Origin of the sequence: Rahnella sp. ATs2, from assembly GCF_051851855.1 — a bacterium.
Classification (GTDB): Bacteria; Pseudomonadota; Gammaproteobacteria; order Enterobacterales; family Enterobacteriaceae; genus Rahnella; species Rahnella variigena.
Genome location: NZ_JBLYPL010000009.1, coordinates 112,332 through 170,002 on the forward strand (window position 1 = coordinate 112,332; position 57,671 = coordinate 170,002).

Annotated in this window: 51 protein-coding genes and 1 other RNA gene (2 of these 52 cut by a window edge); 27 read left to right on the forward strand and 25 right to left on the reverse strand. The window is 50.8% G+C overall.

Annotated features, from left to right (window positions below; genetic code table 11):
• Window positions 1–2,714, reverse strand: partial view of a mechanosensitive channel MscK gene (gene mscK / locus ACJY2G_RS11540; RefSeq protein ID WP_430318908.1) — the 5' portion only. Its footprint begins 682 nt before the window's first position; 2,714 of the gene's 3,396 nt are visible here — the first part of the coding sequence; it begins with the start codon at window positions 2,712–2,714; the stop codon falls past the left edge of the window.
• 172 nt (window positions 2,715–2,886) lie between these two features.
• Window positions 2,887–3,525 carry a multidrug efflux transporter transcriptional repressor AcrR gene (gene acrR, locus ACJY2G_RS11545; RefSeq protein WP_112287531.1) on the reverse strand — a complete coding sequence of 213 codons (639 nt, stop codon included), beginning with the start codon at window positions 3,523–3,525 and terminating at the stop codon, window positions 2,887–2,889.
• Between the two features lie 141 nt (window positions 3,526–3,666).
• Between acrR and ACJY2G_RS11550 the strand changes: the two genes are divergently transcribed.
• From ACJY2G_RS11550 to ykgO, 4 genes are all read left to right on the forward strand, one after another.
• Window positions 3,667–4,842, forward strand: a complete 1,176-nt coding sequence (locus ACJY2G_RS11550) for an efflux RND transporter periplasmic adaptor subunit (RefSeq protein WP_112287530.1) — start codon at window positions 3,667–3,669, stop codon at window positions 4,840–4,842.
• Between the two features lie 16 nt (window positions 4,843–4,858).
• Window positions 4,859–8,011: a multidrug efflux RND transporter permease subunit AcrB gene (gene acrB, locus ACJY2G_RS11555; RefSeq protein WP_113876130.1), complete on the forward strand. Its 3,153-nt coding sequence runs from the start codon at window positions 4,859–4,861 to the stop codon at window positions 8,009–8,011.
• 119 nt (window positions 8,012–8,130) lie between these two features.
• Complete coding sequence (locus tag ACJY2G_RS11560) at window positions 8,131–8,385, forward strand: type B 50S ribosomal protein L31 (protein WP_112287528.1); 255 nt, start codon at window positions 8,131–8,133, stop codon at window positions 8,383–8,385.
• A gap of 20 nt (window positions 8,386–8,405) precedes the next feature.
• The gene (gene ykgO / locus ACJY2G_RS11565; RefSeq protein WP_004954542.1) at window positions 8,406–8,546 is read left to right on the forward strand and encodes a type B 50S ribosomal protein L36; all 141 of its coding nucleotides are present in this window, start codon (window positions 8,406–8,408) and stop codon (window positions 8,544–8,546) included.
• Between the two features lie 127 nt (window positions 8,547–8,673).
• On the opposite strand, the gene ACJY2G_RS11570 is transcribed toward ykgO, so the two are convergent.
• From ACJY2G_RS11570 to ACJY2G_RS11580, 3 genes are read right to left on the reverse strand one after another with little or no spacing between them, the layout of a single operon-like run.
• Window positions 8,674–9,552 (reverse strand): metal ABC transporter substrate-binding protein, encoded by an 879-nt coding sequence (locus ACJY2G_RS11570; RefSeq protein ID WP_430318907.1) that lies wholly within the window; start codon window positions 9,550–9,552, stop codon window positions 8,674–8,676.
• A gap of 43 nt (window positions 9,553–9,595) precedes the next feature.
• Window positions 9,596–10,453, reverse strand: coding sequence for a metal ABC transporter permease (locus ACJY2G_RS11575; RefSeq protein ID WP_112287526.1), 858 nt, complete (start codon window positions 10,451–10,453; stop codon window positions 9,596–9,598).
• Entirely contained in the window at window positions 10,450–11,211 is a 762-nt protein-coding gene (locus ACJY2G_RS11580) for a metal ABC transporter ATP-binding protein (protein WP_430318906.1), read from the reverse strand. Before ACJY2G_RS11580 ends, ACJY2G_RS11575 begins: the two co-directional genes overlap by 4 nt.
• A gap of 350 nt (window positions 11,212–11,561) precedes the next feature.
• Between ACJY2G_RS11580 and ACJY2G_RS11585 the strand changes: the two genes are divergently transcribed.
• The 3 genes from ACJY2G_RS11585 to ACJY2G_RS11595 all read left to right on the forward strand — a co-directional run bounded on the left by ACJY2G_RS11585 (window position 11,562) and on the right by ACJY2G_RS11595 (window position 12,773).
• Entirely contained in the window at window positions 11,562–11,915 is a 354-nt protein-coding gene (locus ACJY2G_RS11585) for a hypothetical protein (RefSeq protein WP_430318905.1), read from the forward strand.
• Between the two features lie 240 nt (window positions 11,916–12,155).
• Entirely contained in the window at window positions 12,156–12,524 is a 369-nt protein-coding gene (tomB, locus tag ACJY2G_RS11590) for an Hha toxicity modulator TomB (RefSeq protein ID WP_104923047.1), read from the forward strand.
• 45 nt (window positions 12,525–12,569) lie between these two features.
• Window positions 12,570–12,773 (forward strand): HHA domain-containing protein, encoded by a 204-nt coding sequence (locus ACJY2G_RS11595; protein WP_013576617.1) that lies wholly within the window; start codon window positions 12,570–12,572, stop codon window positions 12,771–12,773.
• Window positions 12,774–12,855: 82 nt separating this feature from the next.
• On the opposite strand, the gene ACJY2G_RS11600 is transcribed toward ACJY2G_RS11595, so the two are convergent.
• The gene (locus ACJY2G_RS11600) at window positions 12,856–13,806 is read right to left on the reverse strand and encodes a LysR family transcriptional regulator (protein ID WP_430319103.1); all 951 of its coding nucleotides are present in this window, start codon (window positions 13,804–13,806) and stop codon (window positions 12,856–12,858) included.
• A 137-nt stretch (window positions 13,807–13,943) separates the two neighbouring features.
• On the opposite strand from ACJY2G_RS11600, the gene ACJY2G_RS11605 reads away from it, so the two are divergent.
• Together ACJY2G_RS11605 and ACJY2G_RS11610 are read left to right on the forward strand one after the other, a co-directional pair.
• Window positions 13,944–15,725: an adenine deaminase gene (locus ACJY2G_RS11605; RefSeq protein WP_439291762.1), complete on the forward strand. Its 1,782-nt coding sequence runs from the start codon at window positions 13,944–13,946 to the stop codon at window positions 15,723–15,725.
• A gap of 80 nt (window positions 15,726–15,805) precedes the next feature.
• The gene (locus tag ACJY2G_RS11610; RefSeq protein WP_430318903.1) at window positions 15,806–17,155 is read left to right on the forward strand and encodes an NCS2 family permease; all 1,350 of its coding nucleotides are present in this window, start codon (window positions 15,806–15,808) and stop codon (window positions 17,153–17,155) included.
• A gap of 136 nt (window positions 17,156–17,291) precedes the next feature.
• Here the strand turns inward: ACJY2G_RS11610 and ffs are convergent.
• An RNA gene (ffs, locus tag ACJY2G_RS11615) (signal recognition particle sRNA small type) lies at window positions 17,292–17,388 on the reverse strand.
• Between the two features lie 191 nt (window positions 17,389–17,579).
• Here ffs and ACJY2G_RS11620 point away from each other — a divergent pair.
• On the forward strand, window positions 17,580–17,888 hold the full coding sequence (locus ACJY2G_RS11620; protein ID WP_112287521.1) for an MGMT family protein: 309 nt from the start codon (window positions 17,580–17,582) through the stop codon (window positions 17,886–17,888).
• 85 nt (window positions 17,889–17,973) lie between these two features.
• Here ACJY2G_RS11620 and ACJY2G_RS11625 read toward each other — a convergent pair whose 3' ends face one another.
• Window positions 17,974–18,555: a YbaY family lipoprotein gene (locus tag ACJY2G_RS11625; RefSeq protein ID WP_112287520.1), complete on the reverse strand. Its 582-nt coding sequence runs from the start codon at window positions 18,553–18,555 to the stop codon at window positions 17,974–17,976.
• Window positions 18,556–18,834: 279 nt separating this feature from the next.
• Between ACJY2G_RS11625 and tesB the strand changes: the two genes are divergently transcribed.
• Window positions 18,835–19,701: an acyl-CoA thioesterase II gene (tesB, locus tag ACJY2G_RS11630; RefSeq protein WP_113876136.1), complete on the forward strand. Its 867-nt coding sequence runs from the start codon at window positions 18,835–18,837 to the stop codon at window positions 19,699–19,701.
• A gap of 151 nt (window positions 19,702–19,852) precedes the next feature.
• Here the strand turns inward: tesB and amtB are convergent, their stop codons facing one another.
• From amtB to ACJY2G_RS11655, 5 genes are all read right to left on the reverse strand, one after another.
• On the reverse strand, window positions 19,853–21,142 hold the full coding sequence (amtB, locus tag ACJY2G_RS11635; protein WP_095924964.1) for an ammonium transporter AmtB: 1,290 nt from the start codon (window positions 21,140–21,142) through the stop codon (window positions 19,853–19,855).
• 85 nt (window positions 21,143–21,227) lie between these two features.
• On the reverse strand, window positions 21,228–21,566 hold the full coding sequence (gene glnK, locus ACJY2G_RS11640) for a P-II family nitrogen regulator (RefSeq protein ID WP_009639071.1): 339 nt from the start codon (window positions 21,564–21,566) through the stop codon (window positions 21,228–21,230).
• A gap of 341 nt (window positions 21,567–21,907) precedes the next feature.
• Entirely contained in the window at window positions 21,908–23,707 is a 1,800-nt protein-coding gene (locus ACJY2G_RS11645; RefSeq protein ID WP_430318902.1) for a SmdB family multidrug efflux ABC transporter permease/ATP-binding protein, read from the reverse strand.
• 1 nt (window position 23,708) lies between these two features.
• Window positions 23,709–25,469 carry a SmdA family multidrug ABC transporter permease/ATP-binding protein gene (locus ACJY2G_RS11650; RefSeq protein ID WP_120160786.1) on the reverse strand — a complete coding sequence of 587 codons (1,761 nt, stop codon included), beginning with the start codon at window positions 25,467–25,469 and terminating at the stop codon, window positions 23,709–23,711.
• A 135-nt stretch (window positions 25,470–25,604) separates the two neighbouring features.
• On the reverse strand, window positions 25,605–26,060 hold the full coding sequence (locus tag ACJY2G_RS11655; protein ID WP_120160788.1) for an Lrp/AsnC family transcriptional regulator: 456 nt from the start codon (window positions 26,058–26,060) through the stop codon (window positions 25,605–25,607).
• A gap of 119 nt (window positions 26,061–26,179) precedes the next feature.
• On the opposite strand from ACJY2G_RS11655, the gene ACJY2G_RS11660 reads away from it, so the two are divergent.
• Entirely contained in the window at window positions 26,180–27,223 is a 1,044-nt protein-coding gene (locus ACJY2G_RS11660) for a PLP-dependent cysteine synthase family protein (protein ID WP_430318900.1), read from the forward strand.
• Between the two features lie 166 nt (window positions 27,224–27,389).
• On the opposite strand, the gene cof is transcribed toward ACJY2G_RS11660, so the two are convergent.
• Complete coding sequence (gene cof, locus ACJY2G_RS11665) at window positions 27,390–28,208, reverse strand: HMP-PP phosphatase (protein ID WP_430318899.1); 819 nt, start codon at window positions 28,206–28,208, stop codon at window positions 27,390–27,392.
• Between the two features lie 208 nt (window positions 28,209–28,416).
• On the opposite strand from cof, the gene ACJY2G_RS11670 reads away from it, so the two are divergent.
• Window positions 28,417–30,129 carry an SgrR family transcriptional regulator gene (locus ACJY2G_RS11670; protein ID WP_430318898.1) on the forward strand — a complete coding sequence of 571 codons (1,713 nt, stop codon included), beginning with the start codon at window positions 28,417–28,419 and terminating at the stop codon, window positions 30,127–30,129.
• A 121-nt stretch (window positions 30,130–30,250) separates the two neighbouring features.
• Entirely contained in the window at window positions 30,251–30,949 is a 699-nt protein-coding gene (gene queC / locus ACJY2G_RS11675) for a 7-cyano-7-deazaguanine synthase QueC (protein WP_112287512.1), read from the forward strand.
• A gap of 84 nt (window positions 30,950–31,033) precedes the next feature.
• On the opposite strand, the gene ACJY2G_RS11680 is transcribed toward queC, so the two are convergent.
• The 9 genes from ACJY2G_RS11680 to bolA all read right to left on the reverse strand — a co-directional run bounded on the left by ACJY2G_RS11680 (window position 31,034) and on the right by bolA (window position 41,744).
• Window positions 31,034–31,435 carry a YbgC/FadM family acyl-CoA thioesterase gene (locus ACJY2G_RS11680; protein WP_112287511.1) on the reverse strand — a complete coding sequence of 134 codons (402 nt, stop codon included), beginning with the start codon at window positions 31,433–31,435 and terminating at the stop codon, window positions 31,034–31,036.
• 118 nt (window positions 31,436–31,553) lie between these two features.
• Window positions 31,554–31,937, reverse strand: a complete 384-nt coding sequence (locus ACJY2G_RS11685) for a ComEA family DNA-binding protein (RefSeq protein WP_430318897.1) — start codon at window positions 31,935–31,937, stop codon at window positions 31,554–31,556.
• A gap of 138 nt (window positions 31,938–32,075) precedes the next feature.
• Entirely contained in the window at window positions 32,076–33,956 is a 1,881-nt protein-coding gene (gene ppiD / locus ACJY2G_RS11690) for a peptidylprolyl isomerase (RefSeq protein ID WP_430318896.1), read from the reverse strand.
• 165 nt (window positions 33,957–34,121) lie between these two features.
• Complete coding sequence (gene hupB / locus ACJY2G_RS11695) at window positions 34,122–34,397, reverse strand: nucleoid-associated protein HU-beta (RefSeq protein WP_013576637.1); 276 nt, start codon at window positions 34,395–34,397, stop codon at window positions 34,122–34,124.
• 215 nt (window positions 34,398–34,612) lie between these two features.
• A complete protein-coding gene (lon, locus tag ACJY2G_RS11700) occupies window positions 34,613–36,967 on the reverse strand; it encodes an endopeptidase La (RefSeq protein ID WP_015698322.1) in 2,355 nt (784 codons plus the stop codon).
• A gap of 191 nt (window positions 36,968–37,158) precedes the next feature.
• Entirely contained in the window at window positions 37,159–38,433 is a 1,275-nt protein-coding gene (gene clpX, locus ACJY2G_RS11705; protein WP_112287508.1) for an ATP-dependent protease ATP-binding subunit ClpX, read from the reverse strand.
• Window positions 38,434–38,638: 205 nt separating this feature from the next.
• Window positions 38,639–39,262 (reverse strand): ATP-dependent Clp endopeptidase proteolytic subunit ClpP, encoded by a 624-nt coding sequence (gene clpP / locus ACJY2G_RS11710; RefSeq protein WP_056771081.1) that lies wholly within the window; start codon window positions 39,260–39,262, stop codon window positions 38,639–38,641.
• Window positions 39,263–39,678: 416 nt separating this feature from the next.
• Window positions 39,679–40,983 (reverse strand): trigger factor, encoded by a 1,305-nt coding sequence (tig, locus tag ACJY2G_RS11715; protein WP_112287507.1) that lies wholly within the window; start codon window positions 40,981–40,983, stop codon window positions 39,679–39,681.
• A gap of 446 nt (window positions 40,984–41,429) precedes the next feature.
• Window positions 41,430–41,744, reverse strand: coding sequence for a transcriptional regulator BolA (gene bolA / locus ACJY2G_RS11720; RefSeq protein WP_013576642.1), 315 nt, complete (start codon window positions 41,742–41,744; stop codon window positions 41,430–41,432).
• A gap of 342 nt (window positions 41,745–42,086) precedes the next feature.
• Between bolA and ACJY2G_RS11725 the strand changes: the two genes are divergently transcribed.
• From ACJY2G_RS11725 to ACJY2G_RS11765, 9 genes are all read left to right on the forward strand, one after another.
• Window positions 42,087–42,665: a lipoprotein gene (locus ACJY2G_RS11725; protein WP_113876144.1), complete on the forward strand. Its 579-nt coding sequence runs from the start codon at window positions 42,087–42,089 to the stop codon at window positions 42,663–42,665.
• A 146-nt stretch (window positions 42,666–42,811) separates the two neighbouring features.
• Window positions 42,812–44,290, forward strand: coding sequence for a muropeptide MFS transporter AmpG (gene ampG, locus ACJY2G_RS11730; RefSeq protein WP_113876145.1), 1,479 nt, complete (start codon window positions 42,812–42,814; stop codon window positions 44,288–44,290).
• Window positions 44,291–44,722: 432 nt separating this feature from the next.
• Window positions 44,723–45,682, forward strand: coding sequence for a cytochrome o ubiquinol oxidase subunit II (gene cyoA / locus ACJY2G_RS11735; RefSeq protein ID WP_112287504.1), 960 nt, complete (start codon window positions 44,723–44,725; stop codon window positions 45,680–45,682).
• 3 nt (window positions 45,683–45,685) lie between these two features.
• The gene (cyoB, locus tag ACJY2G_RS11740; RefSeq protein WP_113876146.1) at window positions 45,686–47,677 is read left to right on the forward strand and encodes a cytochrome o ubiquinol oxidase subunit I; all 1,992 of its coding nucleotides are present in this window, start codon (window positions 45,686–45,688) and stop codon (window positions 47,675–47,677) included.
• Window positions 47,667–48,281 (forward strand): cytochrome o ubiquinol oxidase subunit III, encoded by a 615-nt coding sequence (locus ACJY2G_RS11745; protein ID WP_013576647.1) that lies wholly within the window; start codon window positions 47,667–47,669, stop codon window positions 48,279–48,281. Before cyoB ends, ACJY2G_RS11745 begins: the two co-directional genes overlap by 11 nt.
• On the forward strand, window positions 48,281–48,613 hold the full coding sequence (locus tag ACJY2G_RS11750) for a cytochrome o ubiquinol oxidase subunit IV (RefSeq protein ID WP_013576648.1): 333 nt from the start codon (window positions 48,281–48,283) through the stop codon (window positions 48,611–48,613). The genes ACJY2G_RS11745 and ACJY2G_RS11750 overlap by 1 nt, the downstream gene beginning before the upstream one ends.
• Window positions 48,614–48,631: 18 nt before the next feature.
• Window positions 48,632–49,516 (forward strand): heme o synthase, encoded by an 885-nt coding sequence (gene cyoE / locus ACJY2G_RS11755; protein ID WP_112287502.1) that lies wholly within the window; start codon window positions 48,632–48,634, stop codon window positions 49,514–49,516.
• A gap of 172 nt (window positions 49,517–49,688) precedes the next feature.
• Entirely contained in the window at window positions 49,689–51,053 is a 1,365-nt protein-coding gene (locus tag ACJY2G_RS11760) for an MFS transporter (protein WP_430318895.1), read from the forward strand.
• A 170-nt stretch (window positions 51,054–51,223) separates the two neighbouring features.
• Window positions 51,224–52,522 (forward strand): Gfo/Idh/MocA family protein, encoded by a 1,299-nt coding sequence (locus tag ACJY2G_RS11765; RefSeq protein ID WP_112287662.1) that lies wholly within the window; start codon window positions 51,224–51,226, stop codon window positions 52,520–52,522.
• Between the two features lie 116 nt (window positions 52,523–52,638).
• Here the strand turns inward: ACJY2G_RS11765 and ACJY2G_RS11770 are convergent, their stop codons facing one another.
• Window positions 52,639–53,130: a YajQ family cyclic di-GMP-binding protein gene (locus tag ACJY2G_RS11770; RefSeq protein WP_113876148.1), complete on the reverse strand. Its 492-nt coding sequence runs from the start codon at window positions 53,128–53,130 to the stop codon at window positions 52,639–52,641.
• 240 nt (window positions 53,131–53,370) lie between these two features.
• Between ACJY2G_RS11770 and panE the strand changes: the two genes are divergently transcribed.
• Together panE and yajL are read left to right on the forward strand one after the other, a co-directional pair.
• Entirely contained in the window at window positions 53,371–54,282 is a 912-nt protein-coding gene (panE, locus tag ACJY2G_RS11775) for a 2-dehydropantoate 2-reductase (RefSeq protein ID WP_113876149.1), read from the forward strand.
• The gene (gene yajL / locus ACJY2G_RS11780) at window positions 54,245–54,853 is read left to right on the forward strand and encodes a protein deglycase YajL (RefSeq protein WP_112287498.1); all 609 of its coding nucleotides are present in this window, start codon (window positions 54,245–54,247) and stop codon (window positions 54,851–54,853) included. The genes panE and yajL overlap by 38 nt, the downstream gene beginning before the upstream one ends.
• A gap of 83 nt (window positions 54,854–54,936) precedes the next feature.
• On the opposite strand, the gene thiI is transcribed toward yajL, so the two are convergent.
• Entirely contained in the window at window positions 54,937–56,385 is a 1,449-nt protein-coding gene (thiI, locus tag ACJY2G_RS11785) for a tRNA uracil 4-sulfurtransferase ThiI (protein ID WP_113876150.1), read from the reverse strand.
• A 276-nt stretch (window positions 56,386–56,661) separates the two neighbouring features.
• Between thiI and xseB the strand changes: the two genes are divergently transcribed.
• Window positions 56,662–56,904, forward strand: coding sequence for an exodeoxyribonuclease VII small subunit (gene xseB, locus ACJY2G_RS11790; RefSeq protein ID WP_013576657.1), 243 nt, complete (start codon window positions 56,662–56,664; stop codon window positions 56,902–56,904).
• Between the two features lie 6 nt (window positions 56,905–56,910).
• Window positions 56,911–57,671, forward strand: the 5' portion of a protein-coding gene (gene ispA, locus ACJY2G_RS11795; RefSeq protein ID WP_430318894.1) for a (2E,6E)-farnesyl diphosphate synthase. It continues 169 nt past the right edge of the window; 761 of the gene's 930 nt are visible here — the first part of the coding sequence; its start codon is at window positions 56,911–56,913; the stop codon falls past the right edge of the window.

Here is a 57,671-nt window from a genome sequence, read left to right on the forward strand (position 1 = left end):
CCGATCACCGTGATCGAATACGTCAGGATGGTGGTAATGGCGTACGACGTCCCCTGCCGCAATTGCAGCCGCGACAGCACTACGACTTCCAGCAGGCCCGGCAGGTTTCGTGTCAGAACATACGCCACAATCACGGCGAGGAAACCGAGTAATAAATTGCCCAGCGTCACGGTTTGCGGAATGACCGCGCCCGCCACCGTGCTGGAGTAATGCCATAACGTTATGCTGTCGAGATAGGAAATCACCGTCAACAAGTCAGACCAAATCCAGTAGAAGACTGTCGCGAAGATGAAGAACAGCCCCATGGTGGTCAGGCGCAGCGACTGCTGGTTAATCTGATCCAGACCAATTTGCGGTTCTTCAACCGGCTCATTGCCTTCAGCGCCCTCTTTCGCCAGGTTTGTCTGACGGCGGGCCAGCGCACGACGATACGCCAGACGCCGTGCGGCAACACTTAATCCCCTGAGCGCAGTGAGATAAATAATGTTCCAAAAAATCAGCAGGTAAAGACTGTCAATCCAGCGGCCCGCAAGACGCAGCGTGGTGTAAAAATATCCGGTGACCACCAGCCCGACCAGGAAAGCCGGCGCAATCGCAATCGCCGTGACCACCACCAGACGAATGCTGTGAGAATCTTTTTCACGCCAGCCATCGCGTGCGATCGGGAATACGAGAACCGTCAGCGCCAGCAGCGTCAGGAAAATCACCACCTGCCCGATGATGTCATCCACCAGACCGAGCGGTGCTTTCTCACCGCGCACGGACCAGAAAATCAGCGGCAACATCACCAGGCTCAGACGAATGACGGAACGACGATAATGCGCGCAAGTGGCCGCAGGTGTATTGAAGTGCCGCTCGTTGATCCCACCGGGTTTAAGAATGCGATAGCAAAAGCCCATGACCAGCTGGAACACCGCCAGCCGCTGCGCCAGCGTCCATAAAAAGTCGCTCGGTTCGATATCACATTGCGAAAGCCAGTAGCCGACGCCCAGCATCAGTAACACGCCCGGTAAAACATTCAGAACCATCAGTAACAGCGCCTGCGGCGTGTGCAACTGGCTGTCGCGCTTGAGTTGTCCGACATCATTACTCAACATATCAATCCGCTGATCAATGTATTTCCTGCGCCATAACAGCAGCAAAATAACGATTAGCAACGGGATGGTCACCGGCAGGGAATGCAACGCACCCACCATCAGTTCTCCCGGTGGAATACTCACATGCAGGTCGCTAAGTTGACTTTTGACATCGCCCGGCAATGATTTGATGAACTCCCAGTTCATCGGCTTGTTACTGCTCACCCAGAAAATCTGCTGAGTCAGCGTTTCGGTCAGTGACTGGTTGATGCTCAGCAATTGTTGCTGGTTAATCTGCAAATTGATGGCGAGCGACAGCTGATTACCCAGTTGCTTATTCAGTTGATCAAGCAGTTCTCGGCGCATATCAACAATCTGATCCAGCGCATCGCTGATATCGTCATTAATCGTCTCTTTGCTGTTGGTCACCACCCCCTGAATGTAACTGTCTCCCTGAAATAAGGCATCACGCTGCTGATTAATTTTGAACTGCTCAAGCCGCAAATCTGCAATCCGCGTGCTCATATCGGTCATCAGACCGGAAGGCGGGATAGTATTTTGCTGCTGCTGATACAAAATGCGCGACAATAATAAGCTGCCTTTCAGCACCGTAATTTGCTCTTTAAGGTCATGCTCAGCCTGCGCCGAACGATCCAGCCAGTTTTTCACTGTGATATTTTTCTGTACCAGCTGGTTGCCTTCCTCGGTTGCGGCAATCAGACGTTCACTGAGCTGGCGGTTGATTCCCAGTTCCTGCGCCACCAGCGGGTCATTTTGGATATTCGAGGCATCGTCCGGCGTTTGGGCTTCTTTCGCTGTCCGCTCGGACAAAATCAGCCGTTTGCCGTTGACCACTTCCTGCAATAACTGCGCGGTGTGTTCAAGCTGATTGATGTGCGCGTTGGTGTAATCACGTTGTTTTTGCAGTAAATCCTGCAACGTGGTATTGGCTTCGAGGCTCTTACGTTGCAGGTCAATCTGCGCCGCAAGTAAAGCCTGTTGCGTGACCAGCATGTTTTGTTGCGTGTTACGTAAATCCTGCTGACCGGGCGACATGCCGTTGAGCTGATTACGGATTTTCTGAATCGCCAGTGAATAGGAGTACATCGCGTTCTGGACGCGCTCAGGCTGAGTTTGCAGGGAAATCAGCTGAGTATTAAAAGTCGATAAATCTTCCTGCGAGGACTGCAAATCGTCGAGTGTGTCATTAAGACGGTTTTCCAGCTGACGCAGCGACAGCGCGGAAAGCTGAGCTTTATTCACATCATCTTTCGGATTGTTTTTGATCTGATCCAGACCGTCCATGGCGACCCGCAGCTTTTGCGGTGCGTCGGCGACCTGTTTTTGCAGCTGATTTACTTCCTGCTTCACTCTTTCCAGCGCATCAAGATATTCCAGTGTGTGGATCAGATCCTGTTGCGAAAGCTTATCCACCGGCGTCAGGTTCTTCTGGCGGTTTAACGCATCAAGCTGGTTCTGAACTTCATTCCTGCCGGGAATATCATTACTTGCCGCATGGCCGGAAAAGGAGATAAAAAGCAGTGCAACGCATATCACAAACGTGAAAAAACCTGTCATTCCCCTTTTTTTCAGGGAAAGCCTTACATCAGAAGGGGCGGCTAAAAACCGGATACACATACGTCAGCGTCAACTCATTTACTGAATGAATAATATGGAGATGACAATAGCAGCGTTGGCGATGAAAGGAAGGAGAAAAGCGTTTCTGAATACAACATCAGAGTGTGTATTTTATAAACAAAACGGGATATAAATTTGCAGGCTTATTAATTAACAGGAAAGTATTGAGCGGTTATTTTACCGCAGTGAGAAAGGATGAATGGCACAACATGTCTATATACGTATCCACGAATCGCCCGGCATTTCCTTCTAAATCAAAGCTTTCAGGAATAAATAACCAGTTTTCCATCAGCCCTGTGAGATAAGCACGAAGAATAATGGCGGCCTGGCGGGTATCAAGATCAACCGGGAGCTGCTTTTCTTCTATACAGCGCACGAGAATACGCTCGATTTTACCGTATCCTTCCATGTATAACGCTTTGCGCGCTTCATGAACTGACGTCATCTCCCCAACAAATTCACATTTATGGAATATAATCTCCATCAATGCTTTACGTTGGCTATCGGTGACAGTGGCGACCAGAATGTAAATTAAGATTTCGCGTAAAATACGCAGTGGATTATTCGGATACTTTGTCTGATACTCTACTTCAAGCACTTTTATGCGGGATTCATAAGCTTCCCAAATCGCATTAAACAGCTCCACTTTGTTCCTGAAATGCCAATAAATTGCGCCCCGCGTCACACCGGCTGCATTCGCAATATCAGTCAGTGATGTCGACGATACCCCACGGGCAGAAAACTCACGCACAGCAGCATCCAGAATCTGTTGTCTGGTTTCCAGCGCCTGTGATTTGGTTTTTCGTGCCATAGGTTTATCTTTAAGGGGAGTTTGATTTACATACATTCTTGAATGTATGTAACATAGCACGCACATACTAAAAGCGCAGCAATGGATTTGGAATGTTGTGATCCATTGGACAATTTGAAATCGGACACTTGAGGTTTATTTATGAACAAAAACAGAGGGTTAACGCCTCTGGCGGTAGTTCTGATGCTATCCGGAAGCTTAGCACTTACAGGATGTAACGATAAAGAAGCTCAACAAGGTGCACCTCATGCTCCGCAGGTTGGGGTCGTTACTCTCAAAACTGAACCGTTGAATGTGACTACCGAACTTCCTGGTCGTACTGCTGCTTTTCGCATCGCTGAGGTACGTCCGCAGGTTGGCGGCATTATTCTTAAACGTAATTTCGTTGAAGGCAGCGAAATTAAAGCCGGGACATCGTTATATCAGATTGATCCAGCCACTTATCAGGCCGCGTATAACAGCGCTAAAGGCGATCTGGTAAAAGCTCAGGCGAATGCACAGATTTCCCGTCTGACGGTGACTCGTTATAAACCTCTGCTTGGCACTAACTACATCAGTAAGCAAGATTACGATACCGCTGTGGCCACTGCCGCTCAGGCTGACGCCGCTGTTGTCAGCGCCAAAGCTGCGGTTGAAAACGCGCGTATCAATCTGGCTTATACCAAGGTCACCTCCCCTATTAGCGGACGTATCGGTATTTCGTCGGTAACTGAAGGTGCGCTGGTGTCGACCGGCCAGACCAATGCGCTGGCAACTGTTCAGCAACTTGATCCTATCTATGTTGACGTCACTCAGTCGAGCAACGATTTCCTGCGTCTGAAGCAGGAACTGGCAGATGGCTCACTCAAGCAAGTTAACGGCAAAGCACAAGTCAAGCTGCTGTTGGATAACGGTAAAGAATATTCACAGGCGGGTACATTAGAATTCTCTGATGTGACTGTTGATGAAACCACCGGTTCCATTACTTTGCGTGCCATCTTCCCTAATCCAAATGACGCCCTGCTGCCAGGTATGTTTGTGCGCGCGCGTCTGGATGAAGGCGTAAACGACAACGCTCTGCTGGTTCCTCAGCAAGGTATTACCCGTAACCCACGTGGTGATGCCACGGCGATGGTGATTGGTGCGGACAATAAAGTTGAAATTCGTACAGTGACCACAACGCAGGCAATTGGCGACAAATGGGTCGTGACAGACGGCCTGAAAAGTGGCGATAAAGTTATCGTGACAGGTCTGCAAAAAATTAAGCCAGGCGTACAGGTTACTGCACAGGAAGTCGATCAAAACGCAGCAGCACCCGCTACAGCGACGAAGTCTTAATAGGAGCCGGTAATTCATGGCTAAGTTTTTTATAGATCGTCCCATCTTTGCATGGGTAATTGCGATCATCATCATGTTGGCAGGGGGATTGGCAATACTTAAACTGCCAATCGCACAGTATCCAACCGTTGCGCCACCGGCTATCCAGCTGACCGCAACTTATCCGGGTGCGGATGCGCAGACCGTACAGGATACCGTTACTCAGGTTATCGAACAGAACATGAACGGTATCGACAACATGATGTACATGTCGTCGACCAGTGATTCATCAGGTACTGTTCAGATTACCCTGACCTTCGCTTCCGGTACTGACGCGGATATCGCGCAGGTACAGGTTCAGAACAAACTGCAGCTGGCAACACCATTGCTGCCGCAGGAAGTTCAGCAACAGGGTATTTCGGTTGAGAAATCGAGCAGCAGCTTCCTGATGGTAGCGGGCTTTATTTCCAATAACGGCTCAATGACCCAGGATGATATCGCCGACTACGTCGGTTCCAACATCAAGGATCCTATCAGCCGTACTGCGGGTGTAGGTGACGTTCAGCTGTTTGGTGCTCAGTACGCGATGCGTATCTGGATGGATCCGAACAAACTGAACAACTTCCAGCTGACGCCGGTAGATGTCATCAACGCCATCAAAGTACAGAACAACCAGATCGCAGCAGGTCAGCTCGGTGGTACACCACCGGTTCCGGGTCAGCAATTGAACTCATCTATCGTGGCGCAGACCCGTCTGAAGTCACCGGATGAATTCGGCAAAATCATTCTGAAAGTAAATCAGGATGGTTCTCAGGTTCGCCTGAAAGATGTGGCTAAAATCGAACTCGGCGGTGAAAACTACGACGTTATTGCCCGTTTCAACGGACAACCTGCGTCAGGCTTGGGTATCAAACTGGCAACGGGTGCGAACGCCCTGAATACCGCGGCGTCTGTAAAAGCCACACTGACTAAGCTTGAGCCATTCTTCCCGGCTGGCTTAGAAATTGTTTACCCGTACGACACCACGCCGTTCGTAAAAATCTCGATTAAAGAAGTAGGTAAAACGCTGTTCGAGGCCATCGTCCTGGTGTTCCTGGTCATGTTCTTGTTCCTGCAAAACTTCCGCGCAACCCTTATCCCGACCATTGCGGTTCCGGTGGTTCTGCTCGGTACCTTTGCAATTCTGGCAGCGTTTGGCTATTCGATAAACACCCTGACAATGTTCGGGATGGTGCTCGCGATAGGCCTGCTCGTCGATGACGCCATCGTCGTCGTCGAGAACGTCGAGCGTGTCATGGTCGAAGAAGGCCTGCCTCCGAAAGAGGCCACCAAAAAATCCATGGAGCAGATCCAGGGTGCATTGGTGGGGATCGCGATGGTGCTGTCCGCAGTATTCATCCCGATGGCCTTCTTCGGTGGTTCTACCGGTGTTATCTACCGTCAGTTCTCCATCACCATCGTTTCGGCCATGGTGCTGTCGGTTCTGGTGGCGATGATCCTGACACCTGCGCTTTGTGCGACCATGCTCAAGCCGGTTGCCAAAGGTGAGCATCACGATAAGAAAGGTTTCTTCGGCTGGTTTAACAAGAAATTTGACCAAAGCACGCACCACTACACCGACAGCGTAGGCAACATTCTGCGCAGCACCGGTCGTTATCTGGTGATTTATCTGCTGATCGTTGTCGGCATGGCATTCCTGTTTATCCGCCTGCCAACCTCCTTCCTGCCGGAAGAAGACCAGGGCGTATTCCTGACCATGGCGCAATTGCCAGCAGGTGCGACCCAGGAGCGTACACAGAAAGTGCTCGACGAAGTCAGCGATTACTATCTGACGAAAGAAAAAGCCAACGTGAAGTCCGTGTTTACGGTTAACGGCTTTGGCTTTGCTGGTCGTGGTCAGAACACCGGTATCGCGTTTATCAGTCTGAAAGACTGGTCTGAGCGTAGCGGCTCGGAGAATAAAGTTCCTGCCATTGCAGGCCGTGCGATGGGCGCATTCAGCACCATTAAAGATGCACTGGTATTCCCGTTCAACTTGCCAGCGATTGTTGAGTTGGGTACAGCGACAGGCTTCGACTTCCAGTTGATTGACCAGGCTAACCTTGGACATGACAAACTGACACAGGCACGTAACCAGTTGCTGGGCATGGTTGCTCAACATCCGGACTTGCTGACTCAGGTTCGTCCAAACGGTCTGGAAGATACACCACAGTTCAAAATCGAAATTGATCAGGAAAAAGCAACGGCACTTGGCGTTTCAATTTCCGACATCAACACCACTCTCGGTGCTTCGATTGGTGGTAGCTACGTCAACGACTTCATCGACCGTGGTCGCGTGAAGAAAGTGTACGTTCAGGCTGAAAATAAATACCGTATGTTGCCGTCAGACATCAATAACTTGTATGTCCGTGGCAGTGCTGGCCAGATGGTGCCGTTCTCCGCATTCTCCAGTGCGAAATGGGAATACGGTTCACCACGTCTGGAACGTTACAACGGTCTGCCATCCATGGAAATTCTGGGTCAGCCAGCTCCGGGCAAAAGTTCGGGTGCTGCAATGGAGATGATGGAGTCTCTGGCTTCCAAACTTCCAAGCGGTATCGGCTATGACTGGACCGGTCTGTCCTATCAGGAACGCTTGTCAGGGAACCAGGCTCCGGCCTTGTACGCTATCTCCCTGATTGTCGTATTCCTGTGTCTGGCAGCGTTGTACGAAAGCTGGTCAATACCGTTCTCGGTCATGCTGGTGGTTCCGCTCGGGGTTGTGGGTGCGCTTCTGGCAGCCACGATGCGCGGACTCAGTAACGACGTTTACTTCCAGGTAGGCCTGCTGACCACCATCGGGTTGTCCGCGAAGAACGCCATATTGATTGTTGAGTTCGCCAAAGACCTGATGGACAAAGAAGGTAAGGGTCTGATCGAATCCACGCTTGAAGCGGTTCGTATGCGTCTTCGTCCGATTCTGATGACCTCACTGGCATTTATCCTCGGTGTAATGCCGCTGGTAATCAGCTCCGGTGCAGGTTCCGGTTCTCAGAACGCCGTAGGTACCGGCGTAATGGGCGGGATGATCACAGCAACGCTGCTGGCGATCTTCTTTGTTCCGGTCTTCTTCGTAGTGGTTCGTCGCCGCTTCGGTAAGAAGAACGAGGATATCGAACATACGCACAAAACAGAGCATCCGACGCTGTAACGGATCCTCATACTGACGAAAGGCCGCTTATGCGGCCTTTTTTTTCGCCTGAGTCTTGAACCGGAAAACAGATGGGTGCATACTTATTGTTATAGTATAACATAACAACCTGAGGCATTATGAAACCCGCTATCCATCCTGCGTATCGCACCGTGGTTTTCCACGACACCAGTGCTAATGAATACTTCAAGGTCGGTTCAACCATCTCGACAGACCGCACCATTGAGCTGGAAGGGGCAACCTACCCTTACATCACGATTGAAGTTTCTTCCGCTTCCCATCCGTATTACACCGGTAAGCAGAAAGAGTATTCAAAAGAAGGCAGCACCGCGCGATTCAATCAACGCTTCGGCAGCTTCCTCGGTAAAAAGTAAACAACATCAGGGAAATTGTTATGCAGGTTCTGAGTTCATTACGTTCGGCAAAAAATCGTCATCCGGATTGTCGCGTGGTTCGCCGTAAAGGCCGGATTTACGTAATCTGTAAAAGCAATCCGCGTTTTAAAGCCGTTCAGGGCAGAAAGAAAAAGCGTTAACGCTGCGCCTTTCCCTTACGCCCCTTATAAAAAAATAAAAGCCCCGCCGCTTGCCCGACGGGGCTTTTTCTTATGTTAAGACATGATGTAAAACCTCCTCACAGCGAAACCGTGAGGAGGGGAAATCTTATTTCATGCTGGCAACGATCGTCTCAACGTTATGCTTAAACGCTTTGATATACGTCGTGGCCGGGCCTTGCGGGCCTGAAAGTGCTTCAGGATACAGCTCACCACCAGGTTGCGCGCCGCTCGCCGCAGCAATCTGTTTCACCAGACGCGGATCGGTTTGATTTTCGATGAAGTACGTTTTCACCTTCTCCTCTTTGATCTGCTTAATCAGCGACGCGACACCGCTGGCGCTGGCCTCCGCTTCGGTAGAAAAGCCGACCGGTGCCATAAAGCTGACATGGTATTCCTGACCAAAATAACCGAAAGCATCATGGCTGGTCAGCACTTTACGCTTTGACTGAGGAATGCCGGTGAATTCAGTTTTGGCCCACGCATCAAGCTTCTGTAACTGCTCAATATAGGCGGTTCCGCGCTGGCGGAAATAATCAGCATCTTCCGGATCGGCTTTGATCAGCGCATTCATCACATTGGTCGCATAAATCACGCCGTTCGCCATGCTGTTCCAGGCGTGCGGATCGGTAATTTGTTTGCCGTCTTCTTCCATTTTACGGGAATTAACACCTTCAGATGCCGTCACCACATGACCTTTGTAACCGGAAGCCGTCACCAGACGGTCGATCCACCCCTCCAGACCTAAGCCACTGACGAAAACGACATCAGACGCGTTAATCGCCTTACTGTCTTTCGGCGAAGGCTCAAAGCTGTGCGGATCACCGTCAGGTCCGACTAGCGTCGTCACTTTAACGTGCTCGCCGCCCACTTCCTGAACGATATCCCCGAGAATAGAAAAACTGGCCACCGCATCCACGGTTTTCGCCACAGCCAGCGGGCTCGACAACAGGGCAGCTGCTGCGAGTGATACAGGTAATACTTTCATCATGTCCCCTTAATTGTGGTACTGCTTATTAATTTACTGCTGCTTAAGTTCGCGAAGCCGTTAACATCCCGCCCCGCTTTCCAAATAAAACTGAAATAAAGAAGATCACCGTCGCGCTGAGGACGATAGCCGGGCCTGCGGGCAGCGAAGCATAATAAGACCAGATAAGCCCGACGATACTGGCGATCACACCGATAATCATGGCGCTCAGCAAGGTATGGGGTAAATCCTGCGCCCAGAAACGTGCGCTGGCCGCGGGTAACATCATCAAACCGACGGACATCAGCGTGCCGAGGATCTGGAAGCCGGCAACAAGGTTCACAACGACCAGCGCCAGGAAAATCCCATGTATCGCCGCCAGCCATTTCCCTGCGCTGACCCGTAAAAACAGTGAATCGAAAGATTCTATGACCAGGGCGCGATAAATACAGGCCAGCACCAGCAATGACACACTGGTAATAATGCCGACCATAATCATTGCTGAGGAATCGATAGCGAGAATGGAGCCAAAAAGAACGTGTAGCAGATCAACACTGGAACCGCGCAGGGAAACCAGCGTCACACCCAGCGCGAGCGATCCCAGATAGAAACCGGCAAAACTGGCATCTTCTTTTAATTGCGTGCGGCGGCTCACCAGGCCTGACAGCATTGCCACTGCAAGTCCTGCAATAAAACCGCCAATTCCCATGGCGACCAGCGACATTCCTGAAATCAGATAACCGATAGCCGCACCCGGTAATACGGCGTGGGAAAGTGCGTCTCCCACCAGACTCATCCGGCGTAATAGCAGGAAAACGCCCAGAGGCGTGGCGCTGATGGATAATGCGATACAGGCAATTAACGCGCGGCGCATGAAACCAAACTCAATAAAGGGGTCGGCCAGTAAATGAAAAAGCATCATGAATTGGCGACTCCCGCGACGAGAGAAAAAGGTTCGGTCGAAATACAGGCATGGGCCTGATGCGGGAAGTGACCCAATACGTCGTGCGCCGTTCCCCACAGATTCTGTTGCGCGCTGAGGTAAAGCACATGAGGAAAATGCCGGGCAACCATTGAGATATCATGTAAAACCGCAATGACGGTTTTGCCTTCCTGATGCCACTGCGCAATCACCTTGAGCAGCAGTTCCGTTGTCTGGGTATCGATGCCGGTAAAAGGTTCATCAAGCATGATAAGAGGCGCCTGTTGCACCAGTAATCGCGCGAATAAAGTGCGTTGCAGCTGACCACCAGAAAGCGAACCTACGGGCAAATGCGACATTTCAGTCATCCCGACCGTCTCAAGCGCCTGAGTTACTGCGGTGGCTGACTGCTGATTTATGCCGCCAAAAAGTCCGCTTTGCGGCCAGCACCCCATGGCGACCAGGTCGAATACGCTGATCGGAAAACCGCGATCCAATTCCGCCTGCTGCGGTAAATAGGCCAGACGCGGACGCTTTCCGCCGGTGAAGGTAATATTGCCCGCAACCGCCTGCTGAAGGCCAGCCAGCGTTTTGAGGAAAGTGGATTTACCCGCCCCGTTAGCCCCGATAACCGCCGTCAGTGAGCCCGAAAGAAACTGCCCGCTGATCGGCATCGCAACCGCCCGGCGGTCATAGCCGACTTCAACATTATTAACAAAAATCATGGTAGCGATATTGCCCAGTAAATTGCGGCCCATAAAATAGCCAGTACAGCCAGCACGGCGAGACAGCGCACTGGCGAAGAAAGTGTAAAGAGTGTTTTGGTCATAGCCCCTCCATTCGTTACAATATAACATCACACACCAAGCTTTGTATCAATACATGAACTGTTTCGATTTTTTACCAGATGCCCTTTCGGAACGAGGATTGCACACCCCGGGCCAGGCGAAATTGTTAGAAAAGGGTAAAAATTGATGAATAGAAACTAATTGTCATTACAATCAGAAAGTTATGTTTTTTCGCACTGGAAATTTTTTTCTCTACTCAAAACACATCCTGATAAAAGTATGCAATAATAGAAAGGTATGGAGTTCAAAGGCGAAAACCGGTGAAAAAATTTATCCCCTACCCTATTAATGGGGACAATCTGACTCCTTCAGATTTGCTGCAGATTATTGAACGTTATTTATCTGAAATTGAAGAACCCTTAATTGGTGATTTAACTTACTTCTCAGAAAATGCACGTTACGAACCCAATTCTTTGCAAATCGTGTCAATCGTTGCAATTGGCGAAAATTGTTATTCGCTGAACTACCATTTCAGATGGACGATTTTCAACGGTTGTCTGGACATTAATGCACAAGAGTTCACAACGCAAAGTGTCACATTCCTTGTAAAGCCGGCAGGTCTGGAGTTTGATATTATTGATTTGTTCAAAGGTTCAACGGCTGAAGAATTGTAAGTTTGAGTAATACGTTTGCGCAGCTTTCTCAAAATGAATTATATTTAAATTATATGTTGTGTAATTAGCCTGAGAAAGTTCATCCCAAAGACTGCGATTGTCTTTGATGTATAAGTCAGTTCATAGCGTTAGTCAGTTCATAGCGTTAGTAGTGAGAGCCGTTTTCTGTAAGCCATCAAGTTTTGTTGTTTACTCACAGAGTGTTATCAACACCGAATAAACCATTACGGAGGGGATGATATGGATGAGTACTCGCCTAAGCGGCACGATATCGCTCAGTTACGCTACCTGAATGAAATGTTGTACGATGAAGGCATCGCGACACTGGGTGACAGTCACCACGGTTGGGTCAACGACCCCACTTCTGCTGTTAACCTGCAGCTCAATGAACTGATTGAGCACATTGCATCCTTTGTGATGAGCTTTAAAATTAAGTATCCGGACGATACCCATTTAAGTGATCTGGTTGAAGAGTATCTGGATGATACCTACACCCTGTTCAGCAATTATGGAATTAACGATTCTGATTTACGCCAATGGCAAAAGACCAAGAAGCGATTATTCAGAATGTTCTCAGGGGACTACATCTGTACCCTAATGAAGACTTGAGTAATAATTTATATGCAGTCATCAGATAAAAATGAAAAGGCTAAGATGAACAAAATCGACTATTTGATGCGTTTAAGAAAATGCACCACTATTGATACACTTGAACGTGTCATTGAAAAGAATAAGTATGAACTGTCCGACGACGAGCTGGAATTGTTTTACTCAGCAGCTGATCATCGTTTAGCGGAGCTAACGATGAACAAGCTGTACGATAAAATCCCGGTATCAGTCTGGAAATTTGTACGCTGACAGACAGAGTCAGGTCGAAATACCTTTCGACCTGACGCTCATAATTCATACAAAATAACTTAAGCAATTTTTAACTATTTCTTCAGATATTTCTTTCTGCTTTCTCTTTGATCTGCCGGTGAAATGTTTGTAAAAGAAACTGGAAACATTGTTCTGTTTTAGGCGAGCGCAGAGGCGCAGGCTTACGCATCATCGCAACTGTACGACTTAATGTGGGTTGCTGCAGATGAATCACTGTTAATTCATCATCATTAAGTGTTGCAGTATATAACTCTGGTAATATCGCCAGAGCCAGACGTGAACGAACTAAACCATATAACGTCTCCTGAAAATCCACTCGATAACCCACCCGCAAATTCAGCCTGTGACTTTCAATCAATGAACTCACCAGCCTGCTAACATTTCCTTTTGAAAACAAAGCAATATCCCTTTTAGCCAGTTGTCTCCAGGGAATATTATGACCTTCTGATAAGGGATCATCGCGCCGGATCACCGCCACAAAAGGGTCTTCCAGCAGCGGATATATCGCGACAGAATCCGGCACCGTGCTGTCGGTCGCACCAATACCAAAATCCACAGATCCGTTCTCCAGTTCCAGTAATAATGCATCGTTTGTCAGGTCATGAAATTCCACACGCATATCAGGGAAATATTCCGATAATAACTGCGGAACGACTGGGAATAACAACGTACTGACTGAAGGCACTAATCCGATACGTAAAGTTCCATCACCCCCCTGCCGCATAATTTGTTGCATATCATCGAAGGCACTATGCGCTGTATTCAGTAGCCTTTCTGCATAAGGAAAAACAGCTTCGCCCTGTTCGGTCAGGCTGACTCCCTGAGCGGTGCGGTTTAATAATTTTCCCCCCAGCACTGATTCAATTTGCCGCAGTGCGCTGCTTAAAGCTGGCTGACTGATCGCCAGACGGTTCGCCGTGTCGGTGAAACTGCGTAACTGCGCCAGCGTTACAAAGTATTGAATTTGCTTAAGGGAGAGCGCAGGCAACCGGCGCCAGGGTTCAGACATGATGGTCAGGGATCCCGCTAAAAATAGAAAACGTTTGCTCAGCATAACCGCATCTTATAAACGGATAAAATAATTCATCTGTGCAAAGCCATTCCCTCTCCCTACATTAGCCCCATCACTTTGTAAATCCGGATACTGACATGACTGAAAACATTGCTCCGTTACCCCTGCGCCAGCGCGCGGTTCAGGCTGCGTTAGGGAAAATCCCTTTTGATCGTCTGCTTATCAACGCAAACGTTATCGATATGGTGACGGGGGAAATTCGCGAAGCCGATGTTGGGATCATTGGCAATATGATTGCCAGCGTCCATCCGCGTGGAAAATTCTCTCAGGCAGAAAATGTCGATGACTTAACCGGTCGCTATCTTTCGCCGGGACTTATCGACACCCATGTGCATATCGAAAGCTCTCACCTTTCGCCGGAAAAATACGCCGGGATTGTCGTTGCTCAGGGGACGACCACCGTGTTCTGGGATCCGCACGAACTGGCAAATGTGCTGGGTGTCGCCGGTGTGCAATATGCCGTTGAGTCGAGCCGTAATTTACCTCTGCGCGTGATTTGCGCAGCCCCTTCCAGCGTACCTTCCACTCCAGGTTTAGAAATGTCCGGCGCTGACTTTCACGGTCAGGAAATGCAAACCATGCTGAGCTGGCCGGAAGTCGCCGGGGTTGCAGAAGTCATGGATATGCACGGCGTGATTAATGGCAGCGGGCGGATGCTGGAAATTCTCGAGGCCGGTTTAAACAGCGGCAAACTGATCGAAGGCCATGCCCGCGGGCTGAAAGATGAACAGTTGCAAGCCTATCTGGCGGCTGGCGTCACCTCTGATCACGAACTGACTTCTGCGCAAGATGCACTGGAAAAACTGCGCGCTGGTCTGACGCTGCAAATCCGCGGCTCCCATCCTTATCTTCTGCCGGAGATCGCTGCTGCGTTGCTGGCGCTGCCACATCTTTCCTCACAGATTACGCTGTGTACTGATGATGTTCCGCCCGATCATCTGCTGGAAAAAGGCGGGCTGATTTCGTTAGTCAAATTGCTAATTTCACACGGGTTACGTGCCGAAGATGTATTGCGCATGGCGACTTTCAACGCCGCTATACGCATGCAACGTTCAGATTTAGGGCTGATTGCACCAGGCCGTACGGCAGATATCATCGCGTTTGATTCACTGGAAAATCTGCATCCGCACGCCGTATACGTGGCCGGAAATTGTGTGGCAAAAGAGAGCAAACTTCTCTTCACGCCAGCGGCGGCCAGTGGTGTGACACCTCCTCTTGACACAATGCGGCTCAGCGCACTTACTGCTGACGACTTCCGCATGAAAATTGCGGGGCTGACAAACGGCAAAGCCCGTCTGCGTAATATCAAAGGCGCACGTTTTACACAGTGGAGCGAAGTGACCGTTGACGTCAAAGACGGCGTGGTACAACTCCCGGAAGGCTTCAGCCTGATTTGGGTACAGCACCGCCACGGGCGGCACGACGCCACCCCCAAAATGGCATTACTGGAGGGCTGGGGAGAACTGCGCGGAGCGATTGCCACTTCCTACTCGCACGATTCCCATAATCTGGTGGTACTGGGACGTTCCCCCGCAGATATGGTTGTGGCGGCGAATCAGCTCATCTCCAGCGGCGGCGGAATGGCACTCAGCCAAAACGGCACATTGCTGGCTAAAGTGGATATGCCCATTGCCGGAATGCTCTCTGAATTGCCAGCGGAACAACTGGCTGAACAATTCAAAAATTTGCGTGAACTCAGCGCACAGATAGCCGACTGGGAACCCCCTTACCGCGTTTTCAAAGCCATCGAAGGCACATGTCTGGCGTGTAATGCCGGGCCGCATCTGACTGACTTAGGTCTCACTGACGGCGGACTGCGTGAAATCGTCGACCCGGTTCTGGAAATCTGGCCGGAATAAATCTGCCCTCCGGCGCCACGCCGGAACAGAAATGATAGCAAACACAACATTATAAAAATTATCGTCAGGGGAATTTAAGCATGTCTGAAAGTTCTGTTAAAAACGTAGCAACCTCAACGCAGGAAAGCTGGTTGCAGCGACGCTTTCATTTACATCAGCGCCAGACCCGGGTGAAAACCGAATGTCTGGCAGGGATCACCGGATTCCTCGCCGCTGCTTATTTGCTGGTGGTGATCCCCGGTTTGCTGGCAGTGAGCGGGATGGACAAAGGCGCGGCGACAACCGGCGTGATCCTGGTATTTGTGCTGGGCTCATTACTGATGGCGTTCTACGCTAATCTGCCGTTTATGGTCGGCCCCGGCATCGGCGGTTCCGTGCTGGTCGGCGTCACGCTGGCCGGTGACGGCATCAGCTGGCCCATCGCATTAGGGATAGCCTGCTGGTCGGGTATTTTATTCTTCGTGATGACTGTTTTTGGTCTGCGGGAAGTCGTCACACGTTCTGTGCCGCAGTCCATCAAACTCGGTCTGACGGCATCAATTGGTATTTTCGTTGCCCTGCTCGGTTTTCGTAACGCCGGACTGGTGATGGCTAATGCAAAGACACATGCACTGGCGTTAGGCGATTTCACCGCGCCGGGTGCGCTGATTGCGCTGCTCGGTTTGCTGCTTGCCGTGGGATTGCAGGCGCGCAAAGTACCTGGAGCAATTCTCTGGGCTATTTTACTGGCGACCGTGGCCGGTATTCCGTTTGGTGTGACGCATCTGCCTGAACAATGGATTTCCCTGCCCCACTCAGTGGCTCCGCTGTTGGGCAAAGTCGATTTGATCGGCGCGATTAATATCGCTTTCCTGCCTTTCCTGTTCATCTTCTTTGCATCAGAATTCTTCTCAACGATGGGCACAACGCTGGCGGTAGGCGGAGAAGCCGGGTTGCTTGATGAACATGGCAATATGAAGCACATCAACCGTCCATTCATGGTGGACTCTGTTGCCGCAGCGCTCGGCCCGATTGTGGGGATCCCAGCCGCAACCGCGCTGATAGAATCGTCCGCGGCTGCAGAAGCAGGAGGTAAAACAGGCCTGACGGCGCTGTCTGCCGCAGTGATGTTCCTGCTGATGCTATTGTTCACACCGGTTGCGCTGATGATCCCGAAAGAAGCGACCGCACCTGCGCTGATCCTGATTGGCCTGAACATGTTCAGTAATCTGCGCAAGGTCGATTTGGCTAACTTCACTGATGCGCTGCCGGTGCTGATGATGGTGATGATTACCCTGATTTCCAACAGCTTCGGTACCGGAATTGCCGGTGGCCTTCTGTTTTACATCATCATTAAAGTGGTGGCAGGTAAGGTGCGCGAAGTGCCTTTGGGATTGTATATACTCGCCATCCCGCTGGTGTATTACTTTGCGACGCTGGTTCATCACTAAAAAAACCAGTAAACAATCAGCAAACCAGGGCGCGGATAACGTGCCCTTTTTTATGGGTGCAGTTTGGCTAAGAGGGAGTAATGAATCGGAAAAATAAGGGGATTGATAAAACGGGAAGGCCTGAAATTGGTGGAGGCCCTGCCAGCTACATCCCGGCACACACGACACCTGCTATGGCTGCTTCCTTCCGGACCTGACCGAGTTAACAAGTTAGCGTTGCGGGAGAACCAACAGGGCCCCCATTGACGTTGTCGGCTTCATTTCTCCTGAAAGAATCGAAGCGGTGGGCATTATCTGTGATGCCCGAGGCAAAAGCAAGTTAACCGCCGACAACCGTTGTTTTCTTAAACAATACGCCTGAATCTGGACGGACAGAAGGACATTTTTTGCGTCATACTGTTTGCCAAACACTGAGGAGGATGTCATGTCAGAGCCCGATAACTTTCGCCAGCGCGTATTCCAGATAATCGCTGCCATTCCCCCGGGTCAGGTCACGACTTATGGCAACGTCGCTCAGCTGGCTGGTTCTCCGCGGGCGGCACGTCAGGTGGGCGGTGTGCTCAAAAAGTTACCCGAAGGCAGCACACTTCCCTGGCATCGGGTGATTAATCGCCACGGTGAAATTTCCCTCCAGGGTGAGGACTTTAAACGTCAGCGTCAGGCGCTTCTGGCCGAAGGGATTATCTTTAAGAAAGGTAAAGTTGATTTAGAAAAGTATGGCTGGAAGTGGTAGTGCTGCGCACATCATTACGCAAATAAAAAAGCACCGCCGGAGCGGTGCCTGAATCATCACGAGTCACGAATAAGTGAGTAACGAATTAGTACGTTGCTGACTGTGTCGGAACTGCACTTACCGGTGCCGGTGCCGTGCCCAGACCCGAATTTGACGGGTTAGTCATTGGCGCCAGAGCATTTGGTTTAGTCGCCACAGGGACGGCTACGACCGGAACAAGTTGCAGGTCGGCACGCGTGCCCTGACCGTTATTGATGACTTCTTTGATGCTGTCAGTAACAAAGGTTACCTGACCATTAATGGTCACCGCCGCACTTAACAGAACACGCGCATTAGGCGCAATTTCCTGTGGGTTGTACGGCAGGATAAACGTAAACGGTGACTGTTTGCCCTGGGTTCTCGCGACTTTCTGCGAGATGACACGCGACGGCGCATCAGCAACCGAAGCATCAGACAAGGTCACGGTCAGAACCGCATCTGGCGGCAAGGCCACACGCTGATTAATGAACACGCTACCCGATACGTTCGGGCCGGTGATCGCCGGTGCAGTGGCCGGGCTGGCCGCGGTATTCACTGGAGGTTGCTGCGCTGGAGCCTCGTGATGCTGTGCGCATCCGGCAAGAGTCAGAGACAGCGCGGTTCCACCTACTATCTGCCAAAGTTTCATTGATCCTTCTCCCTTTTATTATTCGATTGTCGACAAGTTGTAACAAACGTAACCAACGCCGACGATGAACTTAGTGACTTAAACCAGCTTACCCAATAATCATGGCACAAAAAACCAGAGTTCGCCGCCCCGAGGATAAAACAAGACTTCTGAGGTTTCAAAAGATCCACTATGATTAACAGGTTAGACCTGTCAGCGAAGGTGTATTTCAGAACATTCCTGCCTGCGGTATCCCGAACAACTTAGGTCAATATCACCGGTAACTTTCATGAGGCCACTATGAGTCAGGCATTAAAAAATCTGCTGGATCTGTTAGATCTGGAAAAAATCGAAGAAGGACTGTTTCGTGGTCAAAGTGAAGATCTGGGCTTGCGTCAGGTCTTTGGTGGTCAGGTTGTCGGTCAGGCGCTGTACGCCGCTAAACAAACCGTGCCCGTCGATCGCGGTATTCACTCTTTTCATAGCTACTTTCTGCGTCCCGGTGACAGCAGCAAACCCATCATTTATGACGTGGAAATTCTGCGAGACGGCAACAGTTTTAGCGCACGACGCGTAAAAGCCGTTCAGCATGGCAAACCGATTTTTTATATGACCGCGTCGTTCCAGAGCCAGGAAACCGGCTTCGAACATCAGAACACCATGCCTGATGTCCCGGCACCAGAAACGCTGGTTTCAGAATCAGATATTGCCAAAAATCTGGCGCATCTGATCCCTGAAAAATTCCGCGAAAAATTCATTGGTCACAAGCCGATTGAAATGCGTCCGGTGAAATTCCATAACCCGTTGAAGGGAAGTGTAGAAGAACCTCACCGCGCGGTCTGGTTCAGGGCTAACGGAGAAATGCCGGATGATTTGCGCATCCATCAGTATCTGCTGGGTTATGCCTCGGACTTCAATTTCCTGCCGACTGCATTGCAACCGCACGGTATCGGGTTCCTTGAGCCGGGAATGCAGGTCGCGACCATCGACCATTCGATGTGGTTCCACCGCCCTTTCCGTATGGATGACTGGCTGCTATACGCCGTTGAAAGCACATCTGCTTCGGGCGCTCGTGGTTTTGTACGCGGACAATTTTATACCCGTGATGGCGTGCTGGTTGCCTCTACGGTACAGGAAGGCGTGATCCGCCAGCGGACGCCTGAATAAACATTCTCCGATCACGGTTGGCAAAAACTGTGCATTAAAAAGGGGCGATATCATTATCGCCCCTTTTGCATATCATCATTATTTTATTGTTTTGTACTGCTTAATGAGAGAGTTAGCGCACTACTTTCTCTGAAATCCTGTTACTGAGCCATTACTGGTTATAGGCGTTTTCGCCGTGGCTGTTCACATCCAGACCTTCACGTTCCTGCTCTTCAGGAACACGCAGGCCTACAATCATGTCAGCCACTTTGTAACCGATGAAGGCCACAACACCAGACCACACCAGTGTGACGCAAACGCTGAAGAACTGAACCCAAACCTGATGGCCCATGGTCACGCCTTCTGCGTAACCCACGCCGCCCAGAGAGCTGGAAGTGAATACGCCGGTCAGCAGGCAACCTACGATACCGCAGACGCCGTGAACACCGAATACGTCACAGGTATCATCAACGCGCAGCCATTTTTTCAGGGTAACGACACCCCACAGGCCAGTCACACCGCCGACCAGACCGATGATCAACGCACCGCCCACGCCGACCGTACCACACGCCGGAGTGATGGCAACCAGACCTGCGATAGCACCGGAACTTGCGCCCAGCAGAGAAGGCTTGCCGCGAACCATCCACTCAACCAGAGTCCAGGACAGGATTGCGCCAGCCGTTGCAATCACAGTATTCAGGAACGCCAGCGCGGCAATGGAACTTGCTGCACTTGCAGAGCCGGCGTTAAAGCCGAACCAGCCGACATACAGGATTGCAGCGCCAGTGAACACCATTGGCAGGTTGTGAGGTTTGAATGCTTCTTTACCGAAACCAGCACGTTTGCCCAGCAGATAAGCACCGACCAGACCCGCGATAGCGGCGTTGATATGAACAACGGTACCGCCGGCGAAGTCCAGCGCGCCATCAGCAGCCAGGAAACCGCCCGCCCACACCATGTGCGCCATTGGAATATAGGAGAAGGTCAGCCAGATCACGGTGAAAATCAGCACCGCAGAGAAACGCACACGTTCAGCGATACCACCGACGATCAGTGCCACGGTGATACAGGCGAATGAACACTGGAATGCCACATGGATCATCTGCGAGAAGGTGCCGGTAACAGAATCCAGGCCAATGCCTTTCATCATTACGTTGCCGAAACCACCGAAGAAGGCGTTCCCTTCGCTGAATGCCAGACTGTAACCGTAAAGGATCCACAGAACGCAGACCAATGCGAAGGTCACAATAACCTGAGTCAGCATGGATAAAACGTTTTTGGAACGCAGTAAACCGCCGTAGAACAACGCTACGCCAGGTACGGTCATAAACAATACCAGCGCAGTACAAATCATCATAAAGGCGTTATCAGCGCCGTTGGCGGCGGCTGGTGCTGCGGCCATGGCAAGCGAAGGCAATAATGCCACTGCGCCCAGCCCCATCATGGATAAAAGTTTTTTCATTATTAACCCACCCCTGTTTCTCAAAACTGTTTTTTCTAATCTGATTTATCTCAAACCGGTTGGCATGAGAGATAAAAACCGGAAATTACAGTGCTGCTTCGTCGGTTTCACCAGTACGAATACGGATAACACGTTGCAATTCAGCAACGAAAATTTTGCCATCACCGATCTTGCCGGTGTAGGCCGCTTTGCTGATCACGTCGATCACTTCATCGAGCTGATCGTCAGCGATAGCAATGTCGATTTTTACTTTTGGAAGGAAGTTCACGCTGTATTCCGCGCCACGGTAAAGTTCGGCATGACCTTTCTGACGGCCAAAACCTTTAACTTCCGTTACGGTCAGCCCCTGAATTCCAACAGCAGACAGCGCTTCACGCACGTCTTCCAGCTTAAAAGGTTTGATCACCACAGTAACCAGCTTCATTGTGCCACTCCTCGAATTAAGGGCTTACCGCGAGAGGATTCGCGCCCGATACGCAAGGGATAAAGCAAAGGGTGTGCCAGAGTTGAAACTGATGAAAGATTCCTGCAATTCCCGCGCAAACTGGCATTTTCAGAATAATCGTGACCGGGCGCACAGTTGTTTCGCCATTCAGCACACAGCAGCGCACGCACCATTTAAGTGCTCATCGCTGCTTTATAGTGCAAGGTGTAAACCGCAGGTATTTTGCCTGCATGAATACGGTGCGCGGGATGGGATGGCGCGAGGATAAGACGTTGAGGAGAGAATGCTGGCGTAGCGAACGCGTTACGCCAGCTGACAGTTTATGCGTTTTCTGTGGAAGGAATTCCCTGCTCAGCTGACGCCAGTTCTTGCCCGGCAAGTTGCAACTGATACATCTGATAATACCGGCCTTTTTCTGCCAGCAGCTGTAAGTGGTTGCCCTGCTCAACGGCTTGCCCGCGATGCAGTACCAAAATATTATCTGCATCCACAATCGTCGACAGCCGGTGTGCAATTACAACCAGAGTTGTTTGCTGACGAATGGCACGTAAAGCACGCTGAATTGCCTGCTCGGTTCCTGAGTCGATATTGGCCGTTGCCTCGTCAAGGATCAGAATTTCTGGTGCCTGCACCAAAACGCGCGCCATCGCCAGCAATTGCTTCTGTCCGACAGAGAGATTATTACCCTGTTCGCCCAGACGCGTATTCAACCCTTCCGGCATTCCCCGTACCAGCGGAGAAAGCTGCACAATATCCAGTGCGTGCCAGACCTGAGCTTCATCAATATCGCGACCTAAAGTCACGTTAGAGAATACCGATTCCGCCAGCACCACCGGATCCTGCTGAACCATAGCAATTCCCTTTCGCAGACTGGAATGCGAGAGATCAGCAAGGTTACGCCCGTCGACGCGGATCTCACCTTTATTCAGCGGATAATAGCCCATCAGGAGATTCGCCAGCGTACTTTTGCCACTGCCTGTGTGCCCGACCAGCGCCACAAATCCACGTGAAGGGACATGCAGGGTAATATTCTCCAGCACCCATTTGTCCGGGCGGTAGGCAAAACTGACGTCGCGAATATCAATCTCGCCGCTGGTCAGCAACTTATCGTCAGGTCCGTACTGCTGCTGAGTCCGATCCATCAAATCAAAGATACGTTCACCTGCGACTACAGCCTGCTGGAGAATGGATTGCTGCGACGTCAGCTCAATAAGAGGTTCGTTGAGACGCCCGAGGTAGTTGATGAAAGCATACAAAACCCCCACGCCAATCGAGCCTTCGGCACTGAAACCGAACAAGATTAACAAGCCGCATAAAATCAGGGATGAAAATAAGCTGAGTAATGGTCGCAGCAAAAATCCTTCCAGCCTGAGCGTCTGCATGCGGGCCATATAATGTGACTGACTGGCGCGGGACAGTCGTTCACCAAACCGTTTTTGCTGACGGAATTGCTGAATAACGTTCATGCCATTAATGACTTCGTTGAAGCCATCATTTATGTCCGCCAGATAAGCACGCACTTTACGAACGACCGGCGTACTGTAAATCTGGTACAGCCCCATCACCACAAACACAGCCGGGAAGATGCAGATAGCCACCGAGGCAAGTCGCCAGTCAAGGCTGAACATCGCCACCAGCATTGCGCCAATCAGCGCAATGCTGCGCAAAACCGTCGATACGACAGTGACATAAAGGTCACGGATCACTTCAGTATCATTGGTCACACGCGAAATCAGCTGCCCGACCGGCTGGGTATCAAAGGCACTCAAAGGCTGACGCAATGCGGCATCCATGACGTCGGTGCGCAAACGCTGCACCACGCCAACCGCAGCACGGTTAAACAGAAGTGCCTGAAAATAGTGCAGGCTTGCTGCCAGAAATTGCAGGAAGATGAAACTCAGCGCCAGTATACTGACTTTCCCCCAGGGCATTTCACCCTTCGCCACATAATGGTCGATAAAAAAGCTGATCAGAATCGGGCCGGTGACTTCCGCTGCGGCGGCAATCCACAGCATCAGCACCGCATAAGACAGAGGCTTACTGTAGGGTTTGCCATATCCCAGAAGACGTTTAAGCGTAGGCCAGAGCTTCTGGATTTTACTCACTTTTTGTTCAGCCATGTTATTCCGCCTCCTTTTCCGGCACATCATCCAGCGCAGCTTCAAGCTGCTGATAGCGGAACATATCGCGATACCAGCCCGGCTTCGCAGCCAGTTCGTCATGATCGCCACGCTGTGAAATGCTTCCGTGACTGAATACCAGAATCTCACTGGCTTCGGTCAACGCAGAAAGCCGGTGAGCGCTGATAATCACCGTTCTGTCACTGCCCCACTGACGCAGATTTTGCAGGATTTGATGTTCCGTGCGGCCATCGACGGCAGATAGCGCATCATCCAGGATCAGAATTTCAGCTTTTAACAACAGCGCTCTGGCAATCGAAATACGTTGTTTCTGGCCACCCGAAAGCATAACGCCACGTTCACCGACCTCTGTTTCATATCCCTGAGGCAAACGCAGAATGTCATCGTGAACGCTGGCAAGCCGTGCCGCTTCCTCAATGTCTTCCTGCGTGGCATCCGGCCGGCCGAGCGCAATGTTCTGCGCGACGGTGTCTGAAAACAGGAAAGGCGTCTGGCTGACTACCGCAAGCCGCGCGCGCCAGTCATCGAGCCGGATCTCTTTGAGTGACAGACCGTGGTAACGCACATCGCCTTCAGTCACATCGAACTGGCGCTGAAGCAATGCCAGCAAGGTACTTTTTCCAGAACCCGTCGGGCCACATAAACCGAGCATTTGCCCCGGTTTCAGGGAAAATGCCACGGACGTTAAGGCAGCGTGTTGGTGTTCGGGATAATGGAAATTGTTGATCTGCGCTTCAAGCACTGCGCGCCCCGCCGGTAAAGGCGTTGCGCCATCGGCCACCGCTGGCGCTTCCTGTAACAGGCTGCGGATACGGCTGTAGGCGGCACTGCCACGCTCTACGATATTGAACATCCACGCCAGCGCCAGCATCGGCCAGATCATCAGCCCCAGATACATCACAAAACTGGTCAGTTCACCGAGTGTCAAATGCCCGTTGACCACCATCCAGCTGCCGCCGCCAATGGCCAGAAGATTTGCCATGCCGATGGAGACGTAAATCGTCGGATCAAAACGTGCATCGACCCGGGCTACGCGCAGGTTTTTAGCACCGGTATCCGCGGCAACATCAGCAAATTGTGATGACTGATGATTTTCCAAACCAAAAGCTTTGATCATGCGGATGCTGGTCAGGCTTTCCTGCGCCTGATCGTTAAGAGAGGAAAATGCCGCCTGTGCGGTTTTAAAGCGGGAGTGCAACTGGTCGCCGTAACGCTTGATGATGATCGCCATCACCGGCATCGGCACCAGCGAAAGCAGCGTCAGTTCCCAGCTGATCTGGGTTGCCATGACAATCAGCACGGCAAGTCCCATAACCAGTGAATCCACCAGTGTCAAAACGCCCTCGCCTGCGGCAAACACCACGCGGTCTACGTCGTTGGTGGCACGGGCAATCAAATCGCCGGTGCGATGACGCAGATAAAAAGCCGGATGCTGACGACTGAGCTGGCGGAAGAAATCCTGGCGTAACTCGACGGCCAGCTTATAGGACGCACCGAATAACAGTACGCGCCAGACATAGCGCAGCAGGTACACGACTATCGCTGTGCCGAGCATCAGACCCAGCCATGCGAAAAGCACGTTGTAAGACATTTGTTTTGACGTTACGCCATCAATGATTATGCCCACCAGTTTTGGCGGCAGTAATTGCAGGACAGCAATAATGATCAGCAAGGCAACGGCACCCAGATACCGGCGCCATTCGCGACGGAAGTACCAGCCTAATTGTGCAAACAGTCTCACGCAGAGTTTTCCATACAAATAATAATGATTTTATTGAGTTAACAGATATCACAAATACCCGTTTGCTCTTCAGGCTGACAAGGATACCAGAGTTAACATGCGTTTCTGATGAAACTTTTTACTGCAACTTTTGCATTAAATGGGCAATGCGGTGGTCGATTTTATGCGCTCCATCGCAAAACTTGAGGTCACATCGTTCAGTCCCGGAATGCCGTTCACAAGTCGCTTGTAAAAGTTATCGTAGCTTTTCATATCGGAAACCTGCACCTGCAATAAATAATCATATTCTCCGGCCATCCGGTAGAAGCCCAGTACTTCCGGAAATGCTTCAACCTGTTGTACAAAGCGCTGATACCATTCGCTGTTGTGATGCTGAGTTTTGATCAGCACAAATGCCGTCAGACTCAGCCCCAGCTTATCGCCATCCAGCAACGCCACTTTGCCGCGAATAATCCCGTCATCTTCAAGGCGCCTGATTCTTTTCCAGCAGGGTGTGGAGGTGAGATTAACGGCATCCGCCAGTTCGTTCAGGGAAAGGGTGCAATCTTTTTGCAGCAGGGCTAAAAGCTTGAGGTCAATTTTATCTACCATAAGGCACTCCGGGAGAATATTTTTCTACAAATACGGCAAACCGTGGGTCAAAGAGTAACTTATTTCTCTGGTGATTACGTTATTCTTATCTCATCAAAACACTTTTATGAGTCTGCAACATGCGTAACTCCTGGGTCACTCACGCCATTAAAGAAATCGACGCCGATTTTCAACGTTCAGCCGACACACACTTAATTCGTCTCACACTGAATGACTTACCCGGGATTTCCATGTACCTGAAGGATGAGAGCACCCACCCTTCCGGCAGCCTGAAACATCGCCTGGCACGCTCACTGTTTTTATATGGTCTGTGCAACGGCTGGATCCGCGAAAATACGCCCATCATTGAAGCTTCCTCGGGCAGCACCGCCATTTCCGAAGCCTACTTCGCCCGATTGTTGGGTCTCCCATTTATTGCCGTGATGCCTTCCTGTACGGCTCCGCGCAAGATTCAGCAAATTGAGTTTTACGGCGGCCGCTGTCATTTCGTCGAAAATTCCAGCCAGATTTATGCGGCTTCTGAGCAACTCGCCAGAGAACTGAACGGCCATTATATGGATCAGTTCACCTACGCGGAGCGCGCGACCGACTGGCGCGGGAACAACAATATTGCCGACAGTATTTTCCGCCAGATGTCCCGCGAACCGCATCCGGTGCCGCGCTATCTGGTGATGAGTGCCGGTACCGGCGGAACCTCTGCGACGCTCGGGCGTTATATCCGTTATCAGGGGCACGACACCGAACTGGTGGTGGTGGATCCTGAAAACTCGGTATTTTACGATTATTATCAGCAAGGTGACGCCAGCGTCACCGCGCAATGCAGCAGTCGCATTGAGGGCATTGGCCGCCCGCGTGCCGAACCCTCATTTATCCCTGACGTCATCGACAACATGATGCAGGTGCCCGATGCCGCAAGCGTGGCGACCGTCCGCTGGTTAGAAAAGGTGCTGGGACGAAAAGTCGGTGGCTCTACGGGCACCAATATGTGGGGCGCTTTGCAGCTGGCAAAACAAATGCGTGAGAAAGGAGAAACAGGTTCGATCGTCACCCTGCTTTGCGACAGCGGCGAACGTTATCTGAATACCTATTTTGACGACAGCTGGGTGACGAAGAATATCGGGGATATTTCCGTTTACGCTGCACAACTGGAAGGACTTAACTAATATGTTTCCAAAATAATTCTAGTTGCAGGCAGGCGGCAAGTTTGTGAATCCCGATGAGCTTACATGAGTAAGTGATTCGGGTGAGCAAACGCAGCCAGCGCATCTGCAGCTTGAAGTATGACGGAAAAAAGCCGGGACAGAATGGCCCGGCTTGCTGCAATACCTTTTATTCGGGGGAATAGGTGAGGTGTGGAGTGTGCAGCCAGTGTTGCAAAAAGTGAGACACCGCCTGATTGCGGCAATGTCCGATGATTTGTAAGTGAGGGGATTGCTCTTTCAGCACCGGTAATGCGTTGCCCATTATCAGCCCCATCCCGACGCTTTCAAGCATTTCTTTGTCGTTCATGGCATCGCCAAAGGCCATGCATTCAGACATTTCAATCCCCAGCCCTGCCGTCAGAAGTGCCAGGGCGCTACCTTTATTGCTGCCCGCAGGCTGCACATCCAGACAATCTGCCGCTGAGAAACACAAATCTAAGCGCGGTCCGAAGTGCGCTTTCAGCTGAGGAACCAGCGCCAGCAGGGTTTCGTGAGGCGCGCAGAAACACACTTTACTGTTACCGGAATCCGGCAATAAACGCAGATCCTGCAACTGGTAACGGAAACCGCTGAACTGGTGCGGGATCAGTAAGTCTGGATCATCGAGCGACGTAAACCAGCCTTCATCGCGGAACACGTGCAGACTGGCCGGAGTATCCCATTGCGTGTGCAGAAGCTCATGCGCACAATCTTCGGACAAATCGCTTGCGTGCAACCTGTGGCCGGCTAAATCATGAATACGCGTGCCGTTACCGGTGATCAGGAAACCGTCCAGCCCGATATTTGCCAGAATATCTTTCATTTCAAGATAATGACGACCGGTCGCAAACGTCAGTTTTACCGGTTTTTCAGCCAGCTGACGCAGCGTTGCCAGTGTTTCTTCGCCCAGGGTGTGATCGGGTAAAAGCAGCGTGCCATCCATATCAAATGCAGCTAAACGGTACATGTTTCCTCTCTGAGCGGGAATAATTTTCACTTTCAAAGTATGTACCCGGATTTGCGGAACTAATAGTGAACAGTTTATGAATACTGTTCCGGTTTTAGCTCACACTTTCTTTCTTCGCGGCAAGCCAGCGCGCCGTGCGTGGGATATCCTGAACAAACGATATGCTGAACAAACAAGTTAACCTGAAAAATAAGGTTCCGTATTTATCATGCGCCTGCAAAACCGCCTTAATCAATTCCAGCGTCTGCATCTCAAAACCGGATCGTTTCCGGTTCAGCTTACTGTGGCAGAACTGGCAGACATTTTTTGCTGTAGCGAACGCCATACGCGAACTTTACTTACTCATTTTCAGGATGCGGGCTGGATTGAATGGAAATCACAGGCTGGCCGCGGTAAACGCGCCTCGCTCTGCTGCCTGAGAACACCCGAAGATCTGCGCGGCACCTATTTACAGGAATTACTGATTAACGGTGAACATTCTGCGGCACTGCAATTAAGCCAGCTGGATCCCACACACCTCAATGCCCTGCTGGCACCGCATCTCGGCGGACAATGGCAGGAAGACGCCCCCACATTACGCATACCTTATTACCGCCCTCTCCAGTCTTTGGATCCTCTGACCCTGACGGGGCGGGCGGAGCAGCATCTCGCCCATACCATTCATGCGGGACTGACGCGTTATATTCCGGGAAACTCTGCGCCACAGCCTGATCTGGCACATCACTGGCAGGTCAGTAACAATGGCAAAACCTGGCAGTTTTTTCTGCGCAGTCAGTTGTTCTGGCATAACGGCGAGCCGCTTAAAACAGCGCAACTGATGGCCCGGTTCCAGCAGCTAAAAAATTCGTCACGCGGCAAACACAATCTGGCGTCCGTCACCCGACTGTCGCAGCCTCACGCGCTATGTCTGCAATTTGATCTCGATAAACCCGATTACTGGCTGGCACATCGTTTTGCCGATCTCAATTGCCTGCTTTCGCACCCTGAAGATCCGCACATTGGTGCCGGACCTTTCCGCCTGACCACGTTTTCCCCTGAGCTGGTCCGGCTGGAGCAACACACGTTGTATACGCTGCAACATCCTTATCTGGCGGCGATTGAGTTTTGGATCACGCCACAACTGTTTGCTCAGAAAAACAATGTCAGCTGTCAGCATCCGGTCAGGATCATTCTTGGCGAGCAAGAAGAATTAGCGCGGGTAAAACCGGTAAGACGCAGCACCAGCCTGGGGTTTTGCTATATCGCCGCCAATCTCCGGCGCGGTGTGTTAAATGAAACGCAGGCGCGGAAAATCGTTCGTCTGATCCAGCGCAGCGGCATGTTAAATAATTTGCCTATCGATCATGACCTGGTGAAATCCAGCAAAGAAATGCTGCCGGGCTGGCCAATTCCTTTGCATGATGATGCGGATGTTCCGCTGCCGGAAAAACTGACGCTGCTATTTCATCCGCCCGTTGAATTTGAACTGGTGGCGCAGGCGCTGAAAGAACGTCTGGCGAAAGAAGGTTGTCGGCTTGAGGTCGGGTATCATGCCGGCAGGCTTTGGGAAGACGATACGTTGCTCCGCTCGGCCGATCTTCTGCTCGGGGACCGCCTGATTGGTGAATCGCCCGAAGCATCGCTTGAAAACTGGCTACAGCAAGACCCGCTCTGGCCGGAGATCCTGCGCGATGAAGATTATGCGTGTCAGCAACAGCGCCTGGAAGTGATTCAGCAAATCCCGCAGGAAAACCGTCGTTCGGATGAGCTTCGCGATCATTTCTTTCAATGGATGAAATCAGGCATCGTGACACCCTTGTTTAATTATCAATATCAGGTCAGTGCGCCACCGCGTATCAGCGGCGTTCAGCTTACGGCCTGGGGCTGGTTCGATTTTTGTCAGGCCTGGGTTCCGCCACCCCTGCAGGATGAAAATGCGTGAAGGAGCTGTTTCACTACACTCTTTCACTACACTCTGGCACTAAAGAAAAGTAACATTAGGGCAGTTTTACTGTCCGGCGGGCAGTGAATTCAGATAATGGTTTCAACAACAGGTAATCAGAATGAAAAGAGCAGTGGTAGTTTTTAGCGGCGGACAAGATTCAACAACCTGTCTGATTCAGGCTCTGAAGCAATATGACGAAGTCCACTGCGTCACGTTCGATTATGGTCAGCGCCATCGTGCTGAAATTGAAATCGCACAGAAATTATCAGTGGAACTTGGGGCCCGTGCGCACAAGGTTCTGGATGTTGGCTTGTTAAATGAGCTGGCCGTCAGCAGCCTGACCCGCGATAACATTCCGGTGCCTAACTTTGGGGATGAAAATAACGGCGGCCTGCCAAGCACTTTCGTTCCAGGTCGTAATATTTTATTCCTGACACTGGCAGCAATTTATGCTTATCAGATCCAGGCTGAAGCGGTGATCACCGGAGTTTGTGAAACCGACTTCTCCGGTTATCCGGATTGCCGTGATGAGTTCGTGAAGGCGCTGAACACGGCCGTTTCGCTCGGTCTGGCACGCGATGTCCGTTTTGAAACGCCGCTGATGTGGCTGAATAAAGCGGAAACCTGGGCGCTGGCTGATTATTATCAGCAACTGGATCTGGTCCGCCATAAAACGCTGACCTGTTATAACGGCATTGCCGGTGATGGCTGTGGCGAATGTGCGGCCTGTCATTTGCGCGCCAATGGTTTGCAGCAATTTCAGCAGGATAAAACAGGCGTGATGAACAGCCTGAAGCAGAAAACCGGTCTGCGCTGATTAAGCAGACGTCAGAAGCAAAGCGGGTGGCCATCAGACCACCCGTTTTCTATTAATCAGCATGTTTATCAGTACTTAGCCAAATCAGTCGTTTTCCAGTTCCAGTTCACGTAATCGCTCCAGCAACTCACCTTCCAGCGGCAACGCCTTTTGTGTACGCAAGTCGATACAGACAAACGTCAGCGTCGCATCGGCAACCACTTCGCCCTCACAAGTGACAACTTGTTCCAGCACACCGCTGCGTCCGTTTAATTGCTGCATGCTGCTGTCAATGCGCAACACATCGCCAAGCACTGCGGGTTTGCGATAATTGATGTTGATATTTACCACGATAAACGCGATTTTGTTCTCGCTCATCCACTGGAAACCCGACTGATTATCGAGCCATTCCCAGCGGGCAGTTTCGAGGAATTCCAGATAGCGCGCATTGTTGACGTGCTGATAGACGTCGATATGAAAGCCGCGAACTTTGATAAAGGTATGCATAGTGGTTAAAAAACTCCTGATAGTCGTCTGAGGCATACAACCAAACTGGTCAGATGTCTTTAGAGATTAGCAGAAGAAAACGGCGGCAACCGTTAAGGGTTTACCGCCGCGACATCCGTCACAATTTCAGACGGTCCTTGTTACGTTCAAATAATGCGGCACCAATTCCCGGTACTTCGCGCAGTTGTTCCACATCGGTAAACTGCCCAAGTTCCTCGCGATAGCTGATGATGGCCTGCGCCTTCTTCATCCCTACCCCGTTCATCACCTTGGCAAATTCCTCTGCCGTCGCAGTGTTGATGCTGACAGTACTTTCATCTGTAACCGCAGCCTGCTCCTTTTTCACTTGCGGGCCTGAGACTTTACCTGTAGCCGTTACCGGCGCTGCCGTAGTAGTCGCCACAGGGCTGGTGGCATTGGGTGCCGCGTGTAACATAACGGGCAGAGTAGAAAGCCCCAGTGCCAGAGCCAACGAAAGTGATGTAATGCCTAATTTTTTCATGCTGTATCCTCCATGTGTTTGACAGCACGGAGAGAGTGCATCAGGCAGGAAAAGCGAACAACGGGCAAGTTTCAAATATGGAAAAGGCCGCGAAAGCGGCCTTTGTTTGTTGCAACGCGTTGCAAAACTTTGCGGCGTTTACTGGTTTTGTGCAGCTGAACCGTATTTGATTTTCGCTTCCTGACGCAGGTTAGTCAGCAAGGCATCAAAGGTTACGTTCGAGGAGGTTTGTTGCATCTCCTGATTGAAACGCGCGATATCCGCTTCAGGAACGACACCCGGCGTCACAGTATTCAGTTTAACCAGTACACTGTTGCCTTTATTGTCCTGAGTCAGACCATAAACTGGCTGGTCTTTCTGAGGATGTGGCAACGCGTAGACGTTAGATTCAAACGCAGAAGGCTGCTGACTGCGCTGAACTTTCTGCACAGCACCGAAGCTCAGACCTGCCGCTTTCATCGCGTCATCGCCTTTGCCGTCTTTCAGAGCGGTCAGCAGTTTTTCGCCATCCATCCGTGCCTGATCTTGTGCTTTCTGGCGTTTAACCAGCGTCGTCACCTGATCTTTCACTTCAGCAAAAGGTTTCACGCCTTCCGCCTTATGCGCTTCTACACGAACCACAAAGGCGCGATCGCCATCGACAGTAATGATATCGGAGTTACTGCCCGGAGAACCGTCCTGACCAATCAGACCGCCATCAAAAATCGCCTGTACGACAGGTTTGAAGTTGATGCCAGCAGGAATTTGGTTTTGGGTAAACCAGTCGGTATGCACCGCTTTAGTTCCTGCAACTTCTTCGGCTGAAGTCAGAGATTCATTGTCATTGGTTGCCGCTTCGCTGACTTTCTGTTGCAGCGCGTAGTAAGCATCCAGTGATTTTTCCTGCTTAAGCTTGTCAGTGATCGCGTTACGGACAGCCGCTAACGGTTTGACCTGCTCAGGCGTCACGTCATCAAGGCGCAGGATGAAGAAACCGCTGTCAGATTTAATCACGCCGGAAACCTGACCTTTAGCCGTCAGATTAGCGTTCTTAAATTCTGGCAATGTGGTTTCAGGTTCCATCCAGCCCAAATCACCACCCTGTTTAGCGCTCAGGGCATCGGTAGATTTAGTCTTAGCCAGTTCGGCAAAGTCAGTCCCTTTTTTCAGCTCGGCGGCAACCGCGTCGGCATCAGCCTGTGATTTCAGGACAATGACGCTGTAACGGCGACGTTCAGGCTGACCGAACTCACTTTTGTGCTGATCGTAATAGGCACTGATATCAGCATCTGTCACTTCAGTTTTGCCCTGCATAGCCGCGGCATCCATTTCGATGTAGCTGACTTTTACCTGCTCAGGGGAAATAAAGCTGTTTTTGTTCTGGTCGTAGAAAGCCTGTAACTCTGCGTCAGTCACCTGCTGTTTAGCAGCCAGCGCATCGGTATCCAGAGTGGCGGTTTGTACTTCACGAACCTGCAGAAGCAGTGCAGCCAATGATTTGCTTTCTACCGGCAAAACGAAATCTGACTGGCCGTAAGCCTGCTCAAGCTGCTGACTGATGAGCTGCTGTTTCATCAACTGCGCAAAATTATCCGCGCTGTATCCCATGCTCTGGATACTTTGCAGATATTTGGCGTTATCAAAACGGCCATCAGTCTGGAATTGTGGGGTGGCAAAAATCGCATCTTTGATCTGCTGATCGCTGACGGTAATACCCAATTTTTTGGAATACTGATCCAGCAAAGTGACGTCAATCAGATTGCTCAGGGATTCCTGACGCAATTGCTGCATGTAACCGTCACTGCCCGCCAGTTCAGAGAACTGATCGCCAAGTTGCTGCTGCAACCGGTTACGCTGGTTCTGTACAGCCTGCTCTAACTGAGCCCGACCGATTTCCTGACCATTCACTTTCGCTGCATAGTCGCCTGAACCGCCGACCAGGTAGTTGCCCACCCCTGTCAAAATAAAGGACAGAATAATCAGGGCCAGAATGATTTTGAGCACGACGTTGTTGGAAGCCGCGCGTAAATTGTCCATCATAGTGAGGCAACACTCCGCTGTAATAAAAAAAGCGCATCGTTCTCGATGCGCCTTGTATCTTACCTTACCAGCCCGATGACGTCAGGTTATTGTTTAACAACCAGACCTGAATGAAAAAGCATCAGTGATGCGCCTCACACGGTTGTAACGTCAGCTTGCAGATAATTAGCCGTTAACGGCATCTTTCAGCGCTTTACCTGCACGGAAGCCAGGTACTTTGGCTGCTGCAATGCTGATTTCTTTACCGGTCTGTGGGTTACGACCAGTACGTGCTGAACGTTCACGCACGGAGAAAGTACCGAAGCCTACCAGAGCTACTTCATCCCCCGCTTTCAGGGTGTCAGTGACAGATGCAAGAACAGCATCTAAAACACGTCCCGCTGCGGCTTTAGAAATATCAGCACCGGCAGCAATTTTGTCGATCAATTGTGACTTATTCACTCTTATCATCCCCTCTTAATTTCGTTCATCACGCCGCATTTTCCCTGCAGACGTGACCGCGCTGCTGTTATATCAATCTTGTCAGAGCGATGCAAGCGACTGAAAGCAGCCTGAAACCCTTTGACCGTTGACTACGTTAACGGCACAAAAAAAAGCTGGCAAGTGAGATTTCACCTGCCAGCCTGAGTTTTATTCAACTGTGTAAGCTGATGTCACTATTTTGCTGCCACCGGCAGTGCGCCGTAAGCCGGATTTTGCAATGCGATGTTCAGAACATCATCAATGCGTTTTACCGGGTGGATCTCAAGATCTGCCAGCACGTTTGCCGGAATTTCTTCCAGATCGCGTTTGTTGTCATCCGGGATCAGAACCACTTTGATGCCACCACGATGGGCTGCGAGCAGTTTTTCTTTCAGACCACCAATTGGCAGAACCAGACCACGCAGAGTGATTTCACCTGTCATCGCAACATCCGCACGAACCGGGTTACCCGTCAGACAAGACACCAGCGCAGTACACATTGCGATACCGGCACTCGGACCATCTTTCGGCGTTGCCCCTTCTGGTACGTGAACGTGAATATCGCGTTTTTCGTAGAAGTCAGGGTTGATACCCAGTTTATCAGCACGTGAACGCACAACGGTCAGCGCGGCCTGAATGGATTCCTGCATCACTTCACCCAGAGAACCGGTGTACGTCAGCTTACCTTTGCCCGGTACGCAGGCCGTTTCGATTGTCAGCAATTCGCCGCCCACTTCGGTCCACGCCAGACCAGTGACCTGGCCCACACGGTTTTCGGTATCAGCACGGCCGTAATCGACCTTCTGCACGCCGAGGAAATCTTTCAGGTTGTCGCCGTTGATTTCAATGTGCTTGATGTTTTTATCCATCAGCAATTGTTTAACTGCTTTTCGGCAAAGTTTAGACAACTCACGTTCTAAACTACGCACACCCGCTTCACGGGTATAGAAACGGATAATGCCGATAATTGCACTGTCATCAACCGTCAGTTCGTTCTTCTTAAGCGCGTTACGCTCAAGCTGCTTCGGCAGCAAATGCTGTTTAGCGATGTTCAGTTTTTCATCTTCGGTATAGCCCGAAAGACGGATCACTTCCATACGGTCAAGCAGCGGAGCCGGGATATTCATCGAGTTCGAGGTCGCCACAAACATCACATCTGACAGGTCGTAATCGACTTCCAGATAGTGATCGTTAAACGCCACGTTCTGTTCCGGATCCAACACTTCCAGCAGAGCAGAAGCAGGATCACCACGCATGTCAGATGACATCTTGTCGATTTCATCTAGCAGGAACAGCGGGTTTTTAACTCCGACTTTCGCCATTTTCTGGATCAGTTTGCCCGGCATGGAACCGATATAGGTACGACGGTGACCGCGGATTTCCGCTTCATCACGTACGCCACCCAGCGCCATACGCACATACTGACGGCCAGTCGCTCGTGCGATTGACTGACCCAGTGAGGTTTTACCCACACCCGGAGGCCCGACCAGACACAGGATTGGCCCTTTAATTTTGCTGACACGACTCTGTACTGCGAGGTATTCCAGAATGCGGTCTTTGACACGCTCCAGACCATAGTGGTCAGTATCCAGAACTTCCTGCGCTTTGAGCAGGTCTTTTTTCACTTTGCTGCGGGCATTCCATGGCACCTGAAGCATCCAGTCGATATATCCACGGACAACCGTGGCTTCGGCGGACATCGGCGACATCATTTTCAGCTTTTGCAACTCAGCTTCGGTTTTTTCACGCGCATCTTTCGGCATTTTGGCCGCTTCGATTTTGCGTTTCAGCGCCTCATGCTCGTCAGGCGTATCGTCCATTTCGCCAAGTTCTTTCTGAATCGCTTTCATTTGCTCATTCAGATAGTACTCGCGCTGGCTTTTTTCCATCTGTTTTTTGACACGGTTACGGATGCGTTTCTCAACCTGTAACAGGTCGATTTCCGATTCCATCATCGCCATCAGATATTCCAGACGCTCGGTGATATCAAACATTTCCAGCACGGATTGTTTATCAGCGAGTTTCAATGGCATATGCGCAGCGATGGTGTCAGCCAGACGTGCAGCATCTTCAATACTGTTCAGCGAAGTCAGCACTTCCGGCGGGATCTTTTTGTTCAGCTTGATGTAGCCTTCAAACTGATTAATCGCAGTACGCACCAGAACTTCCTGCTCGCGTTCATCCACGGCCGGAGATTCAAGATATTCCGCCTGGGCAGCAAAATGCTCGCCACTGTCAGAAAGTGTCGTAATACGCGCACGTTGTAACCCTTCCACCAGCACTTTGACCGTGCCGTCCGGGAGCTTCAGCATTTGTAATATTGAGGCAACCGTACCCACGGAGAAGAGGTCATTAACGCCCGGCTCATCTGTTGAAGCTTCTTTCTGCGCCACCAGCATGATTTTTTTGTCGTGATCCATCGCAGCTTCGAGGCACCGAATCGATTTTTCCCTGCCAACAAACAACGGGATCACCATGTGCGGATAAACCACCACATCGCGCAAAGGCAATACGGGGATTTCTATGCGTTCAGAACGCTCAGGGTTCATAGAGCTCTCTCTTAGTTTAGCTTCCGCCAGGTTAAGGAAATCTCGTGAAACACGAGTCAGACGGGTTTCAGCAAGTCGTTAACTGAGTATATGGGGATGAATGTCTGACATTCAACGATAAGAATGTGCGAAAAAAAAATGGGGGACAAAATCCCCCATTTCATGGCTAACTCTCTGGATAGATTGGCTAATTATTCGCCAGATGCCTGTTGTGCTTCTGGTTTGCCATAAATCATCAGAGGTTCTGACTGGCCCGCAATCACGGACTCATCAATCACCACTTTTTCGACATCTTCGAGAGACGGCAGATCATACATAGTGTCCAGCAATGCGGCTTCTACAATGGAACGCAGACCACGGGCACCGGTTTTACGGACCATGGCTTTTTTCGCAATCGCAACCAGCGCTTCATCGCGGAATTCCAGTTCAACGCCTTCCAGATTGAACAATGCCTGATATTGCTTAGTCAGGGCATTTTTCGGCTCTTTCAGAATCTGAATCAGAGCTTCTTCGTTCAGCTCGCTCAGGGTCGCTACCACGGGCAGACGGCCGATGAACTCAGGGATCAGACCAAATTTGATCAAATCTTCTGGTTCAGCCTGCGCCAGCAACTGACCTTCGGTCGCTTTCTGTTCTTTGCCTTTCACTTCTGCACCAAAACCGATACCGGTATTGGTGTTGATACGCTGACCAATCACTTTATCCAGACCGGCAAATGCGCCGCCACAGATAAAGAGGATTTTCGATGTATCAACTTGCAGGAATTCTTGCTGTGGATGCTTACGTCCGCCTTGCGGTGGAACGGCAGCCACTGTGCCTTCAATCAGTTTCAGCAGCGCTTGCTGAACACCTTCGCCCGACACGTCACGCGTGATAGACGGGTTGTCAGATTTGCGGGAAATCTTATCGATTTCATCAATGTAAACAATGCCGCGTTGCGCTTTCTGTACGTCGTAGTCACATTTCTGCAGCAGCTTCTGGATAATATTTTCGACGTCTTCACCAACGTAACCCGCTTCGGTCAGCGTGGTAGCATCAGCCATCGTAAATGGCACATCCAGGAAACGCGCCAGGGTTTCCGCCAGCAGCGTTTTACCGCTACCGGTTGGCCCGATCAGCAGAATGTTGCTCTTGCCTAATTCGATACCGTTGCTGGTATCGCCATTACGCAGGCGCTTGTAGTGGTTGTACACAGCCACAGCCAGCACTTTTTTCGCAGGTTCCTGGCCGATGACATAATCGTCAAGGTGCTGACGGATTTCATGCGGCGTCGGTAATGCACTGCGTTCACGGTGTGGCGCGACTTCTTTGATCTCTTCGCGAATAATGTCATTACATAAATCGACACATTCATCGCAGATATACACTGACGGCCCGGCAATCAGCTTACGCACTTCATGCTGGCTTTTGCCGCAAAAAGAGCAGTACAGCAGCTTTCCTGAACCGTCTTTGCGCTTATCTGTCATCAGTAAACCTCTTCTCTAGTATCAGTCCCGCAGCGTAACAAGAACACCACGGCACGACCATATTACACAACAGCCGCATGATTGGCTGATGTCTGTTCATTCCTGTTATGACTCATGGCAGGCAGGTTTTGCTTAATACAAAACCTGCCGTTGAGACGTCCGTATGAGTATAACTATAGACCATCAGCCCGGCAGAAATAAGCCGTCAGGCGCGATGGGTAAATACGGAATCCACTAACCCGTACTGTACAGCCTCATCAGCAGACAGGAAACGGTCACGCTCAGTGTCACGCTCTATTTCTTCAAGAGTTTTACCCGTATGTTTCGCCATCAGCTCATTCATACGTGATTTCACTTTGAGAATTTCTTTTGCGTGGATTTCGATGTCCGTCGCCTGGCCCTGGAAACCGCCCAGTGGCTGGTGGATCATCACGCGTGAGTTTGGCAGACAGAAACGTTTGCCTTCTGCACCGGCGGTCAACAAGAATGCCCCCATTGAACAAGCCTGCCCCATACAAATGGTGCTGACGTCCGGTTTGATAAACTGCATGGTGTCATAAATCGACATACCGGCAGTGATCACACCACCCGGTGAGTTGATATAAAGATAAATGTCTTTTTCCGGACTTTCTGCTTCCAGAAACAGCATCTGGGCAACAATCAGGTTAGCCATATGGTCTTCAACCTGACCTGTCAGGAAGATGATGCGTTCCTTAAGCAGACGGGAGAAGATGTCGTATGAACGTTCGCCCCGTGAAGTTTGCTCAACCACCATGGGTACCAACGCCATGTTTGGTGCAAATTGCTCTCTTTCACCACTGTATGACATAACCGTCTCCTAATAGATTCTGTTTGGCGCTCTTTAAAACCGATTCTACTTGAGATAGGCACACATGACTATGCTCAAGCGGCCAAGTCGCCATTTACACGCCTGACGGTCGTTATCAGTCAGATTTTAACTACAAATTTACCTGGGTTCGTTCTTATCAATTGGGGGATTTAGCCCCTTTTTTCAAGCCTGCAGGAATATTTCTTTTTCTCACGCTGTCCTGAACCGATGAAAGCCATTGTGGATGAGGCCAGTGTGAGGTTTCTACGTGGGCTGTGCCTTATAGTGATAAATATAGTGCAAAAACAACAGTCAAAAACAAAAAATACCTGATTTTCAGCAAATAAAAAGCCCGCAGTAAAAACTGCGGGCCTGAGAAGCGAACCTGTAAACAGGTTCAGCAACGTGCATTTAACTTATGCAGGTTGAGTCTGGTTCATCAGCTCAGTAAAGGTAGTGGCTTTTTCAGTCACTTTCGCTTTCGACAACAGAGTTTCGACCGCTTGTTCTTCCAGAGCGACGTTACGCATGTTGTTCATCAGCTCTTTGTTTTTGCTGTAGAACTCAACAACTTCTTGTGGATCTTCGTACGCAGAAGCCATTTCTTCGATCAGCGCTTTAACGCGATCTTCGTCAGCTTTCAGTTCGTGCTGGCTGATCACTTCGCCAAGCAGCAGACCAACAACGACGCGACGTTTAGCTTGCTCTTCGAACAACTCACGTGGCAGTTCCAGCGCTTGTTTTTCGTTGCCGCCGAAACGTTGTGCAGCCTGACGACGCAGAACATCTACTTCGCCGTCGATCAGTGCAGCTGGCACGTCGATTTCGTTAGCGCTGACCAGACCGTCGATTGCCTGAGTTTTGATGCGGTTACGAACAGCGCCTTTCAGCTCGCGTTCCATGTTTTTACGCACTTCAGCGCGCAGACCTTCAACAGAACCATCAGCCACGCCGAAACGTTTGATGAATTCTGGCGTCAGTTCTGGCAGTTCACGCTCTTCAACTTTCTTCAGAGTGATCGCGAACTTAGCTGCTTTACCTTTCAGGTTTTCAGCGTGGTAGTCTTCCGGGAAGTTCACGTCGATTGTGAATTCTTCACCCGCTTTGTGACCGACCAGACCTTCTTCGAAGCCTGGGATCATGCGGCCCTGGCCCATAGCCAGTACGAAATCAGAGGCTTTGCCGCCTTCGAAATCTTCACCGTCGATAGAACCGGAGAAATCAACGGTTACGCGGTCTTCAGCAGTGGCTGCAGCGTCAGTTTCTTTCCAGTCAGCTTGTTGCTTACGCAGAGTTTCCAGCATGGTATCAACATCAGCGTCGTTAACTTCAACAACAGGTTTTTCAACTTCGATGTTTTCCAGATCTTTCAGCTCAACTTCCGGGTACACTTCGAATTCTACGGAGAAATTGAAGTCTTCACCTTGCTTGTACTCACCCGGGATATAGTTAGGTGCGCCAGCCGGATTGATTTTTTCTTTGATGATCGCATCAACGAAATTGCGTTGCATCAGATCACCCAGCACGTCCTGACGTACTGACGCGCCGTAACGCTGTTCGATGATGTGGCTTGGTACTTTGCCTTTACGGAAGCCGTCAATACGTACTTTTTTAGAGACGTTGATCAGTTCACTGCTCACTGCTTTTTCAATGCTTTCAGCAGGAACAGTAATCGTTACGCGGCGCCCAAGGCCTTGAGTGGTTTCAACAGAAACTTGCATCTTGTTACCTCAAAAAAAAATCACAGTGCTCGGTCAACTCCAGAAGTCGTTCTCAAGATGAGAAGCAGCATCGAGTGCGCGAACTTACCTTGAAAACGACTTCTAAGAACCGGGACAGTTCTGTATCAGAACGTAGCCCTGTATTCGAGAGCGTCCGAAACCATTCCGGAAAAATTAGACGCGACATTATAGCGACGCAGACGCATTGAGTCGAGGACGGTATCTGTTACGCGGGAGGAAACTCACACGGGAATCGATCCATCGAAAAAAGCGGTCATTGCAAAGGCATTTCGCCTTGCCGTCTGTCCGTCAGAAGAAAAACAAAAACGGCCCGCGGGCCGTTTCTTGAAATTCGCATCTACTAATACCGCATCTGACAAGGAAAGTTCCAGTTTTACCGTCTCAAATGCCGATATTTATGCCTTTTTTGAATCAAATCGTGACGATTACGCCATTGTGCCCGCGCCGCGACAAGGCGGAGAGGCCGGAACCGTATCCTGCAAACCTTCCCATTCTTTCAGGGTGTAAGTATGCAGTGCCAGTGCATGAACGCTGCCCGCCAGCTCTTCGGTTAATCTTCCATAAATTGCACGATGACGCGCCAGGAAACGCTCGCCGATAAACTTATCGGACACCATGACGACTTTAAAATGACTCTCGGAGCCTGCCGGGACATTATGACGATAGCTTTCGTCAGTCACTTCCAGAAACGCAGGTTCGAATGCTTCAACTAATTTTGCTTCTATTTGCTCACGAATCATAGCAATCTCCTTACACCGCATCAGCTGAGAACTGCGTCTGTCTGGTACTTCTATCTCTCTATAATGATAGGCTGTTTTCCGGACTCTATGCATGCCAGAACAATAAATTTCTGCTGCAGATTGATAAAAACGCCGCTCAGCCTGTCAAAGCTGATTCTGTCAAAGAAAGTGCTGTTCCGCCACGGATGATGAATGTCATCCGCAGGTTAACGACTTCTTTGCTGAAAAAAAGCGCAAAAAAGACGTTTTCCGGATTTTTGGGACTTCCCCCGGAAAATGGCAATGTTATGATGTCGGCAAAATTTTGAGCACTATTCCCTTATTAATATTGAGAAAATACACATGCTAAAGAAAATTATTTTCCCGGTTCTGGCGATGTTGATGCTGGCAGGCTGTGCCACCAGCACTAACACGCTGGACGTTTCTCCGAAAATTGTATTGCCTTCACAGGATCCTACCCTCCAGGGCATCACCATCAGCATCAACGGTGCTGACCAGCGTCAGGATCAGGCACTGGCAAAAGTAAACCGTGACGGCCAGCTGATTTCCCTTACGCCTTCCCGTGACCTGCGTTTCCTGCTGCAGGAATCTCTGGAGAAACAAATGACCGCCCGTGGTTACATGGTCGGTGCTGACGGCGCTGTGGATCTGCAAATCGTGGTGAACAATCTGTATGCAGATGTTCAGGAAGGTAACCTGCGTTATAACATCACCACTAAAGCCGATATCTCTATCATTGCAACGGCTAAAAATGGCAGCAAACAGGTGAAAAACTACCGCTCGACGTACAACGTTCAGGGCGCACTGTCTGCGACTAACGCGAAAATCACCAATGCGGTTAACACCACTCTGGGTGATGTCATCAGCGACATGGCCTCAGATACCAGCATCAGCGACTTCATCAAAGCTAACGCGCGATAAGTTTCTGCTGTAAGAGTGAACACTTCTGCCCGGCTTGTCCGGGCAGAATGCTTTCTGAGGCAAGTGATTGTCTTTCCCGATAAGCATCCCTTCCTTTATTATGCGTATGCGCCACTCTCTCACCGGTACGCAGGAACACAATTTTAATGAAAGGTCAGTATTTCAAGATTTTCACGCAGCGTAATACCGTCATTTTACTGCTTCTGGGCTTTGCTTCCGGCTTACCGCTGGCGCTGACATCCGGCACATTGCAGGCATGGATGACAGTGGAAAACGTCGATCTGAAAACCATCGGGATTTTCTCGCTGGTCGGTCAGGCTTACGTTTTTAAATTCCTGTGGTCACCAATGATGGACCGCTATACGCCCTCTTTCCTCGGGCGCAGACGCGGCTGGCTGATACTGACGCAACTCCTGCTGGTGGTGGCGATTTTCGCGATGGGATTTATGGATCCCTCCAAAGATTTATTTTGGTTGGCGTCGCTGGCAGTGCTGATAGCCTTCGCTTCCGCGTCGCAGGACATCGTTTTCGACGCCTACAAAACTGATTTATTGCCACCGGAAGAGCGCGGGAACGGCGCGGCAGTTTCCGTACTGGGCTACCGGCTGGCGATGCTGGTATCCGGCGGACTGGCCTTATGGCTGGCAGATCGCTACCTCGGCTGGCAACACATGTACTGGCTGATGTCAGGTCTGATGCTGACTGGCGTTATCGCCACCCTGCTGTCGCCGGAACCTGAAAACTCGCAACCGGCTCCGCGTACCCTAGAAATGGCGGTCGTCGCGCCGCTGAAAGACTTCTTTGGCCGTAATAATGCCTGGCTGATTTTACTACTTATCGTGATGTACAAAATGGGCGATGCATTCGCAGGCAGCCTGAGCACCACATTTTTGATCCGCGGCGTCGGATTTGATGCCGGAGAAGTCGGACTGGTAAATAAAACGCTCGGTCTGGCGGCCACAATCTTTGGCGCCCTGCTGGGCGGGATGCTGATGCAACGTCTGAGCCTGTTCCGCGCACTGATGCTGTTCGGGATTTTACAGGCTGTATCCAATGCGGGTTACTGGATCCTTGCCGTTACAGATAAAGATTTGATCACCATGGGCACGGCGATTTTCTTCGAAAATCTTTGCGGGGGGATGGGGACTGCGGCCTTTGTCGCATTGCTGATGACGTTGTGTAACCGCTCGTTTTCTGCCACGCAGTTTGCGTTGCTTTCTGCGCTATCAGCCGTGGGCCGTGTATATGTCGGGCCGATTGCAGGCTGGTTTGTGGAAGCCTATGGCTGGCCGTGGTTTTATCTTTTCTCGATTGTGGCGGCGGTCCCCGGTTTACTGCTGCTGGCGGTTTGCAGACAGACGCTGGAATACACTCAAAGCACCGACAGCTTCCTGCCACGCGTTCACTTTGCAAAATCCTACAGGTGGGCGCTGCGTTTTCTGCTGACAGGAAGCGTGCTGCTGATCCTGTGGCTGGTCACACTGATTGCCGACAGTATGGGCTGGGCTTCCTGGCAAGCTCTGGCGACAGTTTTGCTGGAAACCGGCGCATTTATATGTCTGACTGGTGTTATTTTAGGCAGCCTGCTCGACTTTTTATCTCTGCGCCGTACCGCACGTTCATGATTTGCCGCCATTCATTTGAAATGAGTGGCGCATTCATTTAACAACTGATCAATAAATATCACTCAACAATTTAAATTCAGAAAAAATAATATTCGCGGGGATAATTTTTCTCCGCCGCTTTTTGTTGATTTTATTTCACTCGTTTTAAACATTAATTTAACATTAATTAAACCTATCGATCGGATATCGGCCGGCAATAATATTGAGAAAATCTGTCACCCCTTGTTTTTCATCACTATAGAAAAAAATCTATACGCAACATATTGTTGCCCACTGTAAATTGTCACGATCCGTGACATGTGTGACTGCGTTAACATAAAGTGTCAACAGCGGCTTGACACTTGTTTAAGCGTGTTTACAGTCCTGCAACCTTCCCGTAAAATGCCCGCACACCTGAAGCGACAATAGAGCCCTAGTTATTGAGGTCGTTAGATGAGACTTAAGAAATACAATAAAAGTATTGGGATGTTGTCCTTATTTGCTTCCGCGTTATTGTTGAGCGGTTGCAATACGGCATTGATGGATCCCAAGGGAGCAATTGGACTCGAGCAGAGAACGCTGATTTTAACCGCTATCGGTTTAATGCTGATCGTTGTTATACCAGTTATTATCATGGCGTTTGCCTTTGCGTGGAAGTATCGTGCTTCCAACACAAAAGCAAAATACAGTCCTGATTGGTCCCACTCCAACAAGATTGAAGCCGTCGTCTGGACAGTTCCAATTATTATCATTGCCATCCTGGCAACGATAACCTGGAAAACCACCCACTCGCTTGATCCGTTCAAGCCTATCGTGACTGACGAAAAACCGATGACGGTTGAAGTCGTTTCTCTGGACTGGAAATGGTTGTTCATTTATCCGGAACAGGGGATCGCTACCGTTAACGAACTCGTCATTCCTAAAGATGTGCCGGTTCAGTTCAAAGTCACTTCTGACTCTGTGATGAACTCGTTCTTTATTCCTCAGTTAGGCGGGCAGATTTATGCGATGGCCGGTATGCAGACTCAGTTGCATTTGATTGCAAATGAAGCCGGTACCTACAAGGGCATCTCAGCAAGCTTCAGCGGCCGCGGTTTCTCTGGCATGAAGTTCAACACGATTGCGACTCCAACCCGTGCCGATTTCGACACCTGGGTAGCGAAAGTGAAAAGCGCACCGAACCAACTGGCAACCACTGATGACTTCAACAAACTGGCTGCACAGAGTATCGACAACCCGGTCGAATACTTCTCTGTTGCAAAACCTGGTTTGTTCAAAGAAATCATTGGCAAATACTCCATGCATGACATGAAGGCAGCGCCAGAAGGTCACACCATGCCAATGCCAGCAGGCAGCGACATGAAAGGCATGGATATGGGTGGACAGTCTCACGCAGCCGGAGCCGAGGAATAAACGATGTTCGGAAAATTAACGCTTGATTCGGTTCCGTATCATGAACCGATTATCATGGTCACAGTTGCCGCGATTATCATTGGTGGTCTGGCAGTCCTTGCCGGCATCACCTATTTCGGTAAGTGGAAGTATCTGTGGACCGAGTGGCTGACGTCTGTCGACCACAAAAAATTAGGTATCATGTATATCATTCTGGCCTTCGTCATGCTTCTGCGTGGCTTTGCCGATGCCATCATGATGCGTAGCCAGCAGGTTCTTGCTTCTGCAGGTGAACCGGGCTTCCTGCCGCCTCATCACTACGACCAAATCTTCACCGCGCACGGCGTAATCATGATCTTCTTCATGGCGATGCCTTTCGTAATCGGTCTGATGAACGTGGTTGTTCCTTTGCAAATCGGTGCGCGCGACGTTGCGTTCCCGTTCCTGAACAACGTGAGCTTCTGGTTTACCGCCGCTGCTGTTGTGTTGATCAACATCTCTCTGGGTGTGGGTGAATTCGCACAGACCGGCTGGTTGGCCTATCCGCCACTGTCAGGTAAGGAATACAGTCCGGGGGTCGGGGTAGATTACTGGATCTGGAGTCTCCAGATATCCGGTGTCGGTACCTTGCTGACCGGTGTTAACTTCTTTGCGACCATCCTGAAGATGCGCGCTCCTGGTATGCCGCTGATGAAAATGCCGGTATTTACCTGGGCCGCACTGTGCACCAACGTGTTGATTATCGTGTCCTTCCCGATCCTGACCGTGACTGTTGCACTGCTGACTTTAGACCGTTATCTGGGCACCCATTTCTTCACGAATGATATGGGCGGCAACATGATGATGTACATCAACCTGATTTGGGCCTGGGGCCATCCGGAAGTGTACATTTTGGTTCTGCCAGTATTTGGTGTGTTCTCAGAAGTTACCGCAACGTTCTCCAAAAAACGTCTGTTCGGTTACACCTCGCTGGTATGGGCAACCATCGCCATCACCGTGTTGTCGTTCATCGTTTGGCTGCACCACTTCTTCACCATGGGTTCAGGCGCAAACGTCAATGCCTTCTTCGGCATCATGACGATGATCATTTCTATCCCGACCGGGGTAAAAATCTTCAACTGGCTGTTCACCATGTATCAGGGCCGTATCACGCTGAATGCAGCGATGCTGTGGACCGTTGGCTTCATCATCACCTTCTCTGTGGGTGGTATGACCGGCGTTCTGCTGGCGGTTCCGGGTGCTGACTTCGTGCTGCACAACAGCCTGTTCCTGATTGCCCACTTCCATAACGTAATCATCGGTGGTGTGGTCTTCGGTTGCTTCGCAGGTCTGACTTACTGGTTCCCTAAATCCTTCGGCTTCACGCTGAACGAAAAATGGGGTGTGCGTTCATTCTGGTTCTGGATCATCGGTTTCTTCGTTGCGTTCATGCCACTGTACGTACTGGGCTTCATGGGTATGACCCGTCGTGTCAGCCAGAACATCGATCCTGAGTTCCACCCGTTGCTGGTTGTTGCGGCATGCGGTGCTGCACTGATTGCCTGCGGTATCCTCTGCCAGCTGATCATGATCTTCGTTTCCGTTCGCGACCGCGACCAGAACCGTGATCTGACCGGTGACCCATGGGGCGCACGTACTCTGGAGTGGTCAACCTCTTCTCCTCCTCCGTTCTACAACTTCGCTATCGTGCCGCAAATTCACGACCGTGATGAGTTTTGGGACATGAAAGAGAAAGGCACCGCTTACAAGCAGCCTGCTAAATATGAACCGATTCATATGCCACGTAACAGCGGCGCCGGTTTCATCATCGCTATGCTGAGTCTGGTTTGTGGTTTCGCTTTAATCTGGGATATCTGGTGGCTGGCAGCAGTGAGCTTCATTGCGCTGGTTGTGACCTGGATTGCGAAAAGCTTCGACGAAGATGTTGATTACTACGTGCCAGTTGAAGAAGTGGAACGTATTGAAAACCAACATTATGAACAAATCCGTAAAGCAGGTGTGAAACATGGCAACTGATACTCTGACTCACCACGATGAGGCCCATGCTGAGCATGGGCACCACGACGCAGGTGCAACCAAAGTCTTCGGCTTCTGGATCTACCTGATGAGTGACTGCATCTTGTTTGCGAGCCTGTTCGCAACGTATGCAGTACTGGTAAACGGGACCGCTGGCGGTCCCTCTGGTAAAGACATTTTTGAACTGCCGTTCGTGCTGGTAGAAACCTTCTGCCTGCTGTTCAGTAGTATCACTTACGGCTTTGCGATGCTGGGCATGAACAAAGGCAACAAAGCAGCTGTTAACGGCTGGTTGTTCCTGACTTTCCTGTTCGGTTTAGGCTTCATCGGAATGGAACTCTATGAATTCCATCACCTGATTGCTGAAGGCTATGGCCCGCAACGCAGTGGTTTCCTGTCTGGCTTCTTTGCGCTGGTCGCCACCCACGGTCTGCACGTGACCTGTGGTCTGATTTGGATCCTGACTATGATGGTTCAGGTTTCACGTCGCGGTCTGACTGAAGTCAACAAAACCCGTCTGATGTGTCTGAGCCTGTTCTGGCACTTCCTGGACGTGGTGTGGATCTGCGTGTTTACCGTTGTTTATCTGATGGGAGCGATGTAATGAGTCATTCTGCTACTTCCCATGGTGGCGCAAGCCACGGCAGCCTGAAGTCATACGCTATTGGCTTCATCTTGTCGGTTATCCTGACGGTGATCCCGTTTGCCATGGTCATGACCGACACGGCATCACATTCACTGATCCTGGGTACCGTGGTTGCGTCCGCAATCATCCAGATCGTTGTCCATCTGGTGTTCTTCCTGCACATGAATACGTCGTCGGAAGAGCGCTGGAACCTGGTGGCACTTCTGTTCACCGCTGTGATTATCTTTATCGTCGTTGTGGGCTCATTGTGGATTATGTATAACCTCAACCTCAATATGATGGTCAGTTAAAGAGCCGAGCTGCACGTGATGATTAAGCAATACCTGCAAGTAACGAAACCAGGAATTATTTTCGGCAACTTAATTTCTGTCATCGGGGGATTCCTCCTTGCTGCCAAAGGCAGCATCGACTTCCCACTCTTTCTCGCCACGCTGGTGGGTGTTTCGCTGGTTGTCGCATCGGGTTGTGTATTTAACAACTTTATCGACCGCGACATCGACCGGATCATGGAAAGAACGAAGAACCGGGTCCTGGTGAAAGGGCTTATTCCGCCGAAAACAAGCCTGGTTTACGCGACCATTCTGGGTATTGCGGGCTTTGCGTTGTTGTATATCGGAGCAAATCCGCTGGCGATGTGGCTGGCAGTGATGGGCTTTGTGGTTTATGTCGGCGTTTACAGCCTGTACATGAAGCGCAACTCGGTATACGGCACGTTGATCGGCAGCTTGTCTGGCGCAGCGCCACCGGTTATCGGTTACTGCGCCGTTTCAGGCCAGTTCGATACCGGTGCCCTGATCCTGCTTCTGATCTTCAGCCTGTGGCAGATGCCGCATTCGTACGCGATTGCCATCTTCCGCTTTAAAGATTATCAGGCAGCAGGCATCCCGGTTCTGCCAGTGGTGAAAGGCATCTCCGTCGCCAAGCATCATATTATCGTCTACATTCTGGCGTTTATGATTGCGACGCTGATGCTGACCCTGAGCGGGTACGCAGGTTATAAATACCTGGTTGTGGCCGCCGCTGTCAGTATCTGGTGGCTGGGCATGGCACTGAAAGGTTACAAAACGGAAAACGACGTGGTGTGGGCAAGAAAACTGTTTGGTTTCTCCATCATCACTATCATGTCGCTGAGCTTCATGATGTCCGTGGATTTTAATTCTGCACCGACATCGTTGCTGACCTACGTTTGGTAACATTCAATTTCAGTGTAACGCTCTGAAATCATAGCGAAAGGCCAGTAGCAATACTGGCCTTTTCTTTTGCTCTTTCAGTCAGACCACTCCCGTAATATCTGCTAAAGATCCATCGTTTTACCCAGGCCGGCTTAATCATTAAAATGTCGGATTGTTATTTTGAGGTAGTAATGTGAACGATAACCAGATGACCCCGCAGGAAAGTCGGGCTACATGGGGACTAGGGACAGTATTTTCTTTACGCATGCTCGGCATGTTCATGGTTCTGCCGGTGCTGACCACCTATGGCATGAAACTCTCCGGCGCCAGCGAAACGCTTATCGGCATCGCTATCGGTATTTACGGACTGGCACAGGCCGTTTTCCAGATCCCATTTGGACTGCTTTCTGATCGCGTTGGCCGCAAACCCCTGATCGTCTTTGGTCTGGTCATCTTCTGTATCGGCAGCATTGTGGCTGCTTCAACCGAATCTATCTGGGGCGTGATCATTGGTCGTGCCCTGCAAGGCTCCGGCGCGATTGCCGCCGCCGTGATGGCCCTGCTTTCTGACCTGACCCGCGAACAAAACCGCACCAAAGCGATGGCGTTCATCGGCATCAGCTTCGGCATTACCTTTGCGATTGCGATGGTACTCGGCCCGATCATCACCCACGCCTTGGGTTTACACGCCCTGTTCTGGGCGATCGCGGTACTGACTATTCTCGGCATCATTATTACCGTTGCCGTGGTGCCCTCCCCTGCCACTCACATTCTCAATCGTGAATCGAGCATGGTGAAAGGCAGCTTTGGCAAAGTGCTGAGCAACGCCAAACTGCTCAAACTCAACTTCGGCATTCTGTGTTTGCACGTTTTGCTGATGTCGAGTTTTGTGGTGTTACCGCAAGTCATGGAACACGCCGGATTCCCGCCTAGTGAACACTGGCGTGTGTATCTTGTGACCATGCTGACCTCTTTCGTCGCCGTCATTCCGGTGATTATCTATGCCGAGAAAAAACGCCACATGAAACAGGTATTCATGGGCTGCGTCGCCGTACTGCTGCTGGCGGAAATCGTGCTGTGGTCGGCAGGCCTGCATTTATGGGCGGTCATTGCAGGTATCCAGCTGTTCTTCCTGGCGTTCAACGTCATGGAAGCGATTCTGCCGTCGCTTATCAGTAAGGAATCACCGGCAGGCTACAAAGGCACCGCAATGGGACTTTACTCCACCAGCCAGTTTATCGGCGTGGCGATTGGCGGCAGTTTAGGCGGTTATGTTTACGGACACGCCGGTGCTGGTGCGGTATTCCTGGTCTGTGCAGCGATTGCCGTTGTCTGGTTGGTGGTCAGTTCCACCATGACCGAACCGCCGTATGTCAGCAGCCTGCGCATTACCTTGTCTGAACTGGCGGTGAAAGATTCCGCCCTGCAGGCACGCATTCTCGCCCAGCCAGGCGTGGCAGAAGCCGTTGTCGTACCGGAAGAATTCAGTGCATACGTGAAGGTCGATACCAAACAGACCAACCGCAAAGCCCTTGAGCAACTGGTCAGCGCTGCCTGACGCGCTATGACGTTAATAAACGCTGTGCCTGCAAACTGGCACAGCGTTTCAATTTTATCCCCACCGCGTGACTCCCCTCACTTAAAAAACCTCAGTAATCATTATCCTCAAGAATTCCTTAACAAAAATTTTTGTCAGTGATGACGGCTTTCGGGCCTATTGAGGATCTCATGAAAACATATGCTCTCGTTGGCACCGGCGGACGCTCAGGTTTATACATTGAAGCGATCACCGGCAAATACCGCCACAACGCAAAATTTGTGGCCTTCTGTGATACAAACCAGACGCGAATGGATTATGCGAATCGCCAGCTTGAGCAAAGCGGCATCGCCCGGGTATCGACCTGGAAAGCCGCTGATTTCTCTGCGATGCTCGACGAGACTAAACCGGACATTGTGATCGTCACCAGCATGGATCGCACGCACGACGATTACATCGTCCGCGCCCTGCACGCGGGGTGCGATGTCATAACTGAGAAGCCGATGACCATTGATGAGCCGCGCGCGCTGCGTATTCTTGATGCCGTCGATGCCACCGGTTATCAGGTACGCGTTGCCTTTAACTATCGCTACGCGCCGCATCACAGCAAAATGCGCGAACTGCTGATGCAGGACACCATTGGTGAAGTGCTGTCTGTGCATTTTGAATGGCTGCTCAATACCGAACACGGTGCAGATTATTTTCGCCGCTGGCACCGTGAGAAACGCAATTCCGGCGGCCTGCTGGTACACAAATCCACTCACCATTTCGACCTGATGAACTTCTGGCTGAACAGCACGCCGGAGAAAGTTTATGCTCAGGGCGACCTGCGGTTTTACGGCAAAGAGAATGCGGAGAAACGCGGCGTTGCTCAGTTTTATCCGCGTGCGCATGGCTATCCGCAGGCGCAGAACGATCCGTTCGCGCTGCATATGGAAGACAACGCCCAGCTCAAAGCGCTGTATCTGGATGCCGAGCATGAGGATAACTATTTCCGCGACCAGAGCGTGTTCAGCGACGGGATCAACATTGAAGATACGCTGTCGGTGTTGGTGAAATATCAGAACAAAGTCCAGCTGACTTACTCGCTGAATGCGTATCTGCCGTGGGAAGGACTGAATGTGGTATTCAACGGCACCCAGGGCCGCATTGAAATGAAAATCGTCGAGATGTCTTACGTGAATGCTGGTGGCAAACGCGAAAATGAAGGCAGTATCGAGAAAGCAGAAATCACGGTTTTCCCGTTATTTGCAGAGCCGTGGAAAGCTGAATTCCAGATGGGAGAAGGCGGTCACGGCGGCGGCGATAATGCCATGCTCGAAGACCTGTTCGGCGAGCGCAAAGACGATCCGTTAAAACGCGCTGCCGATCACCGCGCAGGTGCAATGTCGATCCTGACCGGGATCGCCGGAAACCTCTCTATGCAGCACGACAAACCGATCTATTTTAAAGACTTCGAACTGGTGAAAAGACTGCGCCAGCGGAAGTAAAGGCTATAAATAAGGGACGCACAGCGTCCCTTTAAAAACCGCTAGCCAACGTAATTCGTGTTGCAGGAAGGCGGCCAGCGCAGCCAACGCATCTGCAGCCCGAAGTACGAAGGCTATTAGTCGCGGAAGTTTTTGAACTGGAAGGGCTGGCCCAGATCACCTTTCTTAACCAGCGCCATTACGGCCTGCAAATCATCACGTGCTTTGCCGGTGACGCGAACTTCGTCGCCCTGCACCTGCGCCTGAACTTTGATTTTACTGTCTTTAATCAGCTTGACGATTTTCTTCGCCAGCGCAGATTCAATGCCAGAATGCAGTTTAGCTTCAACGCTGTATGTTTTACCGCTGTGAACCATCTGCTCAGGAATTTCCAGCGCGCCACCTTCGATACCACGTTTGGCTAGCTTCTCACGCAGAATATCGACCAGCTGGTTTACCTGGAAATCGGATTCACTGGCGACTTTGATACTCTCGTTTTTCTCGTTGAGATCGAAGCTGGCAGGAATGTTGCGGAAATCCCAGCGGGTTTGCAGTTCACGGCTGGCATTTTCCACGGCATTGCGCACTTCCTGCATGTCGATTTCGGAAACAATGTCAAAAGACGGCATAATCGCTTCTCCCTGTAGTTTTTGTATTGCACGTTATATGGCGTGCATAATACCGCCTTCAACCGTCGATGCCAAACAACACCAAAACACCGAACATAAAATGCCCCGATGGTCAAAAAGTGCAGGTGAAAATGTGATCTACAGCACGAATGTCTATACTAATAAGATAACCGGACAGCAGAATATTCTTTCTACAGCCGATTTAGCGGGCGTGTTTCGCCCCACATCCCTGGAGGCACAATGAAAATAACAGTATTGGGTTGCGGTGCGCTGGGACAACTTTGGCTTTCAACCCTTTATCAGCAAGGCCACGATGTTCAGGGATGGATCCGTATTCCTCAGCCTTTCTGTGCCGTCAATGTCATCTCGCCGGAAGGCATTGCTTTTAACCGCAATATGCCAACAAATGACCCGGAACATCTGGCGCAGAGCGAATTGCTGCTGGTCACGCTGAAAGCGTGGCAGGTTTCCGGCGCGGTCAGCACGCTGATGCCGATACTCAATGACAATTGCGCGATATTATTGCTGCATAATGGCATGGGTACAGTCGATGAATTACCGGCTAACCGCCTGGCAATTTTACAGGGCGCGACAACCCACGCGGCGCGACATGAAGGCAATGCGATTGTCCATGTGGCTGCCGGAGCGACGCACATCGGCCCGGTGACACCCCGAGGTGCGGCGCTGAGTTCTCTGGCGGATACGCTGCATAACGCCTTACCGGACGTCGCCTGGCATGACAACATTAAGCCATCACTGTGGAATAAACTGGCAGTGAACTGTGTGATTAATCCGCTGACAGCTTTGTATGATTGTACCAACGGCGACCTGGTAGCGTATGCCGATCAGATTGAACAAATTTGTCAGGAAGTTGCGCAGGTGATGGCGATTGAAGGCGTCGAAATCCACAGAGAATCGTTGCTCAGCTTTGTCTATCAGGTGATTGAATCGACCTCCGCCAACCATTCATCGATGTTGCAGGATATCCGCAACCAGCGTCATACCGAAATTGATTACATCACCGGCTATCTTCTGCGTCGCGGGCGCAAATTCGGTCTGACCCTGCCGGTCAATACCCGCTTATTTGAACAGATTAAGAGAAAGGAAAACGATTATGAGCGCGTCAGTTCTGGTCTGCCTGGCACCTGGTAGCGAAGAAATAGAAGCCGTTACTGCGATTGATTTGCTGGTGCGGGCGGGCATTAACGTTACCACCGCCAGCGTCGCCGGTGATGGAAATCTTGAGATCCGCTGCTCGCGTGGCGTGCGCATTCTGGCCGACGTCGCGCTGGTGGATGTCGCGGATGAAGATCATGATGTGATTGTATTGCCCGGCGGTCTCGGCGGTGCGACCTGTTTCAGCGAAAGTCCGCTGCTGGTAGAGAAAGTCCGCCAGATGCACGTCAGCGGTAAAATTGTTGCCGCTATCTGCGCCGCACCCGCGCTGGTACTGGAATATCATGATTTATTCCCGGTCGGCAATATGACCGGTTTTCCGGGCTTAAAAGATAAAATCGACCCGAACAAATGGTCCGATCGCCGGGTAATTTTTGATCCACGCGTGAATCTGCTCACCAGCCAGGGACCGGGAACATCGATGGAATTCGCCCTGAAGATTATCGATCTGCTGCTGGGAAAAACAAAAGCCGCCGAAATTGCCGCTCAGCTGGTTCTCGCACCGGGTATCTACAATTATACCGATGAAGGTGCACGGGAATCCTGAGCCACAAGATACCGGGAATAATTTGAGCAAACAAAAAAGGGACTCAGCATGGCTGAACCCCTTTTTTATAGAAGGAACGCGTGTTAAGGACGATATACCTTAACGTTATCGAAACCTTGCTCTTTCAGATACAGCGCCTGCAAACGACTCATCACGCCACGATCGCAATACAGCAGATAGGTTTTGCTCTGGTCCAGATCGCCAAACTGCGTCGCCAGCTTGTAGAACGCTAATGGCTTCACTTCAACGTTTTCCAGCGCCAGCGGTTGCGCTTCTACTTCATCCGGTGCGCGTACATCCAGCACGATATCCGTTGAAGTAAACTCGGCCACGGTTTCTACTTCCGGCACCACTTCTGCGGCCTGCGCGGCAATTTCGCGAATATCGACGTTTCGCGCTTCACTGACCACTTTATCCAGTACATCGAAATCGAACATCGCTTCTTCGGCTTCAATTTTGGCTTTCACGGCTTTCACCGTCGGACTTTTCGAAATCACACCGCAATATTCCGGCATGGTTTTCGCAAAATCTTCGGTACCGATTTCACGGGCAATCTTGATGATGTGCTCTTTATCGTGAGAAATCAGCGGACGCAGGATCAGTGTGTCAGAAACATTGTCGATCAGACGCAGGTTAGTCAGCGTCTGGCTGGATACCTGGCCCAGCGCTTCGCCGGTCACCAGCGCCTGCACGCCGTAGCGCTCAGCAATGGAAGAAGCGGCGCGTACCATCATACGTTTCAGGACGACGCCCATCTGGCCGTCTTCGACTTTTTCGAGGATTTCACCCACTACCGGTTCGAAATCGACGGAGATAAAGCGGACGCGGTGTGAGCTGCCGAAACGGTTCCAAAGATAATGCGCCACCTGCTTCACGCCGATTTCGTGCGCTGCACCGCCGAGATTAAAGAAGCAGTAATGCACACGACAACCGCGACGCATCAGCATATAACTGGATACGCCGGAATCGAAACCGCCGGAAATCAGCGAGATCACATCTTCCTGCGTGCCAATCGGGTAACCGCCCTGACCTTCGAGGCGACTTTTCACCAGCACCAGTTGATCGTCGTTGATTTCCAGTTTCACCGTCACTTGCGGATCTTTCAGGCTGACTTTTGCCGATTCGATGTGCTGATTCAGACCGCCGCCGACATAGCGTTCTACTTCGGTCGACGTGAAGTCATGTTTACCACGACGTTTAACGCGCACGCAGAAGGTTTTGCCTTCTACTTCAGAACGATAAGCTTCCAGCGTTTGCTCGAAGATATTGTGAACGTCGGTATAAGGACGGTCTTCGACTTCTTCAACATAACGGATGCCCGGAATGCGGCAGAGCAATTCCTGGATCAGGTCGTGTTTGCTTTCGTCTTTGCTGCGAACTTCGATATGATCCCAGTGGCGAACCACCGCCAGCGTCTCATCATGCGGTCGCACGATATTGCGAATGCTGCTTGAGAGGATCTTAATGAAGCGCAAACGCACAGATTGGCTCTTGATGGTGATTTCAGGGAACAATTTAATGATAAACTTCATGGCAGTCTTTTGTTAGCGGGTGAAAAAACGGGGTAGTAAGTCGCTGAATAAGGATCTAGGATCCTATTATTGCTAAGCCAAATGGTCGATATGTGTCACATTGGGCTTAGCAATAATATCTGCGGCGCAGAGTATATCACTTAAAATGGGTACTCTGTGCACAAAACCCTGCAGCAGATGTCATGCTGAACAGGAATGTCTCTTGAGGCCGAGCGCTGACTCTGCCGCCTCAGTACTTCGATCATCCAGTCTGATCAACGATATTAAAAGAGAATTATGCCAAAAAAATCTGCACCACCTGCCAATTTTGAAACGGCTCTGGCCGAACTTGAACAGATCGTTTCCCGCCTCGAATCAGGCGAGCTGCCTCTGGAAGACGCACTTAACGAATTTGAGCAAGGCGTCCAGCTGGCGCGTCAGGGACAGCAAAAGCTGCAACAGGCAGAACAACGTGTTCAGATCCTGCTCGACAGCGACAACGATGCTCCGCTGACCCCGTTCACCCCAGAAGCCGAGTAACTGGTCATGTCTGAAGCGATTTCCTTTTCCGGTGCTGACGGGTTTAAGCATGAGCTGCGCGCGAAGCAAAAGCGTGTGGATGAAGTCTTAACGGCGTATGTCAGCGCACAGCCACTGGCAGATTTACCGCTGGTTGAGGCGATGCGTTACGGCGCGCTGCTGGGCGGTAAACGTCTGCGCCCGTATCTGGTTTACGCCAGCGGTCAGCTGTTCAGCCTTGATTTAAAGAATCTTGATGCACCCGCGGCGGCCGTGGAATGTATCCACGCGTATTCCCTGATCCACGATGATTTACCGGCGATGGACGACGACGATTTACGTCGCGGCCAGCCGACCTGCCACATTAAATTTGGCGAAGCCAATGCGATTCTGGCCGGTGATGCGCTGCAGACGCTCGCATTCTCAATTCTGGCTGACAGTGAAATGCCAGACGTCGCGGTAAAAGATCGTCTGGCGATGATTTCCGAACTGGCCAGCGCCAGCGGTGCCAGCGGCATGTGTGGCGGCCAGGCTCTGGATTTGGCCGCTGAAGGTCAGCAGGTCGGTCTTGAAGCGTTAGAAAAAATTCACCGTCATAAAACCGGTGCGCTGATCCGCGCCGCGGTACGCATGGGTGCGCTGGCTGCCGGTGAAACCGGACGCGCCGTTTTGCCTATACTGGATAACTACGCGCAAGCCATTGGCTTAGCGTTTCAGGTCCAGGACGATATTTTGGACGTGGTTGGCGATACCGCCACACTTGGTAAACGCCAGGGCGCTGATCAGCA

What these genes read in the sequence shown, in the direction of transcription:
- queC (WP_112287512.1), top strand. Translation starts at nt 30,251, where the DNA reads ATGAAAAGAGCAGTGGTAGTTTTTAGCGGCGGACAAGATTCAACAACC.
- ACJY2G_RS11750 (WP_013576648.1), top strand. Translation starts at nt 48,281, where the DNA reads ATGAGTCATTCTGCTACTTCCCATGGTGGCGCAAGCCACGGCAGCCTG.
- ACJY2G_RS11560 (WP_112287528.1), top strand. Translation starts at nt 8,131, where the DNA reads ATGAAACCCGCTATCCATCCTGCGTATCGCACCGTGGTTTTCCACGAC.
- ACJY2G_RS11670 (WP_430318898.1), top strand. Translation starts at nt 28,417, where the DNA reads ATGCGCCTGCAAAACCGCCTTAATCAATTCCAGCGTCTGCATCTCAAA.
- panE (WP_113876149.1), top strand. Translation starts at nt 53,371, where the DNA reads ATGAAAATAACAGTATTGGGTTGCGGTGCGCTGGGACAACTTTGGCTT.
- glnK (WP_009639071.1), bottom strand. Translation starts at nt 21,566, where the DNA reads ATGAAGCTGGTTACTGTGGTGATCAAACCTTTTAAGCTGGAAGACGTG.
- ACJY2G_RS11575 (WP_112287526.1), bottom strand. Translation starts at nt 10,453, where the DNA reads ATGATGCTTTTTCATTTACTGGCCGACCCCTTTATTGAGTTTGGTTTC.
- ACJY2G_RS11770 (WP_113876148.1), bottom strand. Translation starts at nt 53,130, where the DNA reads ATGCCGTCTTTTGACATTGTTTCCGAAATCGACATGCAGGAAGTGCGC.
- ykgO (WP_004954542.1), top strand. Translation starts at nt 8,406, where the DNA reads ATGCAGGTTCTGAGTTCATTACGTTCGGCAAAAAATCGTCATCCGGAT.
- ACJY2G_RS11765 (WP_112287662.1), top strand. Translation starts at nt 51,224, where the DNA reads ATGAAAACATATGCTCTCGTTGGCACCGGCGGACGCTCAGGTTTATAC.
- ACJY2G_RS11655 (WP_120160788.1), bottom strand. Translation starts at nt 26,060, where the DNA reads ATGGTAGATAAAATTGACCTCAAGCTTTTAGCCCTGCTGCAAAAAGAT.
- ampG (WP_113876145.1), top strand. Translation starts at nt 42,812, where the DNA reads ATGAAAGGTCAGTATTTCAAGATTTTCACGCAGCGTAATACCGTCATT.
- cyoE (WP_112287502.1), top strand. Translation starts at nt 48,632, where the DNA reads ATGATTAAGCAATACCTGCAAGTAACGAAACCAGGAATTATTTTCGGC.
- ACJY2G_RS11625 (WP_112287520.1), bottom strand. Translation starts at nt 18,555, where the DNA reads ATGAAACTTTGGCAGATAGTAGGTGGAACCGCGCTGTCTCTGACTCTT.
- ppiD (WP_430318896.1), bottom strand. Translation starts at nt 33,956, where the DNA reads ATGATGGACAATTTACGCGCGGCTTCCAACAACGTCGTGCTCAAAATC.
- tesB (WP_113876136.1), top strand. Translation starts at nt 18,835, where the DNA reads ATGAGTCAGGCATTAAAAAATCTGCTGGATCTGTTAGATCTGGAAAAA.
- thiI (WP_113876150.1), bottom strand. Translation starts at nt 56,385, where the DNA reads ATGAAGTTTATCATTAAATTGTTCCCTGAAATCACCATCAAGAGCCAA.
- yajL (WP_112287498.1), top strand. Translation starts at nt 54,245, where the DNA reads ATGAGCGCGTCAGTTCTGGTCTGCCTGGCACCTGGTAGCGAAGAAATA.
- clpP (WP_056771081.1), bottom strand. Translation starts at nt 39,262, where the DNA reads ATGTCATACAGTGGTGAAAGAGAGCAATTTGCACCAAACATGGCGTTG.
- ACJY2G_RS11620 (WP_112287521.1), top strand. Translation starts at nt 17,580, where the DNA reads ATGTCAGAGCCCGATAACTTTCGCCAGCGCGTATTCCAGATAATCGCT.
- ACJY2G_RS11680 (WP_112287511.1), bottom strand. Translation starts at nt 31,435, where the DNA reads ATGCATACCTTTATCAAAGTTCGCGGCTTTCATATCGACGTCTATCAG.
- cof (WP_430318899.1), bottom strand. Translation starts at nt 28,208, where the DNA reads ATGTACCGTTTAGCTGCATTTGATATGGATGGCACGCTGCTTTTACCC.
- clpX (WP_112287508.1), bottom strand. Translation starts at nt 38,433, where the DNA reads ATGACAGATAAGCGCAAAGACGGTTCAGGAAAGCTGCTGTACTGCTCT.
- ACJY2G_RS11745 (WP_013576647.1), top strand. Translation starts at nt 47,667, where the DNA reads ATGGCAACTGATACTCTGACTCACCACGATGAGGCCCATGCTGAGCAT.
- bolA (WP_013576642.1), bottom strand. Translation starts at nt 41,744, where the DNA reads ATGATTCGTGAGCAAATAGAAGCAAAATTAGTTGAAGCATTCGAACCT.
- ACJY2G_RS11660 (WP_430318900.1), top strand. Translation starts at nt 26,180, where the DNA reads ATGCGTAACTCCTGGGTCACTCACGCCATTAAAGAAATCGACGCCGAT.
- ACJY2G_RS11580 (WP_430318906.1), bottom strand. Translation starts at nt 11,211, where the DNA reads ATGGGCCGCAATTTACTGGGCAATATCGCTACCATGATTTTTGTTAAT.
- ACJY2G_RS11610 (WP_430318903.1), top strand. Translation starts at nt 15,806, where the DNA reads ATGTCTGAAAGTTCTGTTAAAAACGTAGCAACCTCAACGCAGGAAAGC.
- acrB (WP_113876130.1), top strand. Translation starts at nt 4,859, where the DNA reads ATGGCTAAGTTTTTTATAGATCGTCCCATCTTTGCATGGGTAATTGCG.
- ACJY2G_RS11685 (WP_430318897.1), bottom strand. Translation starts at nt 31,937, where the DNA reads ATGAAAAAATTAGGCATTACATCACTTTCGTTGGCTCTGGCACTGGGG.
- ACJY2G_RS11725 (WP_113876144.1), top strand. Translation starts at nt 42,087, where the DNA reads ATGCTAAAGAAAATTATTTTCCCGGTTCTGGCGATGTTGATGCTGGCA.
- ACJY2G_RS11645 (WP_430318902.1), bottom strand. Translation starts at nt 23,707, where the DNA reads ATGGCTGAACAAAAAGTGAGTAAAATCCAGAAGCTCTGGCCTACGCTT.
- lon (WP_015698322.1), bottom strand. Translation starts at nt 36,967, where the DNA reads ATGAACCCTGAGCGTTCTGAACGCATAGAAATCCCCGTATTGCCTTTG.
- cyoA (WP_112287504.1), top strand. Translation starts at nt 44,723, where the DNA reads ATGAGACTTAAGAAATACAATAAAAGTATTGGGATGTTGTCCTTATTT.
- ACJY2G_RS11550 (WP_112287530.1), top strand. Translation starts at nt 3,667, where the DNA reads ATGAACAAAAACAGAGGGTTAACGCCTCTGGCGGTAGTTCTGATGCTA.
- acrR (WP_112287531.1), bottom strand. Translation starts at nt 3,525, where the DNA reads ATGGCACGAAAAACCAAATCACAGGCGCTGGAAACCAGACAACAGATT.
- xseB (WP_013576657.1), top strand. Translation starts at nt 56,662, where the DNA reads ATGCCAAAAAAATCTGCACCACCTGCCAATTTTGAAACGGCTCTGGCC.
- ACJY2G_RS11605 (WP_439291762.1), top strand. Translation starts at nt 13,944, where the DNA reads ATGACTGAAAACATTGCTCCGTTACCCCTGCGCCAGCGCGCGGTTCAG.
- ACJY2G_RS11570 (WP_430318907.1), bottom strand. Translation starts at nt 9,552, where the DNA reads ATGAAAGTATTACCTGTATCACTCGCAGCAGCTGCCCTGTTGTCGAGC.
- amtB (WP_095924964.1), bottom strand. Translation starts at nt 21,142, where the DNA reads ATGAAAAAACTTTTATCCATGATGGGGCTGGGCGCAGTGGCATTATTG.
- ACJY2G_RS11595 (WP_013576617.1), top strand. Translation starts at nt 12,570, where the DNA reads ATGAACAAAATCGACTATTTGATGCGTTTAAGAAAATGCACCACTATT.
- tomB (WP_104923047.1), top strand. Translation starts at nt 12,156, where the DNA reads ATGGATGAGTACTCGCCTAAGCGGCACGATATCGCTCAGTTACGCTAC.
- tig (WP_112287507.1), bottom strand. Translation starts at nt 40,983, where the DNA reads ATGCAAGTTTCTGTTGAAACCACTCAAGGCCTTGGGCGCCGCGTAACG.
- cyoB (WP_113876146.1), top strand. Translation starts at nt 45,686, where the DNA reads ATGTTCGGAAAATTAACGCTTGATTCGGTTCCGTATCATGAACCGATT.